This window comes from Staphylococcus sp. HMSC068C09, from assembly GCF_001813735.1.
Classification (GTDB): domain Bacteria; phylum Bacillota; class Bacilli; order Staphylococcales; family Staphylococcaceae; genus Staphylococcus; species Staphylococcus hominis.
Genome location: NZ_KV813766.1, coordinates 27,143 through 84,813, shown reverse-complemented (window position 1 = coordinate 84,813; position 57,671 = coordinate 27,143). Strand labels below are relative to the sequence as shown.

The following is a 57,671-nucleotide window of genomic DNA, read 5'->3' as shown; positions in this document are numbered from 1 at the left end:
TACTTCTTTTAAAAATTCAAAGTCATTTTCATATAATATGTGACCCTTTGTATAAGATGTATACCCTCTTAGAGTGGTTCCAATATAGTCAAAACCTAATTGATCTGCATAAATAGCTTCTTCAGTCGTTGAGATATCAGCCATAATTTCAATACCAGGCGCTTTTTCTCTAATATATTTCACAAGTTCTTCAAGAGATTCTTTTGGACGTTTTTGTTTAGTGGCATCTAAAGCAATAACTTCACAACCGCTTTCAATGAGTTCATTTACCTCTTTTGACGTTGCAGTTATAAATACACTTGAGTTAGTGTAATCTCGTTTAACAATTCCGATAACTGGTAAATTGATCTCCTTGCGAATAGCTACAATATCTTCTATAGAGTTAGCACGTATACCTACTGCACCGCCTTGATAAGCAGCTAAAGCCATTTTTGACATAATGAACGAAGAATGTAAAGGTTCTTCAGGTAAAGCTTGGCAAGAAACGATTAATCCTTGTGGTAACATATCATTCACTCCGTAACATTTATATTTATAAATAGAATATATCGAGTTTGTGGTTATTTATACAATACTGTTGAATTGATTTACTCATATCATAACATTAAGAAAATTATTATCAATTTAAAATTATAAATTGAAAAATATTTTCATTTATAATAAATTAGATATAAGCTATTTAATTGAGTAAAGAGGATGATTGTAAAATGAAATTTGAAAATAGAGTTCAGCGTTGTCGTCATTTATTAACAAAAACAGATAAACGAATTATAGAATATATACAAAAGCATCCACTTGATGATAGTTTCTCAACAATTAATTCGTTGGCTTATGCAATTGAAACATCGCCAGCTACAATAACGCGTTTCAGTAACAAATTAAATTACGATAATTTTCAAGATATGAAGTTTAGTTTGCAACATGAAAAATCAGAGAAATCTGTAGAAAATGCACCATTAGTACAACTTATACATCGTTATCATCAAAATATCATTCAACAAACTGGAGAGTTTATTTCTGAGGAAAAAATTAAACGCTTAGCACATAATTTAAAAACATGTAGACAGGTGAATTTCGCAGGTTTAGGGAGTTCAGGTTTAACAGCAAGTGAATTTTATTATCGTGCCATGCGTATGGGGATAAAAGGTTTAGTATCCACAGATGCTCATCAAATGAAGATTTCTGCGTCATTATTATCATCGAATGATATGTTTGTAGCAATTTCAAATAGTGGTGAAACAAGTGAGCTTATCGATGCGGCTAAAATAGCACGAAATCAAGGCGCTTATGTTGTTGTAATTACTAATTTTGAAGGAAGCACAATTACTAAAAATGCAGATTTAGTGCTGATTACGTCTGCGCAGTCCAATAATAATGATACAAGATTTATTAATTCACAAATTGCAACTCACTTTTTATTAGATCTTGTGAGTTACATTCTTCTTGGAGATCCTTACATGCATAAACTCTATCAACAAACACGTCAAGTTGTGCTAAACCATGGGAGCAAATAAATAAGAGGACTAGAATGCGTAGTCCTCCATGTTTATAACTACTATTGTATTGCACCGTACAAAGCTGCATTATTACCACTTCGAGTCGTCTGAAGACGTGCTATTCCATAATGAGGCGGAAGGTAATAATGAATTTTAGGCTTAATATATTTTAATAGTGTATCTTTTTGAGAAGAGATACCTCCACCAATCAAGATAAGTTCAGGATCATAGATAATTTGTAATTGAGCGATACCTTCAGCTACTGAATGGCTCCACTCTTCTAAAATATTGATTGCTACAGTGTCATTTTCTTCAGCTAATTCAAATAATTTTGGTACGTTAGTGTCATACTTAAAGTGATGTAATAGCATTAAACCTTTTAGCGCTGAAGTTGAAGCTCTTTGTTCAAATGTTTTGTCATCGGAAGAACGATAAAGCAAATAACCAATTTCATTTGCTCGATGACGTGCACCTTGATAGATTCCAATAGATTTATTATAAAATGCACCGCCAATTCCTGTTCCTAAAGTAAGACAAAAGATGTTATTTTCTTCATAATTATGCAAAGAAAGCTCCCCAAGTAATGCTGCATCTACATCGTTGTAAACAGTTATATTTGAGGACAATTCCTTGAAAACATTTAAAAAATTTGTACCATCAAAATTTTGAATAGTTGGTCCAGTGTAAACAATTTCTCCACGAGTTGAATCTACAACGCCAGCACTTGAGATACCAATGTGAGGATTTTTAAGCTGATATTTTTTTATAAATGCATCAATGATTAAGTATATTTCGTTCGTTATTAAAATGTGAATATTGTCTGGAGTAGCAATTGTTTTATAATCAATAATGTTTAATTCATTGTTAATTACTGCAAGTTTTATATTAGTGCCCCCGATATCAACTGCAATTTTATACATATAAAAAACCTCCTTAGTTTTCTTTATAACTACTATAAATCATTTTTAGTACTCTAGTTTTAATTTGAAAATTATTTTCATCAAATTTAGAATTATTTGTTAATATTTTTCATATAGTATTGTATAAAAATATGATAGCGTTTACAATTCGAAATATAAATAGAATATATTGCTGTTGAATTAATAATAAAATTATAAAAAATTCAGATCATATATTGGAGGATTTCGAATGGAAGAACAATTAAAAGGATTATATGCAGCGTTACTTGTCCCATTTGATGAAAATGGTCAAGTTAAAGAAGAGGGATTAAAACAAATCGCAAAGAATGCAATAGAAGTTGAACAATTAGACGGTTTATATGTAAATGGAAGTTCTGGAGAAAATTTCTTAATTAGTAAAGAACAAAAGAAACAAATCTTTAAAGTTGTAAAAGAAGCGGTTGGAAATGATGTGAAATTAATTGCTCAAGTAGGCTCACTAGATTTAAATGAGGCCATTGAACTTGGAAAGTATGCCACAGATTTAGGATATGACGCATTATCAGCAGTAACACCATTCTATTATCCGTTTTCTTTTGAAGAGATTAAGCAATATTACTTCGATATTATTGAAGCAACGCAAAATAAAATGATAATTTATGCCATCCCAGATTTGACTGGTGTAAATATTAGTATCAACCAATTTAAAGAATTGTTTAATAATGAAAAAATTGTAGGAGTAAAATATACTGCGCCAAATTTCTTCTTACTTGAAAGAATTAGAAAAGCATTTCCAGATAAGTTGATTTTGTCAGGATTTGATGAAATGTTAGTTCAAGCAGTTATTTCTGGAGTAGATGGTGCAATTGGTTCTACATATAATGTGAATGGCCGTCGTGCACGTCAAATTTATGACTTAGCTCGTGAAGGTAAAATTGAAGAAGCTTATAAAATTCAACACGATACTAATAATATTATTGAAACAGTTTTAAGCATGGGTATTTACCCTACTTTAAAAGAAATATTAAAAACACGAGGCATCGATGGTGGAGTACCTAAACGTCCATTTTCACCATTTAATGAAGCAAATCGTAAAGAATTAAATCAATTAATTGAAACTTATAGCTTGTAATTACGACACAATTTAAACGACAGAATATAAACAAGGGGTGATCCTTATGCAACATATAGGATTTGGGTTATGGAATTGGATAGCAGTTATCGTCTATCTTGTAGCAATGTTATTAGTAGGTGCCTATTTTACTAAACGTGCAAGTCAAGATACTGATAGTTTCTTTAAAGCAAGCGGACGTTTACCATCGTGGGCAATTGGCTTTTCTATTTATGCGACTACATTAAGTGCAATTACGTTTATGTCTACACCTGAAAAAGCTTTTTTAACTGATTGGGCCTATATAGCAGGAAATATTGCAATTGTAGCAATCATTCCAATATTAATTGCTTTTTATGTTCCATTCTTTAAAAAATTACATGTAACTTCAGCTTATGAGTATTTAGAAGCACGATTTGGACCAAGTATACGTTTAATTGGATCATTATTATTTATTATTTTTCACTTAGGACGTATTGCAATCGTTATTTATTTACCAACTTTAGCAATAACTGCTGTATCTGATATTAATCCATACATTGTAGCAAGTTTAGTAGGTATTTTATGTATTTTATATACATTTTTAGGTGGATTCGAAGGAGTCGTTTGGAGCGATTTTATCCAAGGTGTCATTTTACTTGGTGGAGCACTGCTTATCATTATCATCGGTGCTTTTGAAATAAAAGGTGGATTTGGCACAATTGTACATGATGCTATTGCGAATAAAAAAATTCTTAGCGCAGATAATTGGAAACTTAACTCAGCAGCAGCGGCGATCCCAATTATTTTCCTGGGAAATATTTTTAATAATTTACATCAATATACAGCGAGCCAAGATGTAGTACAACGTTATCAAGCATCAGAATCTATGGAAGAAACCAAAAAATCATTATGGACAAATGGTGTCTTAGCACTAATTTCAGCGCCTATTTTCTATGGCATGGGTACGATGATGTATTCATTTTATCAGCATCAAGAAACATTGCCTAAAGGTTTTAATACATCATCAATTGTTCCATATTTTATTTTGACTGAAATGCCCCCATTTATTGGTGGATTACTTATTGCAGCAATATTCGCTGCAGCACAATCAACAATTTCATCAAGTTTAAATTCAATTTCAGCATGTACTTCTGAAGATATTAAACATCGCTTCTTTGGAAAAAGGGATGATAAATCAGAAGTGAAATTTGCTCGATTAATTATTGTGATAGCAGGTTTATTAAGCTATGGTATTTCGATGTATTTAATTGCAGCAGATTCTAATAATTTATGGGATTTATTCTTACTTATTACTGGATTATTTGGTGTGCCGTTAGCTGGAATATTTGCAGTTGGGATATTCACAAGACGTGCAAATACATTTGGTGTCATTGTCGGACTATTTGCAGGAGTAATTATCGCTTATTTACTTCATGGAATAGGTGGAGGAAACTCACCATTTTACGTATCAATTATTTCATTTTTAGTTGCTTTTATTTTAGGTTATATCGTAAGCTTGCTTGTACCATCTAAAAATGTAAAAGATATTACTGGTTTAACGATTTACGACAAAAATAAAGCTTCTACATATATATCTAAAATAGCAAAAAGAAATTGATTTTTAATATTAAGAGAGTAGGAAAATGAATTCATTGTCAATTCAATCTTACTCTTTTTTCTATGCTATGATAAATTTATATACATCACTTATATTGGAGAATAAAAATGAAAATAATAAAAATTGTTGGTATGTTTCTTTTAGCGATAATCATTATGGTTATTTCTCAAACGATTGCGCTATTATTTGATACATTGATACCATTTTATGGAATTGGAACAATTTTATCGAGTATCACTTATATTTTACTTACATTTTTCATCGTAAGATGGATAATTACTCATGTATTTAAAGAGGCGCTATCTTCATATCGAATGACAAAACCTGTATTTCATCCGATTTATTTGATTTTAGGTATTGCATTACCGTGCGTAGTATATGCGATTTACTTTATTTTTATACCGGGAGATTTTAAGATACATCATTTTAACTCAATCAGTAAGACGATACACGATTTGAGTTACATTATTTTTATGCAAGCTGCAGCTGGTGCTATTGTCGAGGAAATAGTGTGTCGAGGTCTTTTAATGGGCTATATTGAAAAGAAAACGAACATTCGAATAGCAATCGTTGTTACTTCACTGTTCTTTGGTGTGATTCATTTATTGAATGGTGCTCTAAATGTGACAAGTTTCCTTTTATTGTTAGCTAGTGGCACTTTAGTTGGTATGATGTTTGGTATAGCAACATATCGATTTAACACCATTTGGGCGAGTATCACCTTACATTTCTTTTGGAATGTCTTTCAAGTCGTTTATATCACTACAAAAGAAACTGACTATAACGTCTTTCAATATGTTTTACGTTTTAAAAATATGGTGCTTACGGGAGGACAGTTTGGTTTTGAAACATCTATCGTCTCTACCATAGGCTATACCATTGTGATTATTGTTCTGTTAATGTGCCGTACGCCATATAAAGGTAGCAACTTATAACGCATTCAAAAGTAGTTGTAATTGTTCTATACTTAAAGTAAAGATAAATAAACGTCGTTAAGGAGAAAAGTTATGAAAAAGATAGTGATAGTGACACTTATTCTCATATTATCTATTGGCTTAGTGGGATGTCATCGATTGTCTAAAGAGGAGAGTGACCCTTCGGACAATGCGAAAACACAAGAAGAACATTCAACAGAAGAAAATAAGAGTTCTGATGATCAAGATATCAGTCTAGAACCAGATACAAAAATACCGGATCATGTTTTTGAAAAAACATCAGTACGACATGTACAGATTTCTGAAAAAACGATTAAAAAAGATATTAAAACGTATAGTAACATTGATAAAAAAATCAATGATACGATGAATACATATAAAATGAAATTATATTCCAATCAAAAGTTATCTAACACAGAAGCGAACAAATTAAAAAAGCTTGTTCAATTAGAGAATGAGAATGATACAAATTTTGCACAATACATTCAAAATAATCAGATGCCAAATAATGATTATGTGATCTATACTGATAAAATAAGTCGTTATATTTCAACAGCCAATCGCATAGAGCAAAAAAGTTTAGAAATCTCATTAAAATCGGATGATGATACATCTATTTTTAATGATATTGAGCAAGTGAATAAAGATCAAGACATTGTAAATGATCAAGAAAAACAAGATATTGCCAATTTCTTGGAAGATAAAAATATTAAAACTGAAACATTTAATGAGGATTCAAATCATATTGATATAGATTGATCGAATGAATTAAAAAAGGAGTGGACCGACGAATTCAAAATGAATTCCGTTCCACTCCTTTTTTGGCGAAATAGTTGTCGACTTCATTTAACAGGTATCCTTTTTTAGCTAAACATTGCGATAAAGTAACTCACAATAATCACAATACCCGTTACACCATTATGAATCATATGAACCATCATACTATCTCTAACGTTATGACGACGATGATAAGCGAGATAGAACACCATCCCCATTATGATATACATTAAGACCGCAACCCAATTTGAAATACCATGTTGGGAAGCAAAAATAAGTGAGGATAAAATAAATGGTAACCAGAAACTGCTACGTTTAAATAGCGTTTCTTTAAAGATACCTCGATAAATTAATTCTTCTAAATAGGGAGCTACAAACGTAAGGGTGAGTGCAAATACTATGACAGGAAACGCTTGTCCAAGTTGATCGGGAGAAGGTTTCGCGCCTTGAAAGTTACCCAGTAATGCCTTATCATTTTCTGTCTGTGCTTGACCTGTTATTGCCATCATTAGAAAACTCATTCCAATGACAATAACGCGAAGTAATAGTGCCCATCCGATATTAATCATAATATCTTTGCGTTTAAACGGTTTAATTGGCTCATATGTATGCCGTTGATAATAACGTCTAACCAGCCAAATAACGACAGCGGCTAACAGCATAAATAATAATGTTGCTAGTGTTCCACTTGTAACATCCATTTTTGCAGAAAAATTAGTAATAAATAAAATAAGAACAATAGGAATCTGAGCAAGTAACATCCATCCTATAAAAATAAGAACATTTAAGAAGCGATTCCCTTTAGGATAATGTTCATCTTTTTTATGATAATGAGAGTCAAGATTTGAATCTGAATGCATACGTGTTTCTGTAATACCTTGTTGAGTCATGGTTGTATCACCTCTAATGTTTTTATTTGAACTACGTATACTGCAACTTGAACATAACATACTCTGATTTCAACCTACAACTTACTTTATAAAATATTTGAACTATTTATGAAAAGAGTGAGACAAAACTCGTTGTCCCACTCTTTATTTTGAATTAACCAATATTTAAATGTTTACCAGGTAAAGCTTTCAATAAATATGAATCATGTGTAATGATAATTAACTGTAAATGTTGAAATTCTCTTAACATTTGTAAGATGATATCTTCGTTCACCATATCTAAATTTGTTGTTGCTTCATCTAAAATCAAGACATCTGGTTCTACAAGCAAAGCTTTTGCTATCCATAGCCTTTGGAATTGGCCACCACTTAAAGTACTCACTTTTTTACCAAGTAATTGTGATTCTAACTTACATTGCGACATGACTTCTTTTATTCTGTCCTCATGTATAGCTTTAGGATAATGAAAATGAATTAAAGGTTGTTTTAATATCCAATGAACTGTTTTATTTGGATCAAGTGTACTCGAATGATATTGAGGCACATATTGGATATGTTTCATCCATTTGTGTTGTGAAATATGGCCAAGTTCTAAATCGTTATATATGAGTGTACCTTGATAATTTGAATCTAATCCTGCAATAATTTGAGCCAAAGTAGACTTTCCGCTTCCACTTACGCCACTTATCAATAAATGATCGTGTGTCTCTAATGTATAATTAAAATTTTTAAATATCTGTTTATTAGAAAAAGCTTTATTTAACTGTTTAATCTGTAACATATTGATATCTCCTATTAGCTAGTTCAATCAATTGCTTCGTGTAAGCATGCTGAGGATCACGTAAAATATCAGAAGCACGCCCTGTTTCTACAATGTTTCCGTTTAGCATGACACTGATATGTGTTGCATAGTTTAAGACTAAGTTTAAATCATGAGTTACAAATAGCACTGTCATATCATGTTCTGTCACTACATGATGCAGTAGAGCCATTAAACTATGACGATTGTGTTGATCTAGCGCACTAGTCGGTTCATCTGCAATTAAAAACTGTGCTTCTCTTACAATAGCCATGACAAGTGCAACTCGTTGTGCCATACCACCACTCAATTCAAAAGGATACTGATAATAAATGGATTCAGGTTGGTCCAATCCGAGATGTTTAAATTGACGTAATACAAATGCTTTTTGTTGATCACGTGTTAATGAAGATGACATAGAGTCAAACAATGCATCAAAGTGTCGCTTGATACGAACATTTTGGAAAAAATTGCGATTCGCATCTTGGAACATTGCATCCGTTTGCGTTAAATCGAGATGAATCTCACCACGATAGGTTAAATCATCTTCTTTCATATTCAGTACAGTACGTGTAAGTAAAGATTTACCACTCCCACTTTCTCCAATTAAACAATGAAAGCTTCCTTTTTCAATCTTTAAATGTATCTGTTTAAGTAATGGTTCATGTTTGTGATAAACAGATACATCATTGATATAAAGGACTGTATCTAATGTAGGTGACGACGATTGAGTATTTGACATATGAGTGCGAACCCTCCTAATAAGACACCTGGAAAGATAAATAACCAGGGCGCAGAATAGAAATAACTTTTACCGTCATGTAAAATGGCGCCTAATTCAGGAATAGGGGGTTTTACTCCTAAACCAATAAAGGCGAGACCGGAAATACTTAACATTAACTTACCAAAATCTGCAGTAACAAGTGCCATAATGTCACTGATGAGATGTGGCACAATGTGATGTATTGTAACTTGGAACTTCGACATCCCACTAAGTGGCGCAAATTTAACGAACGGTTGTGTCATCGTGTCACGTGCTAAATTTCTGAAATACCGCAAATAGCGACCGAGCCAGCCGATGATGAGTGCAAGACATAATCCTACTACAGAATTATTAATAAAACCAAGGACGACAAGCGCGATAATGATAGCTGGTAAAGCGATTAACATATCTGCAAGTGCCATAATGATAGAATCTAACCATTTACCTACTATAGCTGAAATAAGACCAATGATCAGTCCAAGCACGATTGTCCCTATCATAATGAATGCAGTAAGACCAAGTGTAATCAAGCTACCTACAAATAGTCGTGTTAGAAAATCTCTACCCAAATCATCCGTACCAAGTAAATGATGTAAACTTGGGGGACGTAATGCTTGAGATTGATGAATTTGATTTGCTTTATCATATAGGGCATAAGCGAGTACAGCTAAAATGATTATTGCAATAGGCCATATGAAATGTTTAATCTTCATACGTTACTCGCCCTCCTAACGTTTTCGACATATTCAAACGAGGGTCACTTTTTTCTAGTAAAATATCACCCAGGAAATTCAATATCATAATGATTGTAATCATCATCATTAGAATACCTAGAATGAGTGGATAATCCCGAAGATTAATACTAATAATAAGCAATTTTCCTAACCCTGAAATACTAAAAATGACTTCTAAAATAATGACTCGACTGAATAAACGAATAAAATTATTAATTGTAATCGTAAGTAATGGCGCTAAGATGTCTTTAACTTGTACGTAAATACGATCTTTTAATTTAAACTGACGTAATGAGGCAAGTTGGTATGCTTCCTTACGAAGTGTACGTTCAAATAGATGACTGCTGAGTAAAACCATATGACTCCCTTCAACTAGGACTAAAATAGCGATAGGTAGAATAAAGTATTCAAAGCTATAACTTCCAACAAATGGTAGAAGATGCCATTTCACACCGAAGTAGTAAATAAAAATAATGGCTAACCAATATTCTGGTAGTGATGTCACCACTTGAGACGCACGTAATATGAATGTAGACCACTTTTTCTTAGGATAATTCCCACAGAGATAGCCAATAATATAGCCAAGTGGAAATAAGATGATAGCTGAGATAAAAATAAGTTTCAAGGTAGGAGCAACGGCTTTAGCAATACGGTCAGTGACAGGCTCGCCGTTACTAAAGCTCGTGCCTAAATCGCCTGTAAATGCATGGCCTAACCATTGTAAATAACGAATAGGCAATGCTTGGCTTAATCCAAGTTTATCTTGAGCCATCTTAATTCGTTCATCTGTGATTTGTGCGACACCATGTTCATGTAGATATTGAATCGCTGGATTTCCAGTTGTATGTTCAAGTAGCACAAATAAGATAAACGAAATAATAATGAAATATAATATAAGTTTAAGTAAATGTTTAATCATACTAATCATGATGAGATACCTTCAATTTATCGTAATTAATGGGTGCATCCGTTTGTCCTGAGAATTCGAATTGCTTAATTTTAGGACTTGTAACAAACACTTCGTTTGGATAAGCAATTGGCACTTCAAGATACTGTTGATTGATGCGATGTGAGATGTGATTAAATGCACGTTGTTGATCATCCTTATTGGTAATGGTTGAGAAGCGGTTAAGCATTGTTGTTAGCTGAACATCGTTTGCGAACATACCGGGCTTATCTCCGTCTTGCTTAAAGCGTGCATTTAAAAAGTTATATGGCATGAGCGCATTCGTATAAGAACGATAGAAAATAAGATCATAATCTTTTCGGATAGTGAGTGTTTCATAATACGTTTGGGCATCTAAAACGTTAATATCCAAATGAATACCTACGTTTTTCAAATCTTGTTGCATAATTTCTGCTTTTGTTTTCCATTCAGGAAATTCATCAGTTTGTAGCGCTAATTTTAAAGAAAGGTCTCGTCCATTTTTTTCAAAGTAGCCCCGATCATTTTTTTTATAGCCTAATTGTTCTAATAAGCGTGTCGCTTGAGTAGGATTATATGAATGGGTGTGTTGATTTGTATCATTCACGAATTCTACGCCGTCTTGGAATAATCCTTTAAGCTGCTTATTTGATGATAAGTGATCAGTATTAATCGCTTTACTGATTACTTCGCGCATCTTTTTATTTTGAAGTAATGAGACCTCTGGATTAAAGGCCATGAACTGTGTTTCTGTACTTGGATATTGTTTTACCTTTAAATCTTGATTACGGTATGATTCCTTGATTTGTTGAGGAGTCAAATGTCCTAGAGATCCCCCAGTAATATCGATAGAGTGACTTTCAATCGCAAGATGTCGTGAATCGCTATCTTCAATAGTTTGAAATATTAAGTCGTAATCCAGTGGATGATGGTTGCGATAATATGGATTTGGTTTAAAAGACACAGTCTCATTTGTTGAATTTGCTACTTTGAATGGACCTGTACCAATCGCTTTTTCAAATTGACCTGTCGTTTTACCATCTTTGACGGCATTTGGACTCATGATACGAAGGGGGCGGACTTGTGATAACTCATTTAATACCTGATTAGATGGTGTTTTTAAATGAATGTCTACGGTATAGTTATCTTTAAGAGTGACCGATTTCAGTTTATCCAAGGTTTCCATAGGATTCGTTTTATCGGTTGCTTTCGCACGTTCAATTGAAAATTTGACTGCTTTTGCGTTAAAAGTTGACCCATCATTAAATTTAATGTTGTGTTTTAAATGGAATGTATAATCTTTTCCGTTATTAGAGACTTTCCAAGATTTAGCCAAACCAGGCTCAATCTTTCCATTTTCTCCATATGTAACAAGAGGTTGGTATATTGCACTGTAGACAGGCATCGGAACATCAAACGCTTGTGCATCTAACTGGCTCGGGTTAAATTCTCGTGCAAGAGATACTTTCACCTCTTTGTGTTGATGATGATCATGTGTACATCCAGTTAATAGGAGAGACGCACACATCATGAATGACAAAAGCAGATGCTTTCTCAAATTTAAAACCTCTTTCAATTTATATTTGTCACTTATTAATAATACACGGTAATATTTATTTTGAAAATAAAAAACGTCTACAAAATTATATATTTTGTAGATAAAAAGAATCGTTTTAATTATAGAATTTGTATCTTATATATCACTAATTATCTTATTTTCTAATGTGTTTCTCCTAAAGCTACTTTAACATCAGGGTGGTCTGAAATCGCATTGATTGCTGCTGTAAGTCCTTTTGTAATCGTATCTAAAGACATCGAAGGTGTATTAGGTTTATCTATGACTTGTTCTGGAATAAAGGGCACATGGATAAAGCCAAATCGTAAGTTAGGATAATACTTATCTGCAAGGTAGCCTAATTGATAAAGCACATGATTGCAGACAAATGTGCCTGCGGTATTCGATAAACTTGCTGGAACACCCGCTTTTTTAATCGCTTCTGTCATTGATTTTATAGGAAGATTTGAAAAGTAGGCTGGTGCACTATCTGGATGAATGACAACATCAATGGGTTGATTTCCTTTATTATCCGCAATACGTGCATCATCAATATTAATGCCTACACGTTCAGGTGTAATATTGAAACGTCCCCCTGCTTGTCCAATCGATAATACCACGTCGTAATGATGATGTTCTAATTCATGTTGAATCACATCTTTTGATTTGTGAAATACAGTTGGGATTTCTAATGTTGTAATGGTATGTGCCCCAATAGTAGGATCCAGTTGTCTAACCGCTTCTAATGCCGGATTTACCTTTTCTCCGCCAAACGGATCAAATGCAGTAACTAAAATATTCATAAGAAAACATCTCCTTTAATTTTTTATAGTTTAATACGTAAAGTATAAACACTTATTTACATCATTAAACAGATGATGATATAAGGCAACGTAAAAGATATATGAACAGTTTGTGAATCATTTAAAATTAAGAATAAAATTAAACTAGAAGGGTAAAATAATTACGTAAAAGGAGTGGTATTATGACAAAAACAGCAGTCATTACAGGTTCAGCAGCAGGATTAGGAAAAGGAATTGCTCAACGTTTAGCCAATGATGGATTTAATATTGTGATTCAAGATATTAATCAAAAAGCTCTAGAAAAAACAGAACAAGAATTTAAAGAGAATGGATATAACGTGGTAGCATTTCATAGTGATGTTTCTAAGAAAAAAGAGCAAGAAGAATTGGTTCAATTTGCAGTGGCAGAATTTGGTCAAATTGATGTATTTGTAAATAATGCTGGTGTAGATGCGGTATCACCTATTTTAGATATTACAGAAGATGAATTGGATAAATTATTCCATATAAATGTATATGGCACGTTATTTGGAATTCAAGCGGCAGCAAAACAGTTTATTAAGCAAAATAGTAAAGGTAAAATCATTAACGCATGCAGTATTGCAGGACATGAATCTTATGAGGTATTAGGTACATACTGTGCTACTAAACATTCAGTACGTTCTCTCACTCAAACTGCAGCGAAAGAATTAGCTGAAAAAGGTATTACGGTGAATGCTTATTGTCCTGGAGTTGCTAAAACTGAAATGTGGGATCGTATTGATGCTGAAATGGTTAAACTAGACAGTAATCTAAAACCAGGTGAAGCATTTGAACAGTTCTCATCAGCAATTAAACTCGGACGTTATCAAGAACCACAAGATGTGGCTTCTTTAGTGTCATTCTTAGCATCATCAGATTCAGATTATATTACTGGACAAGCCATTTTAACTGATGGTGGACTAGTTTATAGATAAAATAAAGAATGATAAAAGTGAAAAAATAATAAGCCTCTCTTACACTTTGATGTAAGAGAGGTACTTTATTAGATTTAAAAATATGTTATCCGTTCACTTTTTCAGTATACAATCCTTTATTCTTTCTCGAAAAGACTACCAAATCGTCACGATTTATTAAGTCATCGGTGAGTTGTAATTCTGTAATGGTATTAGAGTCATAATATTTAATATAGAGTGTTTTTGTCGTTAAATTAAAGACAGTTTGATATAACGTATAATAAAATCCATTGTCAGAAGGGCGAACAGCGCCTTTTGGTACACTCACATGGTCTAAAATTCTAAATGCATCTAAGATAGGATGATCATCGCTATCTGGTAATAAGTGATGAACAAGATAAGCTGCGCGAACAAAACGTTCGCCAGATGTATACCCTCCAGGTAAACCGAATGTGCCATTCATATTCCCTAAGTTAAATTGTTTTGAAAATGTATTATCAATTTTATATGGTGTCACATGCATATAGTGTTTCAAATTTTCATAATGCCAATTTAAATCTGGGTTATTTGTGAGTACGCCAATTGGATTATCAATCACTACGATACGTCCTTCAACAAATGTCACTTCCACAGTTCTGCCTGTCGCATCAGATAAATGATAATGTAATGGAGGAACTTCGTTAATATCACTATATGAATAGGCTACAACGTTAACATGTTTCGCATTTTCAATAAGTTCTTCAATATTTCTGTTATAGCCGAGCGCCCACACAAGGACTTCTGTTTGCGAAATATTGATATAGCCGTCACGAATGTCTGTCGCATATGACGCATATCCACGATCGTATTGATTTGACATGGCAAGTCCATGTTCATTGACGCCATCTCCAAAAACAAAACCTTCCATATCAGAACCAGCACCTGCAAAGGCATATAACGTTTTCCCTTTATAGTCGACATGCGATTTAAAGGAGTATCCTCGAGGTTGAACTGCAGGAAAGCCATTCAAAGGGTAATCGTAATCCATCGTTCTTCCAAAAATAACATCTCCATTGCTGGCTCGAAATGTAATGCCTGTACACATATCGTCGTCTCCTCGTAAATTAATTTTTAATCGCTATTTTAAAATATAAACCTAAAATAAATGTTAACACATAAGCAACGCCACTAATTACATATGCCCACATCACTCCTTGATTATCTACAACAAGTGAAATACCTAAAGTACCAAGTGAGAAAAATACACTGCTTAATAAATTATTCAGTATATAGGTGGAGGTCAGGATTTCTTTTGGTACTTCACGTTGTACAACTGAGTTTAAAGAAATATAGCGTGAATCTTCGAAAATCCCCATTAATAATGAAATTAGTAAAGCAAGTAACACAGATTTATGTAGGATAAAGCTGACATTAATAAACGCTAATATGAGCGGAATGTAAATAATAACAGGGTAACTTATTTTTGTGAAAAATTGATCTTTACCATTTATCCATAATCCAGCAATAATCGTCCCACTAAAGAAGGCAGCATTGATGAGTCCAAACCAAAAATCATCGACATGTAAAAATGTTCTCGTATATGTAAGAATAATTGCAGCAACCCAAATGGATGTTGCGACAGATTCGAAAATTGTAGATAGATTTAGATATAAACTCAGTTTATTGAAATAGTTATGACGTAATACAGTTTTAAAGCTATTTAATATATTTTCTTTTTCATTATTATAAATATGCCGTTCTGAAAGTTGAATAATAAAGAAGTAGGATAGGATTTCTAGTACAAGCGCAAATAAAAATAAATATTTAGCGCCAATCAGGCTCATCAGAAATCCACCTAATGTCCATGTCGACAATTGAACAATGCTACTCATCATATTCATTAAAGCGTTTGCCGACGTTATGTATTCTTTCTTTTCAATAAAAGGAATCATCGCATTCTTAATTGGATTGGTAAAGCCATCAAATAGAGCATTTATAAATAGTAGAATAAAAATAAATATTGGAGATTCCTCGAATATAAGTAGACTTGCGATGATGGATAGACTCACAAGTTTAAGCCCTTGGAAAATCCACAATACTTGTTTTTGAGTAAAATACTGATAAATATAATTTGAAATAAAGCTACTAACAAAGAGTCCGGAAGTAAAAATAATTGGAATCATAGAAGCGGCAGTCGTTTTTGAGGTTATACTATATACTACCGAAATTAAGCCGACAACGATTAACACGTCTCCAGTATTTGCGAATAGCTGACTATAAAAAAGATGGAAGTAATCTTTACTGTGCTTCTTCATAACAATCACCTTATGTAAGTTTCAATTTAAGTTATTATAGCACAGTAAGTATGTAAAAGTACCCTTTAAAAGTAGGTTGATACTTATAAAGGGTACATATCATTATGCGTGAATATGTTCAGGAACATCTTTAAAGTTCTCTAAACGACGATTCCATTCCTCATCACTAATATGGTGTTTTGCAACGTAGCGATTACGTTTATGTTTAGCACAGTCATATGAACATGCGCCAAGATATTTTGCTTCATTTTCTTCGGATACTAAAATTTGTTTATTGCATTCTGGATTTGCACAGTTAATATAACGTTCGCATGGTGTGCCATCAAAGTGTTCTTTACCAATCACTGTTTTGTCTACATGGTTAACATCGACACTAATACGTTCATCGAAGACGTACATTTTGCCATCCCAGTACTCACCTTTTGTTTCTGGGTCTTTACCATACGTAGCAATACCGCCATGTAATTGTCCTACATTTTCAAAGCCTTCTTTTACAAGCCAGCCTGAGAATTTTTCACAACGGATACCACCCGTACAATAAGTCACAATGTTTTTACCGTCTAATTTTTCTTTATTTTCACGAATCCAATCTGGTAAATCTCTGAAGCGTGTAATATCTGGACGAATGGCACCGCGGAAATGACCTAAGTCAAATTCATAATCATTACGTGCGTCTAAAATAACAGTGTCATCATCTTCTAATGCAGCTTTAAACTCACTAGGTGAGTAATATTTACCAGTTGTCACACGTGGATCAACATCATCTTCTAATCCTAAAGCAACAATTTCTTTTCTAGGACGTACATGCATTTTTTTGAATGCATGGCCCTCAGTTTCATCAATTTTGAAAGTCATATCTTTAAAACGTTCATCTGCATGCATATGTTCAATATATTTATCTGTATCTTCTTTTGTACCAGATAATGTACCGTTGATACCTTCTGTAGATACTAAGATTCTACCTTTTAAGTTATGTTCTTTACAAAATGCTAAATGTTCAGTAGCAAATGTGTCAGGGTCATCAATTGTTGTATATTTGTAATACAATAACACTCTATAATCCATTTTCTGATTCTCCTCTAAAAGTTAATTTATCTGTATGTTAAACGTATCTAAATTGTTATTTATATAAAAATCGACATTATAATATTTTAACAAAATTATAACTTCTTTCAATATTTGCGCTCATAAATCAGTCAATTGACCTATACAAGGAGAATCATTTTACTTATTGAAATCGATTACATATAGTAAGCTTAAGTTTAGAATGTTTCAAGCGTATAATAAACTATGTAAATGAATGACATAAGGAGGCTTATTTAATATGTTGGATAATAAATTACCTAAATTAACGTATAGTGGTAAATCTAAAAGTGTAGTTCCTATTGTTTCTGAAAGTGAATTACAAACAGTTACAGCTGAACCATGGTTAGAAATTTCAGATGAAGGACTTCAACTTGAAGGACTTATTTTTGATAGAGAACATAACTTATTTTTATGTGAAGTATTTGGTGGAAAGATTTTCAAAGTTAATCTACCAAGCAAAGATATTTCTGTAGCGTTTCAATCAGAAAAACAAAATCCAGCTGCAGTAAAAATTCATAAAGATGGACGATTGTTTACATGTTACTTAGGTGACTTTGAATCTACAGGTGGTATTTTCGCAACAGATGAACATGGAGAACACTTTGAAGACATTATTTCAGACATCAATACAGATTATTGTATTGATGATATGGTATTTGATAGTAAAGGTGGTTTTTATTTCACCGACTTTAGAGGGTATTCAACGAATCCTAAAGGTGGCGTCTACTACGTTTCTCCTGATTTTAAAACGGTGACACCCGTGATACAAAATATTTCTGTTGCTAATGGTATCGCACTTAGTACTGATGAAAAAGTACTGTGGATAACTGAAACAACGACGAATCGCCTTCACCGTATTCAATTAGAAGATGATGGTGTGACTATTGCACCGTTTGGAGCAACCATACCGTATTATTTTACTGGTCATGAAGGACCTGATTCTGTTTGTATTGATAGTGATGACAACTTATATGTTGCAATGTATGGACAAGGCCGAGTTCTTGTCTTTAATAAAAGAGGGTATCCTATTGGTCAAATCTTGATGCCAGGTCGTGATGAAGGGAAAATGTTGCGTTCTACGCATCCGCAATTTATTCCAGGTACAAATCAATTGTTAATATGTACCAATGATATTGAGAATAATTCAGAAGGTGGATCAATGATTTATACAGTAGAAGGTTTCGCTAAAGGACATGAAAGCTATCAATTTCAATCGTAAATAGCTATAAATTACAATTAAAAACATCCTTACTTATCGTAGTGAGGGTGTTTTTGAATTGTATTATTGTAGATAGGATTTTAATTAAAAAAAGATAAGTATCATGTGAAACATAAATAGATATCGATTATACTAAAGAAAAGAATAGGACATACATCATGTATGAGAGGAGTATTGGATGAAAGACAATTGGATAACACATAAAGCAGATAGTCTCGTAGGAACATTCTATGACCAACAATCATATCAATTTCAACAAGAAGGGTTTGAAACGACACTTTCCTTTGGAACAGCAGGTATTCGTGGTCAATTTGGTTTAGGACCAGGACGTTTAAATCGATATACCATTCAACGTCTAGCTTTAGGAATTGCATATTATTTACAAGATAATATGACACAACCTTCCATTGTCATTCATTATGACATTCGTCATTTATCAGCTGAATTTGCAGACATTATCGCACATATTTTAGCAACACATCATATAAAAGTGTATTTATCAGATACATATCAAACAACGCCTCAATTATCCTATGCAGTGAGGTTTCTTCAAACATCTGCAGGCATTATGATTACAGCCAGTCACAATCCTAAAGACTATAATGGCATTAAAGTGTATGGTGCTGATGGAGCACAGCTCGATGATATCGCCTCACTTGAAGTGGCTAATTATATTGAGCAATTAGATGATCCACTTCATTTAGAAATTGAATTAAATGAGGCGTTAATTAAAGAAAATATTTTACCCTTACCAGAAGAGATTAATAAATACTACTTTTCGGAAATTAGCCAATTGATTGGTGACATACCCCCATCAAACTTAAATGTGGTGTATACGAGTTTGCATGGTACAGGAACACCTATTATTCCGAAGGTGCTAAGCCACCTTCACTTTAATAACATTGAACTTGTTGACGCACAATGTAAAATTGATCCTGATTTTAGTTCTGTAAAAAGCGCCAATCCAGAAGAACATGAAGCGTTTGATTTAGCTATCAAACAAGCCCAATACTCTAAAGCTGATTTAATCATTGCGACAGATCCTGATGTGGATCGAATGGGATTCGTTGAACGAGATCATGATGGTCATATTCACTATTTTAATGGTAGTGAGATTGGTGCGTTAATGATTAAATATTTAGTTGATCATACGACGCTTCCTAAATATCCAGTCATGATTCAATCCATTGTAAGTGGTGAACTAGGAAAACGTTTCGCAAAGCAACATGGAGTCACTGTGAAGGAAGTCTTAATTGGTTTTAAATTTATTGCCAAGGCCATTCGCGAATTAAATAACGATGAAGCGTTTATCTTTGCTTACGAGGAAAGTTATGGTTATCTTGCGGGAGATTTTGTGAGAGATAAAGATGCCATTCAAATTGTGCCACTTGTGATCAAATATGCGTCAATTTTAAAAAATGAAGGTAAAACCTTACGCGATGCATTAACTGACATTTACGAAGAAATAGGATATTATTGTGACCAACCTATATCTAAAGTATTTGAAGGGCAAAAAGGTCAACAAGAGATTGCAACGTTAATGGAACATCTTCGTCAACACATTCCAGATACGTTGGGCGGATTAAAAGTGATAGCAGTTGAAGACTATCAAAGTCAAAAGAGAATCAATAAACGGGATGATAAAATTGAAACGATATCTCTGCCAAAGTCAAATGTGATTCGGTTGATCTTTGATGAGGGATTTGTTGCATTACGTCCTTCAGGAACAGAGCCTAAACTCAAATTCTATCTTTCACTTAATGTTGACGATTTCGAACAAGTTTCGCATGATATCTATCAATATATATTTAATGATAATAAATAAAATAGAAAAATAAGTATAAAAAAATAACACCTTATATCGAGTCTTTATACTCATGATATAAGGTGTATTTTAATTAATATTTTCTTAAAAAGTCGAGTTGACGATGATACAATTTATCAGCAATATAAGCTTGGACGCGTGTAAGCACTTCTTCAATTTCTTGTGTCAGATTAGATAATACACGTACTGTAAAACCATGTGTAGGTAATTGCGTAATACCAATACGGCAATCGTATTGCTTTGTATAATCTTTAATTTCATCATACACATCTTCAATGAATTTTTGCGTTATATTAGGGTGTATACAATAAGCCGAACCAAGATGTGTATAGTTTTCCATATAGCCAATCGAACTCATTTTTGTTTCACTTGGGTGCATGCGTAAATTATCGTAGGTGATAAGCACATCATCTACATAAATTTCATTAATTAAATGCATGTAGTCGTAAGTGAATGGTGTGTCTTTTTCAGAATAGCCTGGGGTTAAAATATCGGTATAGAACATTGATGCACTTTTATCTAAATTAAAGACGTTATGTTGGAAAAACTTTGCTCTTTCATAAGCAATAATAGGATCTCCTACATATTCCATATAACCATCTTTTGCTATATTGAATGTTTGGTATTGTTTCACGCAATCGTTTAACGTCTTATATATTTTAGTTGCACCTTGAGAGGTCAAAGTGACTTTAGCATCTTCTTCAACATTAATATCCATACGATAACGATCGCCATCTAAATAACCACCGCCAACATTTACGATATAAAATGTTGGAATCGTAGAAAAATTTAAATAAATTGGACGAATAACCTTTAACGCTTTTTCGAAAAAGATATTACGGGCAACAGAACGCTCACCATTATTAAAAACAGTGAGATTCAATTGTCCAGTCCAAGAAGGTTTTGAATCGAATTGATGTTGTACCATTAAGCTAATCCTTTAAGTAATGCATCGCGTTCAATCCATTCAATGACATTATCTAAACCCTCGTCGGTTTTTAAATTTGTAAATGTGAAGGGACGATTGCCACGAAATGTTTTAGTATCTTCTGCCATTTGGTCAAGTGATGCACCAACAAATTCTGCTAAATCTGTTTTATTAATGATAAAGTAATCAGATTTAATCATACCTTGTCCACCTTTACGTGGAATTTTTTCACCTTGAGCTACATCGATGATATAAATAGAGAAATCTACTAATTCAGGACTGAAAGTAGCAGCTAAGTTATCGCCACCTGATTCGATGAAAATAAGTTCAATATCCTCATGACGATCTAATAATTCATCGATTGCAGCAAAGTTCATTGATGCATCTTCACGAATTGCTGTATGTGGACAGCCACCCGTTTCCACACCGATAATTCTATCTTCTGGTAAAACACCAGTATTCACTAAGATTTTTTGGTCTTCTTTTGTGTAAATATCGTTTGTAATCACGCCAATACTCATATCTTTTGATAGACGACGTACAAGTTTTTCAATTAATTGTGTTTTACCTGCACCTACAGGACCGCCTACACCAATTTTAATTGGATTTGCCATGTATATTACCTCCTATGAAATAAAGATTCTCACGTTTACGTTTTCATGCTCCATTTGATTCAGTTCTAAGCCAGGAGCTGTTAAACCGAAATCTTCTTCGCTTAATGTGAGAATGTGTTGTCGTGTCCGTTCGATATGTGGAATCATCTCCGTCACAACTTGTTGTCCTATTGTTTGACCTAAGGGAATTGCACGTACTGCATTTTGCGTTAAACTGGAAACATTCTGATATAGATAGTAATCAATAATCGTTTCAATATCGACGCCTAAATAATGTCCTAGCATTGTAAAACAAATAGCTGGATGCAGTTTTGCACGTTTATCTTTCATTTGTTGATGATACCAATTAATCCATGGACTATCATAAAGTTCTATAGCAAGTTTTACCATACGTGTACCCATTTGTTTAGTACCTACACGTGTTTCTCTTGGTAAACTTTGGACATAAATTAATTGATCAAGGTGTAATACTTTTTCTGTATCACCATTATTTAAAGCGTTATAAACTAAACGCATTGCAAGGCCATCTGAATAGGTTAACTGCTCATTTAGAAAGAGTTCTAACCATTCTCTAAATGATGTAGCATCATGAACTGTCTGACGTTGAATATACGTTTCTAGTCCAAATGAATGACTAAATGCGCCAGTAGGGAATTGTGAATCACAGAACTGAAATAGTCGTAAATGTGAATGATTAATCATGTGAGTGACCTATATGTCTGAAGGCTTTATTCACTTTTCGATCTTCATGGCTATAGGGAATACCTAGCGTTTTTAATAAATCTTCTACTAGGTAGTCATATTGTACAAGCATTTCAGTTTCTGTGAATTGCGCAGGTAAATGACGATTACCTAATTGATGCGCAATATCTCCCATTTCTTGTATGTTACGCGGCTTAATGACAAGTAAATCTTCCGAGTTTACATCTACTACAATCATATTGTTGTCATCTTGATATAAAATATCGCCATATTGTAAATCGATAGGTTGTTTTAAACGAATACCGATTTCATTACCGTGATCTGTTGTGACACGTTGAATACGTTTAACCAGATCAGAGTTTTCAAGATATACTTTTTCTACATGCTTTTGTTTTTCCTCTGCAGAAAGGTTAGCGATATTGCCTTGAATGTCTTCTACTATCATCTGAGTACCTCCTAGAATAAGAAGTATCTTTGTGCTAATGGTAATTCAGTTGCTGGTTCACTTGTGATTTTTTCACCATCTACAAATACTTCATATGTTTGTGGATCAACATCTAATTTAGGTGTTGCATCGTTATTTTTCATATCTTTTTTAGTAAGATTACGGATACCATGGACTGGTCGAACCATACGTTCTAAGTTTAGTTGGTTATAAATACCATTTTCGTATGCTGTTTTAGAAACGAATGTAATCGCAGTGTGTTGTTTATTTGCACCATATTGACCATACATTTTACGATATTTCATAGGCTCTGATGTTGGAATAGAAGCATTTGCATCACCATTCACAGCTGAGTTAATCAATCCACCTTTAACAACAAGTTCAGGTTTTATACCGAAGAAAGCTGGATTCCATAGAACTAAGTCAGCTAATTTACCTTTTTCGATTGATCCAACATAGTCAGAAATACCATGTGTAATCGCAGGGTTAATTGTATATTTTGCGATATAACGTTTAATACGATTGTTATCGTTATAGTCAGTATCACCTTCTAGAGCACCACGTTGTTCTTTCATACGATGAGCTACTTGCCATGTACGTGTAATGACTTCACCCACACGTCCCATAGCTTGAGAGTCAGAACTTACCATGCTAAATACACCCATATCTTGTAATACGTCTTCAGCTGCAATCGTTTCTTTACGAATACGTGAGTCTGCGAAAGCAATATCTTCAGGGATAGATGCATTTAAATGGTGTGTAATCATAACCATATCTAAATGTTCATCTACAGTATTATGTGTGTAAGGTAATGTTGGGTTTGTAGATGAAGGTAAAATATTCGGATACGATGCAGATTTAATTAAATCTGGCGCATGTCCACCGCCAGCACCTTCTGTATGGTACATGTGTAAAACACGGTCTTTTACAGCGGCCATTGTATCTTCCATGAACCCTGCTTCATTTAATGTATCAGCATGTAGAGCAATTTGTACATCAAATTCATCTGCTACATCCAATGCATGACTTAACGCTGAAGGAGTTGCACCCCAGTCTTCATGTACTTTTAAACCGATCACACCAGCATGAATTTGTTCAATTAATGCAGTGTGGTTTACAGCTTGTCCTTTACCAGTGAAACCAACATTAATTGGTAAATCTTCAGCAGCTTCTAGCATACGATGGATATGCCAAGGTCCAGGTGTAACGGTTGTAGCTTTTGCACCTTCTGATGCACCCGTACCACCACCGATATGTGTTGTCACACCACTTTCAAGCGCAACTTCTGCTTGTTCGGGGTTAATAAAGTGAACATGTGTATCGATACCACCAGCTGTTACGATTTTACCTTCAGCAGAGATAATATCAGTTGTTGAACCAATAATAATATCTACGTTATCCATGATATCAGGGTTACCTGCTTTACCAATGGCAAAGATATAACCATTTTTAACACCGATATCTGCTTTAACAATTTTGTCATAATCTATAATTAATGCATTTGTTAATACTAAGTCAGCCACTTTGCGGTCATCACGTGTAACGTTAGGGTTTTGAGCCATGCCATCACGAATAGATTTACCGCCACCAAACGTTGCTTCTTCACCGTAATTTGCATAATCTTTTTCAACAGTTGCAAATAAGTTAGTGTCACCTAGTCGTACTGCATCGCCAACAGTTGGACCATATAAACTTGTATACTGAGATTGAGTCATTTTAAAGCTCATTACTGTTTACCTCCCATTTTGTTCACATTTTTTTCGCCATTATCACCTTTTGGCGCAGCATATTCATCATTTTCACCAGTTGGACGATAAACGCGATCTTCGTCAATTTCACCGTTAACTAAACCTCTGAAACCATAAATTTTACGGTTACCAGCATATTCAACGAGTTGAACTTTTTTCTCATCACCAGGTTCAAAACGAACAGCAGCACCAGCAGGAATATCTAAGTGTTTCCCATATGCTTTTTCTCGATCAAATTTTAAACCTTCATTGGCTTCAAAGAAATGGAAATGTGAACCAACTTGAATTGGACGGTCTCCAGTATTTTTAACATTGATCACTGTTTCAAAATGACCTTGATTAATTTCAACTTCTGTATTTTTTATTTTAATTTCACCAGGTTTCATTTAAAAATCCTCCTTACACGATTGGATGATGAATAGTGATTAATTTAGTTCCATCTGGGAATGTTGCTTCAATTTCAATATCAGTCAACATGCTATCAACGCCTTCCATGACATCATCTTTATTTAAAATTTGTTTACCGTAACTCATTAAATCAGCTACAGTTTTACCATCACGTGCACCTTCTAGTAATTCATCACTAATAAGTGCTAATGCTTCTGGATAATTTAATTTTAAGCCACGTGCTTTACGTCGACGCGCTACTTCAGCAGCTACCACGATCATTAATTTATCTTGTTCCCGTTGAGTAAAATGCACTGTTATACCTTCTTTCTTTTAAAAATAAGTACTGCAACATTAATCATAAAACTGTAGAATATTTTTAACAAGTAATTTATCTTTTAAATTTATTTAAAATCACTTTTTAAATTAAATTTGTATATATTTTTAATGTTACAAAAGTGTTTAAAAGGTATAATAATTAGAAAGGAAATGAATAAAATAATAAAGGTGAGTTTATGAAATATGTAGAGATTTTCTTAAAAAATATTGCTCAAGTCGTATTTATGAATAATAAATGGTCAGGGCTGTGTATTCTTATAGGATTATTTATTGCAAATTGGAAAGTTGGATTAGGGGCAGCAGTGGGAAGTCTCATTGCACTTGTTCTAGCGCCGTACTTTAATTATAGTGAGGATGAAATCCATGATGGATTAGCTGGATACAATTCAGTATTAACAGCAATCGGGTTAGCATTATTCTTAGAAGTATCTTTAATGAACTGGATTGTACTTATTGTGGCGACCACTCTTACTTTACCAGTTGGAGCTGCAATCCGAGAAATTTTAAAACCATATGGTCTACCCATGTTAACTTTTCCATTTGTCTTTATGACTTGGTTAATTTTAGCAATGGGCATGCAATTTTCAAAAATGCATATCACAATAGATATTTTGCCTACTAAAATTAAACATCCAGACATCAGTCATTCACATGTGAATTTTATTAGCGGTATGATTACAAACTTTAGTGAAATTTTCTTAGTGACATCAATGATGGGTAGTCTGTTAATTATTATTGGCATTTTTATTGGTTCAGTAAAAGGCGGTATCTATGCGATAGTATCAAGTATTTTAGCAGTGATATGTATCACATTACTAGGTGGAGACTATCCCACTATTACTGATGGATTGTACGGCTATAACTCAATATTAACGGGTATTGCGTTGGGTGCGACGTTTAAAACAAAATTCAATTCGATTCTTGCAGTGATTACTGGTTTATTATTAACAGTAGTGATGCATGGTGCATTAGCTACAACATTAGCCCCAATTGGTCTTCCTATTTTCACCGCTCCATTTATTTTTGCAACGTGGCTTGTGATGTTTGCAGGTAAAGAGCAGCATGAAGTTAAAAGTTAGAACATATTAATGAGAGTGAGACCGCATTTCTTTTTAAATGTGTTGTCTCACTCTTTTTTTTATTATTTATGCTAATTTAGATATGATATGGATGAGAAAGAAAAAGGAGAGGGTTAATATGAAACGTATATATGTTGTGGGAAGTATGTCGATGGATTTGGTTGTGTCGACTGACCAAGTGCCAAGTAAAGGTGAAACAGTATTAGGAAATACATTTTTCACTACACCAGGCGGTAAAGGCGCGAATCAAGCAGTGGCAGCAGCAAGATTAGGTGACCATGTTCACATGGTAGGGTGTATTGGCGATGATATGTTAGGTAAACAAATTCTTGAAAATCTAAAGCATAATCATGTAAATGTTGAATATGTAAAAAAAGTAAAAGGACCTTCAGGTACCGCACACATTACCCTAGCTGATAATGATAATAGTATTATTGTTGTACCTTCAGCAAATCATAAAGTCACAGTCTCTTTGGTAGACTCAGCTTTATCAAAAGCAAATAAAGGAGATATTGTGTTACTTCAACAAGAGATTCCAGCTGATGTTGTTGCTCACACTGTTCATTATTGCTATGAACATGAACTTACTTCTATTTTAAATCCAGCTCCATATAGAGACATTTCAGATGATATATTGGAACAAGTAACATATTTAACACCAAATGAAACTGAAAGTGAAAATATGTTTGAAGGAGACATTGATCAAGCGTTAGAACGTTATCCTGATAAATTGATTGTGACACAAGGTGCATTAGGTGCTGTATTTTACGATGGTTTAGAACAAATTGAAATTCAAGGAATTGAACGAGAAGTAAAAGATACCACAGGCGCTGGGGATACATTTAATGGTGCGCTTGCAGTCGGATTACAAAAAGACTATTCACTTGCTAAAGCTATTGCATTTGCTAATGTCGCCGCTAGTCATTCAGTTACAGCACTTGGCGCACAAGGTGGTATGCCCACAATAAATGATATAGCTCAAGATTTAGATATGTAGGTTTTGTATATAAACGTGTTAAGTCTATTTTAAAATAAGCGTATTCAAAAGTTGAAACACATCTGTTATAAATAATATAAAATTATTATATAATGTTGGAAGGTATTATAATATTTATATAACTTAAAGGAGTAACTATATGACTAAGACATATTTACTTAGCACGCTTATTGTTTTAATATCTATAGTTTTATGTGCATGTCAATTTTCAACATTGTCATCATCAAAGAAAGACACTAAAAAGGATAAAGAAAATATCGCAAATATATATGCGAAAAAAAGTACTCAGAATAAAAAAGATTGGCAAGTGTATCAAGGTGATATTGCACATGTATTTTATCATCCAGTGATTACTGAACCTAAAGTAGCTTTTACACAAGAGAAGAATCAAGCTAAGGGTAATTTTGATTGGATGATTACAGCTGATGAGTTTAAGCGTTCATTAAATGAACTCTATAAACACCATTACATATTAATAGATCCACATGAGGCTTATGATTTAAAAGGGAAGACAGTTACTAGAAAAGAATTAAAATTACCTAAGGGTAAGAAACCATTAATTTTATCCATTGATGATATGAATTATTATGAGTACATGAGAGGTCATGGATATGCAGATCGTTTAGTGCTAGATCAGAAACAACACGTCGTTTCTGAAACTAAAGATAAAAATGGTAAGGTAACGACAAGTGAAACAAATGATATTGTACCTATATTGAATCAATTCGTGAAAGACCATCCTGACTTTTCACTCCATGGTCAAAAAGGCGTCGTTGCACTAACAGGATATAATGGCGTGTTAGGTTATCGAACAAATGAGTTAAATAATAAAGATTACCCAAAACGTAAAAAAGAGGCTGAAAAAGTAGTCAAAGCAATGAAACGAGATGGTTGGACATTTGCAAGTCATTCATGGGGACATATCGATTTTGCAAATAGCTCATATCATCAAATTGTTCGTGACACGAAACGTTGGAAAAAAGAAGTAGAGCCAATTATAGGAAAAACAGATTTATTTATATATCCACATGGTGCTCAAGATAGAGGTTCTAAAGCATATCAATATCTGGTTCATGATGAAGGATTTAAATTTTTAGCAGGTGTAGGACCAAATAATTTTACAGATATCAGCAATGATAGTGTCTATCAAGATCGTGTTGCGATTGATGGATTAAATTTATATGATTTTAAATATAAATTAAAGCCATTTTTAGATCCGAGTAAGGTGTATAGTGAGAAAGATCGTCAATATTTTAAAGGAGATAAATCCTATCAATAGTATGGTATAAACAAAAGAGTTGGACAAACTTCGTAAGACCATTTGTTCAACTCTTCTTTATTTTATAATTAAAGAATATATATTAGATACTTAGTTGTAATTCGCCTGTAAAGTTGTTATAAAATATATTATACAATATTTTAAAAATAAAAAGTAGGTAATATAATGTTTTTGAAAGTAACACAAAGTATTGGAATACTTAGTTTATTTACATTATTAGGAACTTCAATCTCTCATGCAGCAGAAACACCTGTGGATATTACAAATAAAGAAGGTAATGTCGCAGTAAGTTCAAATTATGAACCTGATGGTGTAACGCTTACGACACAACAAGGCCAAATATTATATAATTTCCAAGGAAATAAAGAAGCGGACCCTGCTTCTTTGTCTAAAATGATGACCATCTATTTAACATTAGAAGCAGTTCATCAAGGAAAACTTAAGTTAGATGATAAAGTTAAAATCACGAGCGCATATGATCAATTATCTAAAAAGCCAAATTTAACGTCTGTCCCTTTAAATCAAGGTCAAATATATACTATTAAAGATTTATTAACACAGGCGGCCTTACCTTCAAGCAATTCAGCCGCGATGATTTTAGGAGAACAAGTGAGTGGCAATACGTCAACATTCACAGACAAAATGAATGCGCAAGCTAAAGCTTTTCATATGAAGCATACATATTTTGTGAACCCAGCAGGTGCTGCTAATGATTTACTTGGACAACAAGCACCAAAGAAATATAAACAGGATATTTATCCTAAAAGTACGGCAGAAGATATTGCGATATTATCTCATCACTTAATCGCCAAACATCCAAAATTTTTAAACATAACGCAACTTAGCCAAGATACTCAAAAAGGTTATACTTTTAATAATACTAATTTATCAATTAAACATGAGCCACTTTACTTAAAAGGTACAGACGGATTGAAAACGGGTACGAGTGATAAAGGATATAATATTGCTTTAACTAACCAACAGAATCACCTTCGACTCAATGAAGTGGTTATGAATGTGTCACCGTATATGGATAATAATGCCAAATACAATCGTAATCGAATAGGGAATGCGATTTTTAAACATTATCGCAAAGAATATGAATACAAAAAAGTGTTATCTAAAGGAGAACATAAGATTGACGGTAAGACATACAAAGTAGATAAAAATTTATATGATACCGTTCCTAAAGATAATAAAAAATGGGATATACGAATCAATAAATATGGGAAAGCTTATGTGCACTATAAACGTGATTTCTTACCAGAAACGACGTATCCACGAGTAAATGCTAAAAAAGTATGGAAATGGTTCTAAATAAAAGCGGGATACACTTTAACGTACTATTAAATGTGAGATTAATATCAAACAATTTAATAAGTCAGTACGATATTTGTTTCCCGCTCTTGTTTTATTTTAATAACTTTAAATGAACCTCTCTCGCTCCACAAATCATGGTAACGATATCTGAAGACACTTCATCAATGGATTGTTGACCATACTGAATCCAGTTTAGAATAACGCTTAAAATGCCTCCAGTTAGAAATTCTCCATAAATGAACTCATCTATGTAAAATTGTCCAATTTGTTTATCAAATTCAATTTGTCGTTTAACCACTGCATAAATTTGATTATATAAAATTTGATAAACTTCACTATAAATATTGATAGAAATGACACTTTTTACCATTGTTTTGTTATCACTAATGAAAAATAAAATATCTTTCATAAATTTATTGAAAAATTGTCTCGGATCTTTTGGATCAATTTCAGGCAAATGTAACGTTCGAAAATATTCAATTAATGTACCAACAATATGATTAAGTAAATCATACTTATCATTGAAATGACGGTAAAATGTAGAACGACGTACATTTGCTTTTTCGCATAAATCTTGAATGGTGATATTTTCAAAAGATTTCGTTTCAAGCAAATCTGAGAATGTAGTAATGAGTGCTTTTTTTGTTCGTTGTACACGTAAATCTTGATTATTCATGCTGTGCACCTCTCATTTAGGACATTTTATCAAAAATGTCACTTAAGTTACATTTTCACTTAACTGACTCACAATAATATTTTATAAAATGATTATAATATAAGCGAAGGGTAGATTAATTTCTAAAGCGTTTACTTATAGTTTACTACTTTTCATAGATTACTTAAAAATATAAATAAAATGGGGAGTGAATCATATGTACTATAGTAATGGAAATTATGAAGCATTTGCACGTCCGAAAAAACCTGACTATGTTGCACAAAAATCTGCTTATCTTATTGGCTCTGGATTAGCATCTTTAGCTGCTGCATGTTTTTTAATTAGAGATGGGCAAATGGATGGGTCAAACATTCACATTTTAGAAGAATTATCTAAATCTGGTGGAAGTTTGGATGGTACTGAACTTCCAATGAAAGGCTACGTTATGCGTGGTGGTAGAGAAATGGAAAATCATTTTGAGTGTTTATGGGATTTGTTCCGTTCCATCCCATCACTTGAAATTGAAGATGCTTCAGTTTTAGATGAGTTTTATTGGTTAAATAAAGAAGATCCAAACTACTCAAGATGTCGTGTTATTGAAGAAAGGGGTCAACGATTACCTACAGATGGAGACTTTACTTTAACAAAACAAGCCATGAAAGAAATACTCCAATTATGTATGATGAAAGAAGAAGATTTAAATGATGTGAAAATTTCAGATGTCTTGTCAGAGGATTTCATGAATTCAAACTTTTGGATTTATTGGAAGACGATGTTCGCTTTTGAACCTTGGCATTCTGCAATGGAAATGCGTCGTTATTTAATGAGATTTGTGCATCACATTGGAGGTTTAGCTGATTTTAGTGCCTTGAAATTTACTAAATACAATCAATATGAATCACTCGTATGCCCTATGATTGCATACTTAACGTCCCATGGTGTGCAATTTGAATACAATGTTCAAGTGCTTGATGTTAAAGTAGATGTGACTACCAAAGACAAAGTTGCTAAAACAATTGAACTAAAACGAAATGGTAATAAAGAAACAATTCAACTCACACCCGATGATCTTGTATTTATTACGAATGGTAGTATCACAGAAAGTTCAACTTATGGCGATAATCACACACCTGCGCCTCCTACAAAAGACATTGGCGGAAGTTGGAATTTATGGCGGAACTTAGCTAAACAAAGCCCTGAGTTTGGCAATCCCGAAAAATTCTATAAAGATTTGCCAGATAAAAGTTGGTTCGTCTCAGCAACGGTAACGACAAATAACAAGACGGTCATTGAAGCTATCGAACGTTTATGTAAACGGGATCCATTAGCTGGAAAAACAGTTACAGGTGGGATTATCACAGTGAACGATTCTAAATGGCAAATGAGTTTTACTGTGAATCGTCAACAACAATTCAAACAACAACCTAAAGATGAAGTGAGTGTATGGGTATACGCTTTATATTCAGATGAGAAGGGCGATTATATCCATAAACCGATTGTTGAATGTAGTGGTCATGAAATATGTCAAGAATGGTTATATCATATGGGATTACCTATTGATCAAATAGAATGCCTCGCAACACAACATTGTAATACGATTCCTGTATATATGCCTTATATTTGTTCATATTTCATGCCAAGAGCGATTGGCGATCGACCACTTGTTGTCCCTCAGCACTCTCGTAACTTAGCCTTCATTGGTAACTTCGCAGAGACAGAAAGAGATACAGTGTTTACTACAGAATATTCTGTAAGAACAGCGATGGAAGCAGTTTATCAATTACTGGACATAGATAGAGGTGTTCCAGAAGTCATGGCGACAGAATTTGATATTCGTGTCTTATTAGATGCGATGTATGAACTTAATGATCGTAAAGACTTGAAAACATTAGCCGAGCAAAATAAAATACAACAAGTTGCATTACACACGTTCTTGAAAAAAATAAAAGGTACGTTTGTAGAAGAACTCTTGACGCAACATAAATTATTATAATAGTGTGTAGGTAAATGTTAACCCCCGCGTGTTTGAGAGCATGCGGGGGTTAAATCATTATTATTCAATATATCGTCTTAAATGTTTTGCTGTAACAGAGTTGTTAATATCTAGGAGTCCTTTAGGTTCTCCAGCATACAATAATTGTCCTCCATGTTTACCAGCAAATGGTCCAATGTCAATAACCCATCTGCTTCTGTCATCATTGTTAAATTATGCTCGATTAAAATGACAGTATTCCCTTCATCAATCAAATGATTAAAGCATTCAATGAGAATAGGTAAATCGTCTTCATGAAGTCCTGTTGTAGGTTCATCAAAGATAAATATTTTTTAAGTTATTTTGTTTTGCACCAATAATTTCGATATCGGACATAGTTTTTACCTCATTGTTGTTATTACCCGACAATAGTAGATTTATTTACTTTTCTAAAGGAAGAATAGTAACGTCAAGATTAAAATAGGACTTTAAAAATTCTTTATAATTTTCACGTGTGATAGCGAACTGCTCTTTTTTATATCTTTTAGTAAGAGTAAGGTGATTATAAGACATTGTAGCTCGACCGAAATGTTGTGGCTTTGTAATCATGAGTTGCTTTACAAATATAGATTCAGGATGTGAGGTATTGTAGTTAATCATTTCATCAAAATCATGAATATCACGAGAAATAAACTCTGCTTTATAACGTGTTACCCACGTGGTTTCTTCCAGTTTTTGAAGAAGATACGTCGTAGAGGTTTCAAAAATGGCACGAAATTGACCTGTCTTTTCAAACACAATTTGTGTCGCTTCAATTGAAGTTATTGGGAATGCTTGTAATGGTAAATCGCCAAATCCCACATCAGCAATATAGTAACTATTATTAATAAGCACAACCAGTGATAAATGAGAGCCTTTAGGACTGTAGTTGCCATTAGGCTGATGAACGGTTGCTGACATTCGAAACACTTTAAAACCTTTAGCTTCTAAGTAGCTACCGAAAAAGTGGTTCATTTCATAGCAAAACCCACCACGATGTTGATATATAAATTTATTAAATAAATGATCTAAATCGACTGAAATCTTTTCTTTATTTTGAACACTAATATTTTCAAAAGGAACGGTTAGCATAAAACGTTCCATGTAATAGTTAAGTGCATCTAAAGTAGGGTGAGGATAACGTTGAGACTCAATATTTAAATAATCTTCAATTGCTTTAATATCCATAATTTTTCCTCCTTAATCGTTATGTACCAAAATATAAAATAGAAAAAACGTGTGTTCTTCAATGAACACACGTTTGTGATTATAGTTCTTGTTTCTTAAAAATAGATAGTGATGAAAAATAAGAAATGACAAAAATAATAAAGCCAAGCAATGCATAACTACCAGTTGCTACTAGAACGAGTGGATTTGAAGCAATTTTACTCATTGAACCGGCTTGTACAAGTATTGGCATAATAGCAAAGAACCACATGGATAAAAATAATGCAACAGCAACAACTGCTGTAGTAAGCATAATGACATTTGAATTCTCAGGACCAAATTTAAATGTGAGTGGAAATATTAATGCATACGTACAAGCCATCCCAATACCGATGAACGCGGAAAATAATGTAACCATAATATCTTGAGTCACGATAAGACAAATGATGGCGCCAATCATTAAACCAAGTAAAATGAGTAAACCATAAAAAGCAAAGTATGCTTTTACATAAGTATTTCTATGTGTAGGGAGGGTAGATACATAGTACATCCATTTAGAATCTTTTTCACGTTTTAAGTTATCTGCTACGGGAGATAATAACATGACCATTAGCATGAAACAACACATCATTGGACTAAAAAACGCAAACACAATACTTAATATGAGACCAATAATTAAATAGGTTATGAGAGGTTTTTTAGAAGCATAAAAACTACTAAGTATAAGCCCTTTCATTATTTATCACCTCGCATAATTAATTTTGTAGCATCATCAATATTTTGAAGCGGGCGTGCTTGTGCAAAGTGCTGACGTTGCTTGACTAATGTTTGACGTTGACCTTGACGTATTCGTGAAGCAATGATTACCTCTTGAGGTAAGTCTAAAGGAGATGTTTCATCTGTTTCGATAATGCCATAATCAGTTAGTAATATATGTTTGTCTTCTTGTAAAAGAATATGACCATCGCGCATAAAAATAAGTGTTGTAGCAAGTTGTTCCATATCCTCAGAAATATGAGATGAAAGTAAAATACCATGCCCCTTTGATACATAATCTTCGAGAATTTCTAACACTTCTTCTCGTCCTGAAACATCCATACCAGCTGTCGCTTCATCTAAGATTAATAATTTTGTATCATGAGAAAGTGCGATGGCTAATGCTGCTTTCATGCGCATTCCTCTAGAAAAAGTAGAAATTTGATTATTTTTAGGTAATTCAAATGTTTGAATAAGATTGAAAAATTGATCACTATTCCAATGTTTAAAAATATTTAAAAATACTTTATCAATCTCTGTTATTGTCAATTTATTCGGTACGCGTAAATCATCAAAAACTACACCCACGTGCTCCTTATAATCTTTATCTTTTTCGGAAATAATTTGATTGAAAAAAGAAATCTCTCCTGAATCTTTAAATCGATTACCCACTAATGTGTTAATAAGGGTGGATTTACCTGATCCATTTTTACCAATTAAGCCAATGACCTCTCCTGGATTTAAAGTGAATGAAATATCATTTAATTCGAAATTTGAATTCTTATACGATTTATTAAGTTGTTGTACTTGAAGTAAATGTGTCATCTAATGATCCTTTCTTTATAGAAATGAAAACTATGAATGATAAAATTTATATGTTTTTAATAAATGACTAAATCCATTATAAATAAACAAAATGATTAAAATAAAGATTCCTAACGTTTGAGAATGTCCTGTTTCTAACGAATAAAAACCTAAAAATATTGCGCCAATCATAATTAAAGATAGGTTAATATAGAATGTTTTGAACAAAGAGTTAAAGTAAATATGTCGTTCTCCTTCGTCTAAAATGTTAATTAATTTCTCAGAATAATTTTTTTCCCCTAATTTGGGATAGCGAGAATCAAATTTACGATAAAACAATCCTGTAATTACCGAGGAAATAATCGTTGTCATAAAAGGGAGTAATGCCCAACTACTAGCACTAGAATTTCCATTTCCTAAGACAATGATAAAAAGAGCAATAAAGCTAATTGTTAATTCTAGATAATAAATAAATGAATTTTGCATATATGCTAAATTAGCTTTCTTATCATATGAATCCGCCTCATCTTCATCAATATGTGTTTCGGATAAACGTTTGTAATGAACGGCCTTTTTTTGAATCATAATTAAATACATACTTAAGACTAGGATAAGTGCCACACAGATTAATGAGATTAAAATGACATTTGAATGTGTAGCATAATGATAATTTCCAAAGAAGTGAAAGCTATGGTTGTAGTCAATGAATAAAGCTATACATCCTCCAATCAGTCCGCCAATTAACAAAGTGATTATAAAACGACCTATTTTCATAAATCTTCCTCCTCAATTATAAAGATAGATTCAACAGGTTCATTAAAAATACGAGCTATTTTTATAGCAGTTAAAATAGAAGGTGTAAAGTCATTTCTTTCAATGAGAGATACAGTTTGACGTGAGATGCCTGCTTTTTTAGCAAGTTGCGTTTGATTATAACCTTCTCTTGCTCGTAATTCTTTCAATCGATTTCGCAATCATCATCATCTCCTCACAATCAGTGTATATTATCATAGTCATTTTGACAAATATATTTGTCAAAAAGTATCTAAAGTAAATTATGGGTAAGACTAACGATTGTCTGATGTTAGACATCCGGATGTCTAAAGCGTCTTACTATTTAATCTTATCCACTGTGTAATGTCTTCAAGATTATAAAGCTTGATAATATCTTGATATATATCGTCTAAATTTATATTAGAAAGTGTAGAAATCAATGTATGTTCAATATGATTTAAAGATATACTGATGTTACATTGTTGTGCTTTGTGTCCTTCTTTTTCTCCTAAAAAGTTGGTAAGTAAATGTTGACTTGAGAAGATATTGCCACGACCTTCAATAGCTAAAAAGACATCGTAAAAAGTAATATCTTTGAGTTTTTTTCTAAGTGTAAATCCTCCATTTTTACCAGTTGTTGAATATACCAAATTTTCTTTTACTAATGCTTTTACTATTTTTTTTAAGTAAGAATCAGAAACTTTAAGTCGCTTGCTTAAAGCGGTAGATGTCATTACTGACTGACGAGGGAGTTGGTTTAAAATTAATAAGACATATATTGCTTGTTCCCAACCGGTAGATAATTTCATATATAAGCCTCCTATCAAACTTATTATATAATATTTTTATATTATATTTAAAAAATAAAGTAGTTACTATATAATTGTATTTAAAGACAAAATATATCTCAATTATCTTTAATTAAAAATAGGGAGACAACAGCAGTGAAAAAACATTTAAATACTTCAATAACATTTTATATGTCCATTCTTTTTACGACTATTTTTATGGGATCATCTTTTCCAACTGGCAAATATTTAATTTCAAATGAACATGTTCCACCTATGCTTCTTGGTGGATGGCGATTTGTTATCGCAGGATGTATGATGTTAATCCTTACATTTATGAGAAATGGGGAAAGGGGCATTCTACCCACAAGTAAAGGGAATAGTTATAAAGGATTTATATTAGTGTTCGTTATTGGATTTTTACAAACAGCAGGGACGATGGGATTATTAAATTTTGCAATGGCATTTGGCGTGTCTTCTTCTATATCATCTATTCTATTATTTACGAACCCGCTATGGCTGGCCTTTTTAGCCCATTTTATTTTAGATGAAAGGTTAACAAAAATTAAAATTACTTCACTTATACTTGGTGTGTTTGGAGTAGGATTATGTCTCGGATTAGATGAAACATTATTTGGATGGGGAACGCTTTTTGCACTAGCTGGTTCATTATGTTGGTCAATCAATACAATAGTGACAAAAAAGGTAGTGTTTGATAAAGGGCCCTGGGTTTTAACAGGATGGCAACTATTATTCGGTGGTATGTTTATGCTGATAATGAGTCTCGTTTTAAAAGAACATTATACATTTAGTTCTCTTAATCATTGGGGATGGATATGGTTCTTTTGGCTTATTATTCCAGCTTCTGTAGGTTCATTTGGATTATGGTTTTATAGCTTAAGCCAACGAGGGGCAACTACGGCGAGTAGTTTCTTATTTTTAGTACCACTATTTTCGACACTATTTTCAATTATAGGGTTAAGAGAGCCCTTCACGTTTCATTTAATTTTAGGAGGTTTATGCGTTGTTGTGGCATTAATGTTAATTCATCGTCAACCGAGGAAAAATATTTTATAAAATACAATATTCAGTACATTGAATATAAATACATATATTAATAGAAATTAGGTTATATAAAACGTTAGTTAAGTCTTTTGAAGTTGTCTTAATTTTAACATAATGAAAAAATATGAAAACTTGTCATTACTATATTTTTGAGAAATAAAAAATTTAAAAAAACCTCTTCACAGAGAATGTGATTTTGTGTAGTATATCTTTCATATGATTTTTAGAGAGAAAAAGGAGGAAACAATAATGAAAGATAACAGAATGATGTTCTTCATATTTATGTTAGGTACATTTACAGTTGGAATGGCAGAATATGTTGTTACAGGATTATTGACTCAAATTGCAGGAGATATGAAAGTATCTATTTCGAGTGCAGGGTTACTTATTAGTGTGTATGCTATTAGTGTCGCATTAATCGGTCCGTTAATGCGTATATTTACTTTAAAAGTACGCGCACAACGTTTACTCCCAGTATTGATGGCCATTTTTATTATAAGTAATATAATAGGGATGTTAGCACCGAATTTTCCAATACTACTGTTATCTCGATTATTGTCAGCCTCTATGCACGCACCGTTCTTTGGCGTATGTATGAGTGTGGCGGCAGCCGTCGCGCCACAGGGTAAAAAACCACAAGCGATTGCTCTAGTTCAAGCTGGATTAACAATTGCAGTGATGATTGGCGTGCCATTCGGTTCATTTTTAGGTGGATTTGCGAATTGGCGCTTTGTCTTTGGCGTCATGATTTTGTTAGCTGTCATTACTATGTTAGGAATGATGAAGTTTGTACCTCATGTCGCTTTGAGTACAGAAGCGAGTGTGAAAAAAGAATTAAAACTATTTAAAAATCCACATATCTTAATTGTAATGGCAATTATTGTCTTTGGTTATTCAGGCGTATTCACAACTTATACGTTTATGGAGCCAATGATTCATAAATATGCACCATTTGGAATTGTTGGTTTAACTGTATGTTTATTTATGTTTGGCCTTGGCGGTGTGGTTGGTAACTTGCTTACAGGTAATGTACCAGAACATAAACTTACCCAGTACTTGTTCTATACCTTTGTGTTACTTTTTATAACGATTGTTTTATTTGTAACAGCAGTGCATAGTGCGATTTTAGCAATTATTATTTGTTTCTTATTTGGTTTCGGCACTTTCGGTACAACGCCTCTATTAAATAGTAAAGTGATTTTAAGTGCACATGAGGCACCGTTACTTGCAAGTACACTTGCAGCTTCAGTCTTTAATATTGCAAACTTTTTAGGTGCAATCGTGGGATCAATACTATTATCAATGGGATTCCCATATCTTACGATTACATTTGTATCAGGCGGGATCATTATCTTAGGAATTATAATTAATACAATTAATCATTTTTATGAAAAAAAACATATAACGTTTAATCACTAATAAAAAGCGTTCTAAATTGGACTTTTTCAATTTAGAACGCTTATTTGCTATTCAGGTTTAACTTTTAATGTTGGTTCATACATTTCGTGATTAAAATGATTTTTAGAAAATTGACGTAAATCATTGATGAAATGTGAAATGTTTTTATCTAATTTATCTTTCGTTTTCACAATGATTGTACGGTCGAAATCACTTTTTTCAAAATAATCTCCATAAATACGAGCAGCTATAGAAAATTTAGAGATATAACTTTCAAGTGTTTCATAACAATTTAATAACGCACGAATAGGTGCATTGGCTTCTTCCTCGTGATGGCTCATTGTCCCTAACAACTCTTGGATTTGATGATCTAGTTTGTTAAATAATTGGGTAATATCTTCACAATATTCTAATGTTTGTTGTTTATTATATTTTGCGCCTTTTTCACCTAAGTCAACCTTACATATTTTTGAGGCTTTATAGGCGGTTAGGTCAATCATACTCATGATGTCATTTTTATAATCTTCCTTTTTTTCCGCTTGTTGTTTTGTAAATTGATATTTAATACCTAAAAATGTTCCAATAAGTGCGAAAACACCACCTACGATTGCTGCTAAAAATTCACTCAAGTTTCTCAATCCTTTCAATAGTAGTCAACTATATTTTACACCATAAAATGTAAAGTGAATGTTAAAGAACAACCTTAAAATCGACAACTTGAGGAATACGAGATAAATCGTGGTGCGTCATATAATCAATTAGTACTTGTGCGCCTTCTTCTTGAATATCTTTAACGACTGGCGCTTCTGCAAACATTTTATAATCTCCGCCTCCAACTGCACGATAGTTGTTCACACATATGGTATACGTTTTTGTGTCTTCTAAAGGTGAATCGCCGACTTTAATATCTGAAACACGTTGTCCTATAGGTGCACTAGCATGAATGGTATAAGAGATTCCTCCATACATATCATAATTAAAATGTTGAGGTTTTGGAGATAAAAATGTGTCACTGACAGTGATTTCATTATTGTCATTTACACTAAAATAACTTGCTGATTTTTCTAAAGCGGCTTTAATTCCTTTGCCATTAAGTTCTAAAACTTGGAATGTGTTAGGAAAAGGATAGTTATTAATGATATCTCGCATTGTGACTTGTTGATTAAAGCCTTTAGCTGAATCAAATAGTGCAGTGCTTGCTATATCTGCACCACTTTTTTCTAACAGAATATAATTTATCAGATTAATAAGTGAATGAGGGTGCGTTCGAGCTTCGAATTGATGAGTGACTAGCATTGGTTCTGATAATGTTGTAATGTCCGTATCAAGCCAATCTTCAAGTTCATTTAAAAGTGAATGATCGTTGTTAGATAATGTTAATGAAAGATGAGAGGGCACAGATACAAGAGTGCTCTGTTTATCTGTAATTTGATGTTCATGATCTAAAGTTAATGTCACCTTACCAAATTTTGTACCTCGTGTACCTGGTTGGATAATAGCGGTGTCATTTTTTATCATTGCAATATCACGATGTTGGTGTCCTGTTATAAGCACGTCAATATCTTTATGGAAACGTTCTAGTATGTCAAATCCTTCATTTTCTCCAGTTAATTCTTCAGTAGGTATATCAGTATCAAGACTTTTTTCAAAACCGCCATGATAAGACACAACGACAACATCTGATTTTTTACGAACGTCTGGTAAAATACATTTTAATGTTTCAACTGCACTGTTGAACGTTAATCCTTTAATATGGGCAGGTTGTTCCCAATTTGGAATGAATTGTGTTGTTAATCCAATGACGCCAATAGTTATCTCGCCACGTTTAAAATAACTTACGCCTTGACCAGTCAAAGGTGCGTTATTGTAATCAAAAATATTTGCACACAAGATAGGATGATGAAGATGGTTTAAAGTATTTTGTAAATAAGGTAATCCATAATTAAATTCATGATTACCTAATGTACCAAAGTCAAAATTAAGACAATTATAAATATCCGTAAGAGGTTGACTTGATTGTTCTTCAGTTGCTAGGTAATGGCATAAAGGAGAACCTTGTAAAAAATCACCATTATCAATTTTAAAACTATAGTCATCTTGTTGACGTTCTTGTTCGATAAGTTGATTTACTTTTAATAATCCCATAGGAAGATTTTGGTTTCTTTTTGAAAAGTCAGTGGGAAAAATATAGCCGTGTATATCACTTACGATATAAAAAGAGAGTTGTGTCATAGGTCATTTCCTTTCATAAATAAAGAGATAAAAAAGGGAAGTAGTTTATTGAACGCCACATACCTTTATTATCTCTTATGTGTTGTATTACTATTATAAATTATTGAATTGAACCTGTAGCAAGTGTTTTACTACCTTGTTTTAAACGAATATTCGCACCTGAAATAGATTCAGATGTTTTAGCTGTAAAAGTTAACGTTGCGTTACCTTGGTCGTCAGTGGTTACACTTTGTTCTTGACTATAGCCTACCGTATCATAATTTTGCCCATCTTGAGAAAAACTTGCAAGCTGTCTACCACCATCTTGATAAACACCTAATTTTAAATGATCAATAGTTGTGTTTTTAGCCATGTTTGTTAATTCAACTTGAATATTAAATGGTTGATTTACTGATACATTATCTGGTAAATGGAATTGAATATTATTGCTAGAAATCATTGAATTAGAAGTAGTTGTATCTTGAGAAGACTGTGATGTATTTGTATCCTCTTGTGAATGATTATTTTCAGTCGTATTATCTTCTGTACTATTCGCTTTGTTATTACCATTATGGCTACCATGATTTTTATGATTACTATTTAGTTGTGATGATGTACTGCCATAACTACCTAGTTTAAATGTTGAACGATCATACCATTTATATCCAGAAGGTGGTTGTGACCATGGTTCTTTTTCAGGTTCAGTTGAATATTGTGGTTGTTCAAAATTAAGAAGTGGCGTAGGTTGATCTAACTTAATACCTGTTTCTTTTAAATTCGGTGTATTATCTTGTTTTCCAAACCAAGTTGTAATATTTTTAAGTAATTTACTATTATCTTGTTCTTTAAATCCATCATACGTTTTCTTAGTTCTTCCATTATCTTCACGTACATATTTAGGTGTACTATCTTCGACTAATGATGAATCTCCAATGAAGGCTGCCTTTCCTTTACCTACTTTTGAGATAGCAACATAAGGACCCTCTGCTATACCACCGCTATTGTAAATACCTTGATCGACTGCATGAGACCAACGTTGTTTTTGAGATAAGTGTTCTGGTAAGAAAATGATACCTTTTGCTTTTGTAGGATCTGTAATTACAAGAGTTGAACCAGCATGCATTGATACAGAATGTACACCTTCAGTAATACCAAAGCTGTCACTAGATGACACAATATTTTGAGTGTTTAAATCACCTAAAGCGTTGTAACGGAAACGTACGCCGAAGTGTTCAGAAAGCCAATCTGAACTTTTAACATTGCGCATAGCTTTAGAATGTTTTTCCTCATTTGTTAAATCTTTGGTGATATCTTGATATGCACCACGACGATAACCATTCATCACTTCTGAAGAATCGAAACGATTTAAGTTTCTGTCGGCATTATAATGATCAGCGATAAAGATGATATTGCCACCTTTTTCAACAAAATTAAGCATAGCTTGTTGCTCTCTCTTTTTAAAAGGAATATTGGCTTCTGGAAGAACGAGAATATTGATGCCACGTAGTGTATTAGGTGTAATATTAGATTCTCCATCGATTTGTTTCACAGTATAGCCTTGTTGACGCATTGAATCAGCATAATCGGAAAAACCACCATCAATGACCCAATCAGCAGCTCCTGCCGTTTGGCCGTGTGAAGCGTCAAAAGCGACAGTTTGAGTGGTAGTTTGATTTGGTGCAGCATGACTGATTGGCGTTGCAGATAATGTAATTGCTGAAGCTAAAATAGTACTACTTAATACTTTTATCCATTTCATATTTTTATCTCCCAAATATATTTTTAAATGATTTATAGAAAAAGTATAATAAAAAAATAAGTTGATAATAGATTATTTAGAGAATGTTTAAATAAATTTTACAATTCTTTAACAGTGTAAAACAATTCTATAAAAAATTCACACATAATGAATATTATTTTTGTTAATATTGTGCTACTCTTAGTATTGTCAAATGAAATGCGTTGACAAATTAAATGAATGTATACATAGCGAACGGGGGCAATATGTTATGAAGCAATTGAAGTACCTTTTAGTATTAGCGCTATCAGTTATTATTTTTGCAGCAGCATGTGGAAATAATAGCTCGTTAGACAATAATAAAAGTAGTAATTCGGATGGTGGATCAGGTTCAAGTAAAGATGGCTACACACCTAAAGAATTAACTGTACAATTCGTACCATCACAAAATGCAGATACACTTGAAGCAAAAGCAAAACCGCTTGAAAAATTATTATCTAAGAAATTAGGTATTCCAGTAAAAGTTTCTGTATCAACAAATTACAATACAATTGTTGAAGCAATGAAATCTAAAAAAGTAGATGTTGGTTTCTTACCACCAACTGCTTACACTTTAGCACATGATCAAAAAGCAGCTGATTTATTATTACAAGCACAACGTTATGGTGTGAATGAAGATGGTTCTAGTAACAAAAAACTTGTAAAAGATTATAAATCAGAAATCTTAGTTAAAAAGAATTCAGGTATTAATAGCTTAAAAGATTTAAAGGTAAAAAAATCGCATTACAAGATGTAACTTCAACAGCAGGTTACACATTCCCAATTGCAACAATTAAAAAAGATACTGGTATTGACGCTACTAAAGATATGAAAATCGTAAACATGAAAGGTCATGACCAAGCTGTGATTTCATTATTAAATGGCGATGTTGACGCTGCAGCTGTATTCCAAGATGCACGTAACATTGTTAAAAAAGATCAACCCAACGTATTTAAAGATACTAAAATTCTTAAACTAACAAAACCAATTCCTAACGATACGATTTCAGTTCGTCCTGATATGAACAAAGACTTCCAAGATAAACTTAAAAAAGCATTTAAAGACATCTCTAAAACAAAAGAAGGACATAAAATTATTAGTGAAGTATACTCTCACGAAGGCTATACAGATGCTAAAGACTCAGACTTCGATATCGTAAGAAAATACGAAAAAGAAGTTCAAAATATGAAATAATTTTCACATAGATAGAACTAAATAAGTGATAAAGAGAAGAGGCTAGGGCAATTGAGTCATATAAGAAATGCATATATCATTTCTTATGATCTTGTCCCGACCTCTTTCTCTGTATTAAAAAGAAGGGTGTAAACATACATGAGTCAGATAGAGTTTAAAAATGTGAGCAAGATTTATCCTAATGGTCATGTGGGGTTAAAAGATATCAATTTAAACATTGAAAAAGGTGACTTTGCTGTTATCGTAGGTTTATCAGGTGCGGGGAAATCTACATTATTACGATCTGTTAATCGTCTACATGATATTACTTCGGGAGATATTACAATTGAAGGTAAATCGATTACGAAAGCGAAAGGTAAAGAATTATTAATGATGCGTCGTAATATAGGAATGATTTTCCAACATTTTAATTTAGTCAAACGATCTACTGTGTTGAGAAATGTATTAAGTGGTCGTGTCGGTTATCATCCAACTTGGAAAATGATATTAGGATTATTTCCAAAAGAAGACAAAATTAAAGCAATGGATGCGTTAGAACGTGTGAATATTTTGGATAAATATGACCAACGTTCAGATGAACTGTCTGGAGGTCAACAGCAACGTATTTCAATTGCACGCGCCTTAGCGCAAGAGCCAGCGATTATTTTAGCAGATGAGCCTGTTGCATCTTTAGACCCCCTCACTACTAAACAAGTTATGGATGACTTGAAAAAAATCAATGAAGAATTAGGCATTACCATTTTAATTAACCTACATTTTGTTGATTTAGCTTTAGAATATGGAACACGTATTATTGGTTTACGTGCAGGAGAACTGGTTTATGATGGTCCAGCAAGTGAAGCGAATGAAGATGTATTTAATGAAATTTATGGTCGTAAACTTAATGACGATGAGAAGCTAGGGGTGGAGTAATATGGCAACACCTACTACAGGTAAATATGATCAATATTTAAATAAAAAATTCTCTTTCAAAACTAGTTTAACCCTATTTTTAGTGATTGCGCTCGTCGTGTGGAGTTTTTTATACACTGGCTTTAACTTTAGTGACTTAATGGTAGGGATTCCACAAATCGGTTCTTTCTTTGGACAAATGGTTCCACCAGATTGGAGTTACTTAAGTACCATTACAAAACCTATGTTAGACACAATTCGCATGGCGATTGTAGGAACATTCTTAGGATCCATCGTATCAATTCCAGTTGCATTGCTCTGTGCAAGTAATATTGTAAAAACAAAGTGGATTACGATTCCATCACGTTTTATTTTAAATATTGTACGTACCATTCCTGATTTATTATTAGCTGCTGTCTTTGTTGCAGTTTTTGGTATCGGACAAATTCCAGGGGTATTGGCATTATTTATTTTAACAATATGTGTTATTGCGAAATTGTTCTATGAATCGCTTGAAACAATTGATCCAGGTCCAATGGAAGCGATGACGGCCGTAGGTGCAAATAAAATAAAATGGATTATGTTTGGAGTAGTTCCACAAACAATGTCTACATTTTTATCATATGTATTATTTGCATTTGAGATTAATATTCGTGCCTCAGCAGTTCTTGGATTAGTAGGTGCTGGTGGTATCGGTTTATTCTACGACTCAACTTTAGGATTATTCCAATATCCAAAAACAGCGATGATTATTCTGTTCACTTTAGTCATTGTTGTCATTATTGACTATGTCAGCTCGAAAGTGAGGGAAAGACTCGCATGACACAAGAACAGCATCAGTTAGAAAAGAAATATCCAGTGAGATCAAAGGAACACAAACAAAGAATGATTAAACATTGGCTGATTACCATTGTTGTTTTAGCTATCATTGTTTGGGGTTTTGCAGGTATGCCTGCTTTAGAATTAAAATCTAAATCAATTGAAATTCTTAAATCTATTTTTAATGGATTATTCCACCCCGATTGGGATTACGTTTATATTCCAGCTGGAGAAGATTTGCTTCGTGGTTTACTTGAAACGTTTGCCATTGCTGTTATTGGTACATTTATCGCAGCAGTGATTTGTATACCATTCGCATTTTTAGGTGCACGTAATTTAGTAAAAGTTCGACCAGTCACAGGGATTACTAAATTCATTCTTAGTGTCATTCGTGTATTCCCTGAAATTGTTATGGCGTTAATTTTTATAAAAGCAGTAGGTCCTGGTTCATTTTCAGGGGTACTTGCATTAGGTATTCATTCAGTAGGGATGTTAGGTAAATTATTTATAGAGGATATTGAAAGTTTAGACTTCTCTTCAGCCGAGGCTTTAAAAGCAAGTGGTGCGAATAAAACTAAAACACTTGTCTTTGCGGTGATTCCTCAAATTTTACCTTCATTCTTATCCCTTATTTTATATCGTTTTGAATTAAACTTACGTTCAGCATCTATTTTAGGTTTAATCGGTGCTGGTGGTATTGGTACACCACTTATCTTTGCACTTCAAACACGTTCATGGGATCGCGTAGGTATTATATTAATCGGATTAGTTATTATGGTAGCCATTGTTGACTTTATCTCGGGAGCTATTCGTAAACGTATTGTGTAATAGAAGATATAATTTAAACGTTTTTATAAATAAATAGAGCTATTGCCAGGACTTAGAAAACTGGACAATAGCTCTTTTGCTATGCATGAAAGAAATGTTGTTACAGTATTAGTAACAGATACTTAGAAAAATACAGTTAATGTTTTTTAGGAATAACGCGTCTAAAGCTAATACTTCTAAGGCTAGTATAAGAGTGAATATGCTAAAATCATTATATTTTGAAGTATTAGTGTCATATTCTTTAGTAAGGGGCGTTACTAAAGAATATGTAACGTTATTTAAGGGTTGTGAATGATGATAACTAAGTGTAGGTTCTGTTTTTAAATAATGCGGCGGTTCATTGATGTGTGATTCGATACATAAATCGTGTTGTCAGAATAACGTGTTGTTTGAATAGCATTTAATTTAGTATCATGGAGTTGAATCGTCGTTGTTCGCTGTTTCATTAAGTTCTGTTTTTCAACATAACTATTAAAATCGTTGTCATTATTTTCTAAGGTGTCTTTACTTCATCCATTTTCCTCTACAAGACTATTGAAACCGATACTTGTCTTCAGATAGATTTCACTGTGGGGCTGAAACATTATAAAAACATGTGTGTTGATTCTAACGGATGACGGGAATGTAATTCATGTTATAGTTAATACCCTGATTTATGTTGTAATCATTTCTAGGTGTAATGAGTCATTCGTTTTGGTCATGATTAATTAGTATCGTTCTCTGAAGCAATAGACTGATGAGGTATATGATCATTATATTGTTAATCAATATTCTGCTAGGATGTAAATGCGTGACCTTGAGAAAAAATAAATGAAGATGCTATAAGTGTTGTACCAAATACCTATTTAAAATGATGTATAGTCAAAGGTAGTTAGTTCTTAGTAATGATCATTCTATATACATAAAGATAATGATTTTATTTTTCAAAAATAATCATAACTATGTACATTTATAAACTAACATATTCGTAAAAAAACAACCTTAATATTTCCTATCATCTATATGACAGATTTGTCATACACTTAAAAGTTGATAGGATAAATCGCTATTAAATAAAACTATATTATGACATTGAAAGGATGTAGAAGATGAATTTTCGAAATGTAGTGGCAGATGATTTAGAACGTTTAATTCAATTAGAAAATGAAGGGTTTACTAAAGAAGAAGCAGCAACAACTAAAGCTTTAAAACAGCGTATTGAAATCATTCCGGATACGTTTATTGTTGCAGAAGAAAACAATCAAATCGTTGGTTATATTAATGGTCCAGTTATTTCGAATAAGTGTATTACAGATGATTTATTTGCATCGATTAGACCCAACCCCAATATAGGTGGTTATTTAAGTGTACTCGGTTTAGTTGTAGCGAAAGATTTTCAACATCAAGGCATTGCAGGACAACTGTTAAATTATTTTGAGAATATAGCAAGGCAACATGCACGTTTCGGAGTCACTCTCACTTGTCGCGATACTTTAGTAAGTTTTTATGAATCGCATGGATATATTAATGAAGGATTATCAGATTCTACTCATGCAAATGTAGCTTGGTATAATTTAGTAAAAGAATTATAAAAATAGGAGTGATACATTGGAAACAGTATATCTAGCTGGAGGATGTTTGTGGGGTGTACAAGCATTTATTAAAACATTGCCAGGTGTTATGGCTACTGAAGCAGGACGTGCGAATGGAACGACGCAGCGACTTGATGATGAATATGATGGCTATGTAGAATGCGTCAAAACAGTTTTTAATCCTGATATCACTTCAATTCATGATTTAATGCATTATTTATTTGAAATCATAGACCCATACAGTCTGAATAAGCAAGGCGTAGATAAAGGACCTAAATATCGTACAGGTGTTTATAGTGAAAATGAGAGCCATCTTAAAGAAGCACAACAATTCATTCAACAACGTTCAGATAGAGATAAAATCGTTGTAGAAGTACTTCCTTTAGAAAGTTATGTTAAAAGTGCAGATGAACATCAAGATAGATTAGATAAACATCCTGAAGATATATCATTATGTCATATCTCTAAAAGTATTTTAAATAAATACAACTAAAAGGAATGGGACAGCATTCATATGGTATTCGTTGTCCCATGTACTCTTTATTATTTTTTAGAAAATGTATCGATAAGACTAAGTGCAGCTAAACCTAATAAATCTAAAGCATGTTGTGCACCAACCTTACCATGACCTGCTTCAAGGCGTTTGTATACTGCAACACTTAATACACTAAACGTGACAAGTGATCCTAAGCGAGAGATATTTTTATGCAAGACACTTGTGGCAAACAAACCCGATGCAATGAGCTCAATCACACCTGCTAATTTCATTGCACGTTCCGATAATTTAAAATCTTGTGTAAATAGTTGTTTAGTATAAGGGTTACCGGTAAGTTTACGTTTTGAAGCGGCATACAAATCTTTAGCGAGTTTTAAATTGGTAGCATAACGTAATATCATTATCTAAACGCTCCTTTATATCATATTTATTAGTTAAACTAAGTATAAAAGTCGCGTTAAAAAAAGTTAAATAAAAACGTTCAGCATAAATGTGTAATGCATTCACGCTGAACGTTTTTATTTATATAGTTATTGAATTAGTTTTTACCGAATGTATCAGCAAAACTTAAAGCAGCTAAGCCAAGTAAATCTAAAGCGTGTTGTGCGCCTTCTTTACCGTGACCAGCTTCAAAGTGTTTGTAAGCTGCAACGCCTAATACGCCAAATGTTGCAATAGAACCTAAACGAGAAATATTTTTGTTTAAGAAACTTGCAGCAAATAATGCAGCAGCAGTAGCTTCTACTGTACCTGCTAATTTAACTGATTTTTCTGGTAAACCAAATACATTTTTAAATGTATCAATCATTTCTTGGCTACCTTGTAATTTTGGTTTTGATGAATCATATAATTCTTTTGCAAGTTTTAAATTTGCAGCATAACGTAAGATCATTAATAAGTACTCCTTTTTTAGTTAAATTATTTTATTATAAAATAAGTATAATTTTTATACTAGAAATTATATGATTATTGGTAAGTAAAGTCAATAAAAAGCGTTAGATAATTACCTTTTTATAAGAAAGTGTTAATCAGTACACTTTAGAAACTATATTGAACGTGTCATAATAATACTGTTGTGACAAAATCTATGAAAGGAGTTATATTATGGAAACATCGATGAATTATAATCGAATGACTACAATTTTCTTTATTTCGGGTATTATTGTTATGGCAAGTTTATATACTGCTTTACCCCTTACCTCGGTATTCGCAAAAGATTTTGGCATTTCAAATGCTGTTGCCTCTCTAAATGGTGTGATCTTTTCAATTACGTATTCACTAAGTTGTCTATTTTATGGTACAATTTCTGAAAAATTTGGACGTATTCGTACGATTTTATTTGGACTTATTGGACTCGTCATCATATGTTTACTTATAGGCTTCATTCATTCGTTCACACTACTTATTATTCTTCGTGCAATTCAAGGTATATGCGCGGCAGCTTTTTCACCTGTATCTATTACTTATGTCACTGAAACGTATTCCCCAGTAAAACGTGTGACTGCGATTAGTTTTATTAGTACAAGTTTTATGTTATCTGGTGTCATTGGCCAAAACTTGAGTGAAATTGTAGTACGTTATACTAATTGGCATATGGTGTATTTTATATTAACGTTACTTTACATTTTTATAGCAGTACTTATATATAAATATATTCCAGAAAGTCCAGTGAAAAATCCTCAACTCAAACTAGTAGGTTTCTTTAAAAACTTTAAAGATTTTAAAGATAATAAAATAGTCATATTATGTTATCTTATTTCTTTATCTTTACTTACCATGTTTATTAGTATGTATACAATCTTTAATCATTATATTACTTCTGATATTGTGGGTGGCTCGGAAGCAACAGCCATTAATGCTAAACTCTTTGGTATTATTGGAATGTTACTTTCATTATTAGCTGGTCGTATGAGTGAGCGAATAGGAGTTAAACAAGTGATTGTAGGAGCATTAATTGTTAGTATCGTTTCTCTTACTTTAATGGGCTTCACTACAAATGTTATTTTATTGGTGATATGGAGTGTAATATTTGTGGGAGGTATTGCATTTGCGATTCCATCGACGATTTCAAAAGTAGGCATGGTTGTTAATCGTAATCAAGGTTTCTTCTTATCCGTTAATACATTTATTCTGTTTTTAGGAACAGCCATTGCGCCATTATTGATGATTCTTATTCAACCATTATCTAATTTTACATTACAATTTATAATGATTGCGGCCATTGGAATCATCGCTCTTATAGTCGCTTTACTTTTACCAGGTAGAAAAAATGAAATACGATAATATATATGATATATAAAAGAATGACCAATGAAAAAATACAGGGAGTGTGACAACACTCATTTAGGATCTATTGACATACTCCCTATAACTTATGTATAAACTTAAGCTACGAAATACCCGATAAGACAAATTGCACCAATGAGTATAAATAAAACGCCAGGTAAATATATTTTTTCTCTAAGATCAATATCTTGTCTATATGCGACGAAGCTACTAATAGAGATGAGTATGATACCCACTACTAGTAAAATAATAGAAAGTATAAGCATCAACTCAGCCTCCTTCATATCAAAATTGATGAAAACGGTGTTCTCTTAATTTTATTATATTAGGAATAGACAAATTTTTATAGCAATTTATTAATATAATGTAAAAATGTTATCATTTTTATAGTTATTTATTAATAAAATTTATAAGAAATTTACATTTAATAAAATAATTAAAAGGAGTAGAAAATGAATTCTAAAAGAATTGTTTTCTACTCCTTTGGTTATATAAATGATCTTTGCATATCATTGACGTCTAAATACTTTCATTTTTTAAAGAATAGATTAATGTCATAAAGTTTTGAATAAGAGAAGTGAGATGATGATCTGCCCGGTAAACGATAGAGATATAGCTTGAAGGTGGGCCTTCTTTTAATGACTTACCAATAATATTAGGATGATGGAATAAGGTGCTTTGGCTTACAAGACTTAGATAATTAGAATCTTTAATAATGGTTAATATACTACTAATACTATTTGATTCCATATGAACATTTAAATCAATAAAATTGTTTTTTCGCCAATCATCAATACTTTCTCGTGTTGAACCACTACTATGAATAATGAAACGATACGCATTTAAATCTTCTAATGAAATATCTGTTTTTGAAGCCAAAGGATGTCTTTTATCCATTGCGATAACAAGTGGATTTTCTTGAAGACGTTTCACTTTCAATTCTTTTTCATTGAATCCTTTTTCTGAAATAACACCGATATCAATCTCTCTATCTTTTATTTTATTTAGTATTATAGGAGCAGTATCTACAATTAAATTAATATCAATATTTGGATAATCATGCATATATTTTTTTAAAGTGCTAGGAAGAATACTATAAATAGGTGCATGGCTTGCTCCAACGCGTAAAGTTCCACGTTTAGATTGTTTGAATTCTTCAATCATATTTGTTGTTTCATCAATTAAATTTAGCATTTTATTAGAATTACGATAAAGTAAGTCTCCAGCATCGGTTAAATTGAAACATTTTCCTTTTTTAAAATATAAAGGTATTCCAAGTTCGTTATTTAAATTTTTTAGATGAAATGTTACAGTTGGTTGCGTTATCCCCAGTTTTTCAGCAACAGCATTTTCATTCTGCAATTCAACAAAATTTTTAAAAATCATCATTTGTTTTGTATTCATAAATTAATTCCCCAAAATATATAAATTTTTTCTATTCTATTATTTATATTAAAGAAAGAATTTTGAGGTTACGTTAATAAATTGTTTAAAGTTAGTTAATGTTGATACATTATAATGGGATATACAGTATCATCAGTAGAGGATTGAATAAAAATTTTGTTACGCTCTCATGTATTAAATTAAAAATTGAGGGTAATAACAATGTTGCGTAACAAATCTTACAACATAAAGCATTTACATTTAAGGAGAGATTTACATGTCAGAAAGGCTACTTGTGATTTCTGATATTCATGGACATCGAAAAGCCCTTGCCACACTTTTAAAACGAGCAAAATATAATCCCAAAAAAGATCAGCTCGTACTTATGGGGGATTATGTCAATAATGGACCGGATTCATTTGGAACATTAAAATTAGTTAAAAGGTTAAAACGACGTGGTGCGATTGCTTTAGCAGGTAACCATGAAATGCGCTGGTTAAATAGTAAAAATAAAAAGATTAAGCGTTGGCATGCGTTCTTACGTGAATTATCTGCTGTTGAAGTGATTGGTAATTATATTTTTGCACATGCAGGAATAGATACCAATAAACCTTTGAATAAGCAGATTAAAGAATATACTACTGGGCATTATTCACATTCGCTTAATCGTCAGATTCCTAAAAATAAATATCTAGTTCATGGCCATGTACCGAATTATCGCTATGGATTAAAAAAAGACGACATTTATAAAAATAAAAATGAACTATCTATAGATACAGGCGCAGGACATAATAAGTTTTTATCGCTGATTGATTTAACAGGTCAATATCAGTATTCAGTAGAGGTAACGAATATTCGAAAAATGAATATAAAACGCTTAAAAATATAATAGTTAATGGTGTTTAATCTTTGATGAAAATAAATAAATAAAAATATAATAAGACATTCAAGTTTTATGTAAAATGTTATATAATGAAATGGAATATCACTAAAAAAGGGTGGCATTAATGAATAAAAATACGCAAAACGAAAATCGTAAAATGTCGAAGTTAAGTTCGTATTTAAAAGTGTCATGTTCAGCTTTAATATTAAGTAGTTCACTTGTAGGTTACGGGTTTACTAAAGATGCATTTGCAGCAACACAAGATGCAGAAACAGCAACTTCTGAAACTTCAACACATGTTCAAAAAGATTTACAAGATGCAATTAATAAAGCGAAAAAAGACATTAAGCAACTAAAACATTTAAGTGCAGTTGAGTTAAAAAGTTATAAAGAAGATATTGAAAGTGCTAAAAATCAGACTGAAATTAAAAATATAATCAAAGAAGCGAAAAAAGAAAATAAAGCAACAGCACAAGAAAACACAACGGACGTTTCAAACAAGGATAATAGTACTGAATCATCTAGCACTCAAGATGCGTCAACAGAAGAAAAAGCTACAACAAGTCACGACACTTCTGCTGATGATACATCTAATATATCAAATGATTTAGATAACATCGTATCAGATTTAGATGCTCTATCTAATAAAGTTGATAGCGGTCAACAAAAAGATGCAACAACATCAAATGAATCTTCGTCTTCTGAATCAAATACTTCTGAAAACACAACTGATGAAGTAACGAAAGAGGAATCCACTACGGAAGAATCATCAAAAGAAGCACCAACAACTGAGGATCCTTCAAATCAACCAACCTCTTCTAAATCAGAAACTTCTATTGTTGATAAATTAGATAGTATTAAAAATGATATCGATAGTGCTAAAAAAGACATGGAAAGTTCAAAAGAAAACAATTCAAACCAATTACCAAGTGATGACAATAATACTGAAGAGGCGACAACTGAATCATCTAGCACTCAAGAAGCGCCAACAACAGAAGACACAACACATTCTAATTCAAACCATCATGTATTAGATGAATTAGCTAAATTAAACAATACGCATAAAGATCAAGACTTAGATACAGATGTACGACATCATCAATTTGATAAAGTGAATCACCAATTATCAGAAACTGAAAAAATTAATCAAGCTATTGCTAAAATTGAAAATAGTAAAGATGATGCCAGTCATTTATATATCAATCGTAAATTAGATCAATTATCTGATTTACGTGATAACATTCAAAATCAAGCTGATTTAGCGAAAAAAGATAAACAAGCTATTGATAATGACATTGAAACTGTACGTAAAAATATAGAGAATAACCGTGATATTATTCTTAATCGTTTGCAACAAGCGTCTGACAAACAACATGCAGCTGAAGATATATTAAACAGCGTGTTTAGTAAAAATGAAGCACAACACATCTTGAAAAATATTAAAACAAAAGGGCAGTCTGATAAACAAATTGCAGATCAGATTATGAAACAAATTGATGGATTAACTTCAACAACGAGTGATGACATCTTAAAATCTATGTTAGAACAAGCTACTAATAAAGAGGATTTATTAAAAACAATTTTATCTACACGTTTAGGTCAAAATGAAGCGGCTACTATTGCGAAACGATTAGCCAATGACCATTTAACAAATTCACAAATTGTTGATCGCTTAAAACAAGCATTTAATCAACATGGGCTTGTGTCTAGTGATGATATTTTAAATGATATTTTAGATAAAACGTCTAATCGTAAACAAGCCATTGAAACAATGTTAGCAACAAAATTAAACCAAGCAAAAGCGAACGCTTTAGCTGATATTATTTCAAGAGTACAATCTGATAAAGCGAATGCTTTGGATTTAGTGAAAAGTACAATTAATGGTAAAGCAAATGACTTATTACAACTTCAAAATAGCTTAGGTCAAGCCAAAAATAGATTAAATTATATTCTTGATCCAATTGTAAATCGCCCATCATTATTAGATCGTATTACGGGTAACACAAGTGGTTCAAATCTTGGTTCAAGTCTATTAGGCAATCTTCCTTCAGGTAGTAGTTTGCTTGATGGATTAACAAATGGAAACAGCTTACTTGACGGTATAAGTGATATTCCTAATCCAACACAAGGCTTATCATTAGGTCATTTAGGCGATGATGGTTTACTTAGCGGTTTATTTAATAGTGATGGAAATTTATCATTACCTGCAACAGGTGAAGCCATTAAGAAAAACTGGATTCCGATTGCAGCAGTGATTGCTATTGCAGGCGGGGCACTTGTATGGTTCAGTCGTCGTAAACATCACAAATCTAATAACTAAACCAAATAAATAGGAGTAAATAATTAATGCCATTGAACATTAATTATTTACTCTATTTTTATATGTTGAGTTGTTGCACTTAAATGGACAACTCAACATATGTAAAAGATGTATCCAAAGTATGAATCATAATCAATTTACTTTACATCATCATTGAATGTCATATGCATTAGACATAAACTTGAAGTGTGAAAAAACAATTTTAAAATGACTCAATTGTAATTATGACGTGGCACATGTTGAAGTGATTAAGATTAAAGGGGTGGGGAGCATGGAACACAGTGAACGCGTATCGCATACAGCATCTGATAAAAAAGAGAAAAAACGGTTTCGATTAAAAATGCCTGGTGCATTTACAATATTATTTATTTTAACCATTATTGCGGTGTTAGCAACTTGGATTGTGCCAGCAGGTGCGTATTCTAAGCTTTCTTATAAGCCAGGAGCGCATGAATTTAAGATTGTCGATGCACATAATAAAACAACGACAGTCCCAGGGACACAAGAGCAACTTGATAAATTAGGTGTCAAAATTGATGTGAATCAATTTAAATCAGGTGCTATCAATAAACCGATATCGATTCCTGGAACTTACGAGCGCTTGAAACAAAAGCCAGCGGGTCCCGATCAAATTACGACAAGTATGGTAAATGGAACGATTGAAGCTGTCGATGTCATGGTATTTATTCTTGTGCTTGGTGGTTTAATAGGCGTCGTACAAACGAGTGGTGCTTTTGAATCGGGATTATTAGCATTAACTAAAAAAACTAAAGGACATGAATTTTTACTGGTCTTTATGGTATCTATCTTAATGATTTTAGGTGGAACGTTATGTGGCATTGAAGAAGAAGCGGTCGCTTTCTATCCAGTGTTGGTACCTATCTTTATAGCGATGGGCTATGACTCTATTATATGTGTAGGGTCTATTTTCTTGGCGAGTTCTATTGGGAGTACGTTTTCAACCGTTAATCCCTTTTCAGTAGTCATCGCCTCTAATGCCGCAGGAACAACCTTTGTAGATGGATTATATTGGCGTATTGCTGGACTTATTGTAGCAACCATCTTTACGATTGGATATTTATACTGGTATGCAAAACGCATAAAAAAAAA

Annotated in this window: 57 protein-coding genes and 3 pseudogenes (1 of these 60 cut by a window edge); 25 read left to right on the top strand and 35 right to left on the bottom strand. The window is 32.8% G+C overall.

Features of this window, described 5'->3' with window-relative positions; translation table 11 throughout:
• A protein-coding gene (locus HMPREF2930_RS09070) for an N-acetylmannosamine-6-phosphate 2-epimerase (RefSeq protein WP_017175533.1) crosses the window boundary here: on the bottom strand, window positions 1-507 show its 5' portion. 168 nt of this gene lie to the left of the window's left edge; 507 of the gene's 675 nt are visible here — the first part of the coding sequence; the start codon lies at window positions 505-507; the stop codon falls past the left edge of the window.
• 200 nt (window positions 508-707) lie between these two features.
• On the opposite strand from HMPREF2930_RS09070, the gene HMPREF2930_RS09065 reads away from it, so the two are divergent.
• The gene (locus HMPREF2930_RS09065) at window positions 708-1,514 is read left to right on the top strand and encodes a MurR/RpiR family transcriptional regulator (protein ID WP_002454700.1); all 807 of its coding nucleotides are present in this window, start codon (window positions 708-710) and stop codon (window positions 1,512-1,514) included.
• 41 nt (window positions 1,515-1,555) lie between these two features.
• On the opposite strand, the gene HMPREF2930_RS09060 is transcribed toward HMPREF2930_RS09065, so the two are convergent.
• Window positions 1,556-2,416 (bottom strand): ROK family protein, encoded by an 861-nt coding sequence (locus tag HMPREF2930_RS09060; RefSeq protein ID WP_017175531.1) that lies wholly within the window; start codon window positions 2,414-2,416, stop codon window positions 1,556-1,558.
• Between the two features lie 229 nt (window positions 2,417-2,645).
• On the opposite strand from HMPREF2930_RS09060, the gene HMPREF2930_RS09055 reads away from it, so the two are divergent.
• The 4 genes from HMPREF2930_RS09055 to HMPREF2930_RS09040 all read left to right on the top strand — a co-directional run bounded on the left by HMPREF2930_RS09055 (window position 2,646) and on the right by HMPREF2930_RS09040 (window position 6,800).
• The gene (locus HMPREF2930_RS09055; protein WP_017175530.1) at window positions 2,646-3,527 is read left to right on the top strand and encodes an N-acetylneuraminate lyase; all 882 of its coding nucleotides are present in this window, start codon (window positions 2,646-2,648) and stop codon (window positions 3,525-3,527) included.
• A gap of 46 nt (window positions 3,528-3,573) precedes the next feature.
• A complete protein-coding gene (locus HMPREF2930_RS09050; RefSeq protein ID WP_002449381.1) occupies window positions 3,574-5,106 on the top strand; it encodes a sodium:solute symporter family protein in 1,533 nt (510 codons plus the stop codon).
• A 107-nt stretch (window positions 5,107-5,213) separates the two neighbouring features.
• On the top strand, window positions 5,214-6,041 hold the full coding sequence (locus HMPREF2930_RS09045; RefSeq protein WP_017175529.1) for a CPBP family intramembrane glutamic endopeptidase: 828 nt from the start codon (window positions 5,214-5,216) through the stop codon (window positions 6,039-6,041).
• Between the two features lie 72 nt (window positions 6,042-6,113).
• The gene (locus HMPREF2930_RS09040) at window positions 6,114-6,800 is read left to right on the top strand and encodes an NDxxF motif lipoprotein (protein WP_002449408.1); all 687 of its coding nucleotides are present in this window, start codon (window positions 6,114-6,116) and stop codon (window positions 6,798-6,800) included.
• Window positions 6,801-6,904: 104 nt separating this feature from the next.
• Here HMPREF2930_RS09040 and HMPREF2930_RS09035 read toward each other — a convergent pair whose 3' ends face one another.
• The 7 genes from HMPREF2930_RS09035 to pcp all read right to left on the bottom strand — a co-directional run bounded on the left by HMPREF2930_RS09035 (window position 6,905) and on the right by pcp (window position 13,287).
• On the bottom strand, window positions 6,905-7,708 hold the full coding sequence (locus HMPREF2930_RS09035) for a CPBP family intramembrane glutamic endopeptidase (protein ID WP_002449357.1): 804 nt from the start codon (window positions 7,706-7,708) through the stop codon (window positions 6,905-6,907).
• A 154-nt stretch (window positions 7,709-7,862) separates the two neighbouring features.
• A complete protein-coding gene (locus HMPREF2930_RS09030; protein WP_002449241.1) occupies window positions 7,863-8,489 on the bottom strand; it encodes an ATP-binding cassette domain-containing protein in 627 nt (208 codons plus the stop codon).
• The gene (locus HMPREF2930_RS09025; RefSeq protein WP_017175528.1) at window positions 8,476-9,249 is read right to left on the bottom strand and encodes an ATP-binding cassette domain-containing protein; all 774 of its coding nucleotides are present in this window, start codon (window positions 9,247-9,249) and stop codon (window positions 8,476-8,478) included. The genes HMPREF2930_RS09030 and HMPREF2930_RS09025 overlap by 14 nt, the downstream gene beginning before the upstream one ends.
• The gene (locus tag HMPREF2930_RS09020) at window positions 9,216-9,983 is read right to left on the bottom strand and encodes an ABC transporter permease (protein ID WP_002449346.1); all 768 of its coding nucleotides are present in this window, start codon (window positions 9,981-9,983) and stop codon (window positions 9,216-9,218) included. Before HMPREF2930_RS09020 ends, HMPREF2930_RS09025 begins: the two co-directional genes overlap by 34 nt.
• Entirely contained in the window at window positions 9,973-10,932 is a 960-nt protein-coding gene (locus tag HMPREF2930_RS09015) for an ABC transporter permease (RefSeq protein WP_017175527.1), read from the bottom strand. The genes HMPREF2930_RS09020 and HMPREF2930_RS09015 overlap by 11 nt, the downstream gene beginning before the upstream one ends.
• Window positions 10,925-12,487 (bottom strand): nickel ABC transporter substrate-binding protein, encoded by a 1,563-nt coding sequence (locus HMPREF2930_RS09010; RefSeq protein WP_017175526.1) that lies wholly within the window; start codon window positions 12,485-12,487, stop codon window positions 10,925-10,927. The genes HMPREF2930_RS09015 and HMPREF2930_RS09010 overlap by 8 nt, the downstream gene beginning before the upstream one ends.
• Window positions 12,488-12,648: 161 nt before the next feature.
• Window positions 12,649-13,287, bottom strand: a complete 639-nt coding sequence (pcp, locus tag HMPREF2930_RS09005; RefSeq protein ID WP_017175525.1) for a pyroglutamyl-peptidase I — start codon at window positions 13,285-13,287, stop codon at window positions 12,649-12,651.
• Between the two features lie 182 nt (window positions 13,288-13,469).
• On the opposite strand from pcp, the gene HMPREF2930_RS09000 reads away from it, so the two are divergent.
• Window positions 13,470-14,243, top strand: a complete 774-nt coding sequence (locus HMPREF2930_RS09000) for an acetoin reductase (RefSeq protein ID WP_002449443.1) — start codon at window positions 13,470-13,472, stop codon at window positions 14,241-14,243.
• An 85-nt stretch (window positions 14,244-14,328) separates the two neighbouring features.
• On the opposite strand, the gene HMPREF2930_RS08995 is transcribed toward HMPREF2930_RS09000, so the two are convergent.
• From HMPREF2930_RS08995 to HMPREF2930_RS08985, 3 genes are all read right to left on the bottom strand, one after another.
• Window positions 14,329-15,306, bottom strand: a complete 978-nt coding sequence (locus tag HMPREF2930_RS08995; protein WP_017175524.1) for a choloylglycine hydrolase family protein — start codon at window positions 15,304-15,306, stop codon at window positions 14,329-14,331.
• A gap of 19 nt (window positions 15,307-15,325) precedes the next feature.
• Window positions 15,326-16,516: an MFS transporter gene (locus tag HMPREF2930_RS08990; RefSeq protein WP_017175523.1), complete on the bottom strand. Its 1,191-nt coding sequence runs from the start codon at window positions 16,514-16,516 to the stop codon at window positions 15,326-15,328.
• 102 nt (window positions 16,517-16,618) lie between these two features.
• The gene (locus HMPREF2930_RS08985; RefSeq protein WP_017175522.1) at window positions 16,619-17,581 is read right to left on the bottom strand and encodes an oxygen-dependent tRNA uridine(34) hydroxylase TrhO; all 963 of its coding nucleotides are present in this window, start codon (window positions 17,579-17,581) and stop codon (window positions 16,619-16,621) included.
• Between the two features lie 259 nt (window positions 17,582-17,840).
• Between HMPREF2930_RS08985 and HMPREF2930_RS08980 the strand changes: the two genes are divergently transcribed.
• Together HMPREF2930_RS08980 and HMPREF2930_RS08975 are read left to right on the top strand one after the other, a co-directional pair.
• Entirely contained in the window at window positions 17,841-18,821 is a 981-nt protein-coding gene (locus tag HMPREF2930_RS08980) for an SMP-30/gluconolactonase/LRE family protein (protein WP_017175521.1), read from the top strand.
• Between the two features lie 178 nt (window positions 18,822-18,999).
• Entirely contained in the window at window positions 19,000-20,646 is a 1,647-nt protein-coding gene (locus HMPREF2930_RS08975; RefSeq protein ID WP_017175520.1) for a phospho-sugar mutase, read from the top strand.
• 73 nt (window positions 20,647-20,719) lie between these two features.
• Here the strand turns inward: HMPREF2930_RS08975 and HMPREF2930_RS08970 are convergent, their stop codons facing one another.
• From HMPREF2930_RS08970 to HMPREF2930_RS08940, 7 genes are read right to left on the bottom strand one after another with little or no spacing between them, the layout of a single operon-like run.
• Entirely contained in the window at window positions 20,720-21,574 is an 855-nt protein-coding gene (locus tag HMPREF2930_RS08970) for an urease accessory protein UreD (RefSeq protein WP_017175519.1), read from the bottom strand.
• Entirely contained in the window at window positions 21,574-22,188 is a 615-nt protein-coding gene (gene ureG, locus HMPREF2930_RS08965; protein WP_017175518.1) for an urease accessory protein UreG, read from the bottom strand. Before ureG ends, HMPREF2930_RS08970 begins: the two co-directional genes overlap by 1 nt.
• A 12-nt stretch (window positions 22,189-22,200) precedes the next feature.
• The gene (locus HMPREF2930_RS08960; protein WP_017175517.1) at window positions 22,201-22,890 is read right to left on the bottom strand and encodes an urease accessory protein UreF; all 690 of its coding nucleotides are present in this window, start codon (window positions 22,888-22,890) and stop codon (window positions 22,201-22,203) included.
• Window positions 22,883-23,335, bottom strand: a complete 453-nt coding sequence (gene ureE / locus HMPREF2930_RS08955) for an urease accessory protein UreE (protein ID WP_002449547.1) — start codon at window positions 23,333-23,335, stop codon at window positions 22,883-22,885. The genes HMPREF2930_RS08960 and ureE overlap by 8 nt, the downstream gene beginning before the upstream one ends.
• 11 nt (window positions 23,336-23,346) lie before the next feature.
• Window positions 23,347-25,062: an urease subunit alpha gene (ureC, locus tag HMPREF2930_RS08950; protein WP_017175516.1), complete on the bottom strand. Its 1,716-nt coding sequence runs from the start codon at window positions 25,060-25,062 to the stop codon at window positions 23,347-23,349.
• Complete coding sequence (locus HMPREF2930_RS08945; protein WP_017175515.1) at window positions 25,062-25,469, bottom strand: urease subunit beta; 408 nt, start codon at window positions 25,467-25,469, stop codon at window positions 25,062-25,064. Before HMPREF2930_RS08945 ends, ureC begins: the two co-directional genes overlap by 1 nt.
• A 13-nt stretch (window positions 25,470-25,482) precedes the next feature.
• Window positions 25,483-25,785 carry an urease subunit gamma gene (locus HMPREF2930_RS08940; RefSeq protein ID WP_002449337.1) on the bottom strand — a complete coding sequence of 101 codons (303 nt, stop codon included), beginning with the start codon at window positions 25,783-25,785 and terminating at the stop codon, window positions 25,483-25,485.
• A gap of 200 nt (window positions 25,786-25,985) precedes the next feature.
• Here HMPREF2930_RS08940 and yut point away from each other — a divergent pair, with 200 nt between their 5' ends.
• The 4 genes from yut (at window position 25,986) to pbp4 (ending at window position 30,481) form a co-directional block, all read left to right on the top strand.
• A complete protein-coding gene (gene yut / locus HMPREF2930_RS08935) occupies window positions 25,986-26,888 on the top strand; it encodes an urea transporter (protein ID WP_017175514.1) in 903 nt (300 codons plus the stop codon).
• Between the two features lie 118 nt (window positions 26,889-27,006).
• Entirely contained in the window at window positions 27,007-27,885 is an 879-nt protein-coding gene (locus tag HMPREF2930_RS08930; protein ID WP_017175513.1) for a ribokinase, read from the top strand.
• 139 nt (window positions 27,886-28,024) lie between these two features.
• Window positions 28,025-29,164: a polysaccharide deacetylase family protein gene (locus HMPREF2930_RS08925; RefSeq protein ID WP_017175512.1), complete on the top strand. Its 1,140-nt coding sequence runs from the start codon at window positions 28,025-28,027 to the stop codon at window positions 29,162-29,164.
• 165 nt (window positions 29,165-29,329) lie between these two features.
• Window positions 29,330-30,481: a penicillin-binding protein PBP4 gene (pbp4, locus tag HMPREF2930_RS08920; RefSeq protein WP_017175511.1), complete on the top strand. Its 1,152-nt coding sequence runs from the start codon at window positions 29,330-29,332 to the stop codon at window positions 30,479-30,481.
• 94 nt (window positions 30,482-30,575) lie between these two features.
• Here the strand turns inward: pbp4 and HMPREF2930_RS08915 are convergent, their stop codons facing one another.
• Window positions 30,576-31,160 (bottom strand): TetR/AcrR family transcriptional regulator, encoded by a 585-nt coding sequence (locus HMPREF2930_RS08915; protein WP_017175510.1) that lies wholly within the window; start codon window positions 31,158-31,160, stop codon window positions 30,576-30,578.
• Between the two features lie 196 nt (window positions 31,161-31,356).
• Between HMPREF2930_RS08915 and HMPREF2930_RS08910 the strand changes: the two genes are divergently transcribed.
• Window positions 31,357-33,132 (top strand): oleate hydratase, encoded by a 1,776-nt coding sequence (locus HMPREF2930_RS08910; RefSeq protein WP_017175509.1) that lies wholly within the window; start codon window positions 31,357-31,359, stop codon window positions 33,130-33,132.
• A 60-nt stretch (window positions 33,133-33,192) separates the two neighbouring features.
• Here HMPREF2930_RS08910 and HMPREF2930_RS11805 read toward each other — a convergent pair.
• From HMPREF2930_RS11805 to HMPREF2930_RS08875, 7 genes and pseudogenes are all read right to left on the bottom strand, one after another.
• Window positions 33,193-33,461 (bottom strand): annotated as a pseudogene (locus HMPREF2930_RS11805) (excinuclease ABC subunit UvrA); the annotation flags it as partial.
• Between the two features lie 91 nt (window positions 33,462-33,552).
• Window positions 33,553-34,338 carry an arylamine N-acetyltransferase gene (locus HMPREF2930_RS08900; protein WP_017175508.1) on the bottom strand — a complete coding sequence of 262 codons (786 nt, stop codon included), beginning with the start codon at window positions 34,336-34,338 and terminating at the stop codon, window positions 33,553-33,555.
• Window positions 34,339-34,417: 79 nt separating this feature from the next.
• A complete protein-coding gene (locus HMPREF2930_RS08895; RefSeq protein ID WP_017175507.1) occupies window positions 34,418-35,053 on the bottom strand; it encodes an ABC-2 transporter permease in 636 nt (211 codons plus the stop codon).
• The gene (locus tag HMPREF2930_RS08890; RefSeq protein ID WP_017175506.1) at window positions 35,053-35,898 is read right to left on the bottom strand and encodes an ABC transporter ATP-binding protein; all 846 of its coding nucleotides are present in this window, start codon (window positions 35,896-35,898) and stop codon (window positions 35,053-35,055) included. Before HMPREF2930_RS08890 ends, HMPREF2930_RS08895 begins: the two co-directional genes overlap by 1 nt.
• 30 nt (window positions 35,899-35,928) lie before the next feature.
• Complete coding sequence (locus HMPREF2930_RS08885; protein ID WP_017175505.1) at window positions 35,929-36,651, bottom strand: DUF3169 family protein; 723 nt, start codon at window positions 36,649-36,651, stop codon at window positions 35,929-35,931.
• Window positions 36,648-36,851 (bottom strand): helix-turn-helix transcriptional regulator, encoded by a 204-nt coding sequence (locus HMPREF2930_RS08880; protein WP_002449521.1) that lies wholly within the window; start codon window positions 36,849-36,851, stop codon window positions 36,648-36,650. Before HMPREF2930_RS08880 ends, HMPREF2930_RS08885 begins: the two co-directional genes overlap by 4 nt.
• A 126-nt stretch (window positions 36,852-36,977) precedes the next feature.
• Window positions 36,978-37,460, bottom strand: a complete 483-nt coding sequence (locus HMPREF2930_RS08875; protein ID WP_017175504.1) for an RrF2 family transcriptional regulator — start codon at window positions 37,458-37,460, stop codon at window positions 36,978-36,980.
• Window positions 37,461-37,595: 135 nt separating this feature from the next.
• On the opposite strand from HMPREF2930_RS08875, the gene HMPREF2930_RS08870 reads away from it, so the two are divergent.
• Window positions 37,596-38,516: a DMT family transporter gene (locus tag HMPREF2930_RS08870; protein ID WP_017175503.1), complete on the top strand. Its 921-nt coding sequence runs from the start codon at window positions 37,596-37,598 to the stop codon at window positions 38,514-38,516.
• A 237-nt stretch (window positions 38,517-38,753) separates the two neighbouring features.
• Window positions 38,754-39,923: an MFS transporter gene (locus tag HMPREF2930_RS08865; protein WP_017175502.1), complete on the top strand. Its 1,170-nt coding sequence runs from the start codon at window positions 38,754-38,756 to the stop codon at window positions 39,921-39,923.
• Between the two features lie 47 nt (window positions 39,924-39,970).
• On the opposite strand, the gene HMPREF2930_RS08860 is transcribed toward HMPREF2930_RS08865, so the two are convergent.
• The 3 genes from HMPREF2930_RS08860 to HMPREF2930_RS08850 all read right to left on the bottom strand — a co-directional run bounded on the left by HMPREF2930_RS08860 (window position 39,971) and on the right by HMPREF2930_RS08850 (window position 43,872).
• Window positions 39,971-40,531, bottom strand: coding sequence for a hypothetical protein (locus HMPREF2930_RS08860; protein WP_017175501.1), 561 nt, complete (start codon window positions 40,529-40,531; stop codon window positions 39,971-39,973).
• Window positions 40,532-40,592: 61 nt separating this feature from the next.
• The gene (locus tag HMPREF2930_RS08855; RefSeq protein ID WP_017175500.1) at window positions 40,593-42,134 is read right to left on the bottom strand and encodes a bifunctional metallophosphatase/5'-nucleotidase; all 1,542 of its coding nucleotides are present in this window, start codon (window positions 42,132-42,134) and stop codon (window positions 40,593-40,595) included.
• Between the two features lie 100 nt (window positions 42,135-42,234).
• Complete coding sequence (locus HMPREF2930_RS08850) at window positions 42,235-43,872, bottom strand: motility-associated ABC transporter substrate-binding family protein (RefSeq protein WP_017175499.1); 1,638 nt, start codon at window positions 43,870-43,872, stop codon at window positions 42,235-42,237.
• 250 nt (window positions 43,873-44,122) lie between these two features.
• On the opposite strand from HMPREF2930_RS08850, the pseudogene HMPREF2930_RS08845 reads away from it, so the two are divergent.
• The 4 genes and pseudogenes from HMPREF2930_RS08845 (at window position 44,123) to phnE (HMPREF2930_RS08830) (ending at window position 47,622) form a co-directional block, all read left to right on the top strand.
• Window positions 44,123-45,084: pseudogene (locus HMPREF2930_RS08845) on the top strand (phosphate/phosphite/phosphonate ABC transporter substrate-binding protein).
• A gap of 138 nt (window positions 45,085-45,222) precedes the next feature.
• A complete protein-coding gene (phnC, locus tag HMPREF2930_RS08840; RefSeq protein WP_002449541.1) occupies window positions 45,223-45,996 on the top strand; it encodes a phosphonate ABC transporter ATP-binding protein in 774 nt (257 codons plus the stop codon).
• A 1-nt stretch (window position 45,997) separates the two neighbouring features.
• Window positions 45,998-46,798 (top strand): phosphonate ABC transporter, permease protein PhnE, encoded by an 801-nt coding sequence (gene phnE, locus HMPREF2930_RS08835; RefSeq protein WP_017175497.1) that lies wholly within the window; start codon window positions 45,998-46,000, stop codon window positions 46,796-46,798.
• Window positions 46,795-47,622, top strand: coding sequence for a phosphonate ABC transporter, permease protein PhnE (phnE, locus tag HMPREF2930_RS08830; RefSeq protein WP_017175496.1), 828 nt, complete (start codon window positions 46,795-46,797; stop codon window positions 47,620-47,622). The genes phnE (HMPREF2930_RS08835) and phnE (HMPREF2930_RS08830) overlap by 4 nt, the downstream gene beginning before the upstream one ends.
• 320 nt (window positions 47,623-47,942) lie before the next feature.
• Here phnE (HMPREF2930_RS08830) and HMPREF2930_RS11800 read toward each other — a convergent pair whose 3' ends face one another.
• Window positions 47,943-48,068 (bottom strand): hypothetical protein, encoded by a 126-nt coding sequence (locus HMPREF2930_RS11800; protein WP_255200576.1) that lies wholly within the window; start codon window positions 48,066-48,068, stop codon window positions 47,943-47,945.
• A gap of 642 nt (window positions 48,069-48,710) precedes the next feature.
• Here HMPREF2930_RS11800 and HMPREF2930_RS08825 point away from each other — a divergent pair.
• Window positions 48,711-49,193, top strand: a complete 483-nt coding sequence (locus HMPREF2930_RS08825; RefSeq protein WP_017175495.1) for a GNAT family N-acetyltransferase — start codon at window positions 48,711-48,713, stop codon at window positions 49,191-49,193.
• A 16-nt stretch (window positions 49,194-49,209) separates the two neighbouring features.
• Window positions 49,210-49,686, top strand: a complete 477-nt coding sequence (locus HMPREF2930_RS08820) for a peptide-methionine (S)-S-oxide reductase (protein WP_017175494.1) — start codon at window positions 49,210-49,212, stop codon at window positions 49,684-49,686.
• 50 nt (window positions 49,687-49,736) lie between these two features.
• Here the strand turns inward: HMPREF2930_RS08820 and HMPREF2930_RS08815 are convergent, their stop codons facing one another.
• A complete protein-coding gene (locus HMPREF2930_RS08815) occupies window positions 49,737-50,090 on the bottom strand; it encodes a hypothetical protein (protein ID WP_017175493.1) in 354 nt (117 codons plus the stop codon).
• Between the two features lie 137 nt (window positions 50,091-50,227).
• The gene (locus HMPREF2930_RS08810) at window positions 50,228-50,581 is read right to left on the bottom strand and encodes a DoxX family protein (RefSeq protein ID WP_002449545.1); all 354 of its coding nucleotides are present in this window, start codon (window positions 50,579-50,581) and stop codon (window positions 50,228-50,230) included.
• A 212-nt stretch (window positions 50,582-50,793) separates the two neighbouring features.
• On the opposite strand from HMPREF2930_RS08810, the gene HMPREF2930_RS08805 reads away from it, so the two are divergent.
• Complete coding sequence (locus HMPREF2930_RS08805) at window positions 50,794-51,972, top strand: MFS transporter (protein WP_037541726.1); 1,179 nt, start codon at window positions 50,794-50,796, stop codon at window positions 51,970-51,972.
• 101 nt (window positions 51,973-52,073) lie between these two features.
• Here the strand turns inward: HMPREF2930_RS08805 and HMPREF2930_RS11575 are convergent, their stop codons facing one another.
• Both HMPREF2930_RS11575 and HMPREF2930_RS08800 read right to left on the bottom strand, forming a co-directional pair.
• A complete protein-coding gene (locus HMPREF2930_RS11575) occupies window positions 52,074-52,241 on the bottom strand; it encodes a hypothetical protein (protein ID WP_017175491.1) in 168 nt (55 codons plus the stop codon).
• Window positions 52,242-52,494: 253 nt separating this feature from the next.
• The gene (locus HMPREF2930_RS08800) at window positions 52,495-53,379 is read right to left on the bottom strand and encodes a LysR family transcriptional regulator (RefSeq protein ID WP_017175490.1); all 885 of its coding nucleotides are present in this window, start codon (window positions 53,377-53,379) and stop codon (window positions 52,495-52,497) included.
• 256 nt (window positions 53,380-53,635) lie between these two features.
• Here HMPREF2930_RS08800 and HMPREF2930_RS08795 point away from each other — a divergent pair, with 256 nt between their 5' ends.
• The 3 genes and pseudogenes from HMPREF2930_RS08795 to HMPREF2930_RS08785 all read left to right on the top strand — a co-directional run.
• Window positions 53,636-54,247, top strand: coding sequence for a metallophosphoesterase (locus tag HMPREF2930_RS08795; protein WP_037541724.1), 612 nt, complete (start codon window positions 53,636-53,638; stop codon window positions 54,245-54,247).
• A gap of 118 nt (window positions 54,248-54,365) precedes the next feature.
• Entirely contained in the window at window positions 54,366-56,561 is a 2,196-nt protein-coding gene (locus tag HMPREF2930_RS08790) for an LPXTG cell wall anchor domain-containing protein (RefSeq protein WP_037541717.1), read from the top strand.
• 271 nt (window positions 56,562-56,832) lie between these two features.
• Window positions 56,833-57,671, top strand: a pseudogene (locus HMPREF2930_RS08785) (YfcC family protein); the annotation flags it as partial.

Coding starts and splice junctions, on each gene's coding strand:
- HMPREF2930_RS09065 (WP_002454700.1), top strand. CDS start 708: ATGAAATTTGAAAATAGAGTTCAGCGTTGTCGTCATTTATTAACAAAA.
- HMPREF2930_RS09060 (WP_017175531.1), bottom strand. CDS start 2,416: ATGTATAAAATTGCAGTTGATATCGGGGGCACTAATATAAAACTTGCA.
- HMPREF2930_RS09055 (WP_017175530.1), top strand. CDS start 2,646: ATGGAAGAACAATTAAAAGGATTATATGCAGCGTTACTTGTCCCATTT.
- HMPREF2930_RS09050 (WP_002449381.1), top strand. CDS start 3,574: ATGCAACATATAGGATTTGGGTTATGGAATTGGATAGCAGTTATCGTC.
- HMPREF2930_RS09045 (WP_017175529.1), top strand. CDS start 5,214: ATGAAAATAATAAAAATTGTTGGTATGTTTCTTTTAGCGATAATCATT.
- HMPREF2930_RS09040 (WP_002449408.1), top strand. CDS start 6,114: ATGAAAAAGATAGTGATAGTGACACTTATTCTCATATTATCTATTGGC.
- HMPREF2930_RS09035 (WP_002449357.1), bottom strand. CDS start 7,708: ATGACTCAACAAGGTATTACAGAAACACGTATGCATTCAGATTCAAAT.
- HMPREF2930_RS09030 (WP_002449241.1), bottom strand. CDS start 8,489: ATGTTACAGATTAAACAGTTAAATAAAGCTTTTTCTAATAAACAGATA.
- HMPREF2930_RS09025 (WP_017175528.1), bottom strand. CDS start 9,249: ATGTCAAATACTCAATCGTCGTCACCTACATTAGATACAGTCCTTTAT.
- HMPREF2930_RS09020 (WP_002449346.1), bottom strand. CDS start 9,983: ATGAAGATTAAACATTTCATATGGCCTATTGCAATAATCATTTTAGCT.
- HMPREF2930_RS09015 (WP_017175527.1), bottom strand. CDS start 10,932: ATGATTAGTATGATTAAACATTTACTTAAACTTATATTATATTTCATT.
- pcp (WP_017175525.1), bottom strand. CDS start 13,287: ATGAATATTTTAGTTACTGCATTTGATCCGTTTGGCGGAGAAAAGGTA.
- HMPREF2930_RS09000 (WP_002449443.1), top strand. CDS start 13,470: ATGACAAAAACAGCAGTCATTACAGGTTCAGCAGCAGGATTAGGAAAA.
- HMPREF2930_RS08995 (WP_017175524.1), bottom strand. CDS start 15,306: ATGTGTACAGGCATTACATTTCGAGCCAGCAATGGAGATGTTATTTTT.
- HMPREF2930_RS08990 (WP_017175523.1), bottom strand. CDS start 16,516: ATGAAGAAGCACAGTAAAGATTACTTCCATCTTTTTTATAGTCAGCTA.
- HMPREF2930_RS08985 (WP_017175522.1), bottom strand. CDS start 17,581: ATGGATTATAGAGTGTTATTGTATTACAAATATACAACAATTGATGAC.
- HMPREF2930_RS08980 (WP_017175521.1), top strand. CDS start 17,841: ATGTTGGATAATAAATTACCTAAATTAACGTATAGTGGTAAATCTAAA.
- HMPREF2930_RS08975 (WP_017175520.1), top strand. CDS start 19,000: ATGAAAGACAATTGGATAACACATAAAGCAGATAGTCTCGTAGGAACA.
- HMPREF2930_RS08970 (WP_017175519.1), bottom strand. CDS start 21,574: ATGGTACAACATCAATTCGATTCAAAACCTTCTTGGACTGGACAATTG.
- ureG (WP_017175518.1), bottom strand. CDS start 22,188: ATGGCAAATCCAATTAAAATTGGTGTAGGCGGTCCTGTAGGTGCAGGT.
- HMPREF2930_RS08960 (WP_017175517.1), bottom strand. CDS start 22,890: ATGATTAATCATTCACATTTACGACTATTTCAGTTCTGTGATTCACAA.
- ureE (WP_002449547.1), bottom strand. CDS start 23,335: ATGATAGTAGAAGACATTCAAGGCAATATCGCTAACCTTTCTGCAGAG.
- ureC (WP_017175516.1), bottom strand. CDS start 25,062: ATGAGCTTTAAAATGACTCAATCTCAGTATACAAGTTTATATGGTCCA.
- HMPREF2930_RS08945 (WP_017175515.1), bottom strand. CDS start 25,469: ATGAAACCTGGTGAAATTAAAATAAAAAATACAGAAGTTGAAATTAAT.
- yut (WP_017175514.1), top strand. CDS start 25,986: ATGAAATATGTAGAGATTTTCTTAAAAAATATTGCTCAAGTCGTATTT.
- HMPREF2930_RS08930 (WP_017175513.1), top strand. CDS start 27,007: ATGAAACGTATATATGTTGTGGGAAGTATGTCGATGGATTTGGTTGTG.
- HMPREF2930_RS08925 (WP_017175512.1), top strand. CDS start 28,025: ATGACTAAGACATATTTACTTAGCACGCTTATTGTTTTAATATCTATA.
- pbp4 (WP_017175511.1), top strand. CDS start 29,330: ATGTTTTTGAAAGTAACACAAAGTATTGGAATACTTAGTTTATTTACA.
- HMPREF2930_RS08915 (WP_017175510.1), bottom strand. CDS start 31,160: ATGAATAATCAAGATTTACGTGTACAACGAACAAAAAAAGCACTCATT.
- HMPREF2930_RS08910 (WP_017175509.1), top strand. CDS start 31,357: ATGTACTATAGTAATGGAAATTATGAAGCATTTGCACGTCCGAAAAAA.
- HMPREF2930_RS08900 (WP_017175508.1), bottom strand. CDS start 34,338: ATGGATATTAAAGCAATTGAAGATTATTTAAATATTGAGTCTCAACGT.
- HMPREF2930_RS08895 (WP_017175507.1), bottom strand. CDS start 35,053: ATGAAAGGGCTTATACTTAGTAGTTTTTATGCTTCTAAAAAACCTCTC.
- HMPREF2930_RS08890 (WP_017175506.1), bottom strand. CDS start 35,898: ATGACACATTTACTTCAAGTACAACAACTTAATAAATCGTATAAGAAT.
- HMPREF2930_RS08885 (WP_017175505.1), bottom strand. CDS start 36,651: ATGAAAATAGGTCGTTTTATAATCACTTTGTTAATTGGCGGACTGATT.
- HMPREF2930_RS08875 (WP_017175504.1), bottom strand. CDS start 37,460: ATGAAATTATCTACCGGTTGGGAACAAGCAATATATGTCTTATTAATT.
- HMPREF2930_RS08865 (WP_017175502.1), top strand. CDS start 38,754: ATGAAAGATAACAGAATGATGTTCTTCATATTTATGTTAGGTACATTT.
- HMPREF2930_RS08855 (WP_017175500.1), bottom strand. CDS start 42,134: ATGACACAACTCTCTTTTTATATCGTAAGTGATATACACGGCTATATT.
- HMPREF2930_RS08850 (WP_017175499.1), bottom strand. CDS start 43,872: ATGAAATGGATAAAAGTATTAAGTAGTACTATTTTAGCTTCAGCAATT.
- phnC (WP_002449541.1), top strand. CDS start 45,223: ATGAGTCAGATAGAGTTTAAAAATGTGAGCAAGATTTATCCTAATGGT.
- phnE (WP_017175497.1), top strand. CDS start 45,998: ATGGCAACACCTACTACAGGTAAATATGATCAATATTTAAATAAAAAA.
- phnE (WP_017175496.1), top strand. CDS start 46,795: ATGACACAAGAACAGCATCAGTTAGAAAAGAAATATCCAGTGAGATCA.
- HMPREF2930_RS11800 (WP_255200576.1), bottom strand. CDS start 48,068: ATGAAACAGCGAACAACGACGATTCAACTCCATGATACTAAATTAAAT.
- HMPREF2930_RS08825 (WP_017175495.1), top strand. CDS start 48,711: ATGAATTTTCGAAATGTAGTGGCAGATGATTTAGAACGTTTAATTCAA.
- HMPREF2930_RS08815 (WP_017175493.1), bottom strand. CDS start 50,090: ATGATATTACGTTATGCTACCAATTTAAAACTCGCTAAAGATTTGTAT.
- HMPREF2930_RS08810 (WP_002449545.1), bottom strand. CDS start 50,581: ATGATCTTACGTTATGCTGCAAATTTAAAACTTGCAAAAGAATTATAT.
- HMPREF2930_RS08805 (WP_037541726.1), top strand. CDS start 50,794: ATGGAAACATCGATGAATTATAATCGAATGACTACAATTTTCTTTATT.
- HMPREF2930_RS11575 (WP_017175491.1), bottom strand. CDS start 52,241: ATGCTTATACTTTCTATTATTTTACTAGTAGTGGGTATCATACTCATC.
- HMPREF2930_RS08800 (WP_017175490.1), bottom strand. CDS start 53,379: ATGAATACAAAACAAATGATGATTTTTAAAAATTTTGTTGAATTGCAG.
- HMPREF2930_RS08795 (WP_037541724.1), top strand. CDS start 53,636: ATGTCAGAAAGGCTACTTGTGATTTCTGATATTCATGGACATCGAAAA.
- HMPREF2930_RS08790 (WP_037541717.1), top strand. CDS start 54,366: ATGAATAAAAATACGCAAAACGAAAATCGTAAAATGTCGAAGTTAAGT.